The sequence below is a fragment of the Psychrobacter sp. NPDC064578 genome (assembly GCF_044901245.1).
Lineage (GTDB): Bacteria > Pseudomonadota > Gammaproteobacteria > Pseudomonadales > Moraxellaceae > Psychrobacter > Psychrobacter cibarius_C.
In genome coordinates this window covers 412,262-469,932 of sequence record NZ_JBJDPI010000001.1, presented here as the reverse complement: position 1 = coordinate 469,932, position 57,671 = coordinate 412,262, and the positions used below count along the sequence as shown (strand labels likewise).

Here is a 57,671-nt window from a genome sequence, read left to right as displayed (position 1 = left end):
TGCCGTCGGTATTTTCTTCGACGACTAAGGCTTTAAAGGTTTTATTATTAGACATCATATTATTCCTAGTGAGGTTTTTTAGTGTGTGTCTTTATTTGCACGTACATCATTTGCAACTACATCGATGTATGTAAGACAGTCATTTATGCTTTTAACAACACCTTACCATTCTTACTTGCCTGCAATTTGCCATCGACGGCCTTGATGATATCTGCCAAATCAAATGTCGCTTCAACGGGCAGTTTTAAATTGCCATCGTTAGCACGTTCGATCAGCTCATCAATCAAACGCCGTTTGTTTTCAACGCTCATTTCTTGACTGATTTTACTGCCCCAAAAGCCTTTAATCGTTGCTTGTTTAAAAATAATATGGGTTGGATCTAGCACCATTGGTTTGCCTGACATGATGCCAAACGATGCCAATGTGCCACCGTGACCCAGTAACGCCAGCAGATCATTACTCGACTCACCACCGATAGAATCAACCGCGGCACTGATTTTCTCATCACCAAGGATGGCTTTTACTTGATCCTTCCAGTCGTCATCTGAGGTGTTGATATTATGCTTGATACCCAGTGCTTCTAATTCCTTGATAGCATCGTCACTTCTCACGACATTAATGGTGTTAATACCACGCGCGGCGGCTAGCATGGCGAGCGATTTGCCGACCGCGCCATTGGCAGCATTATGGATCACCCACTGACCGCTTGTTAGTGCTAAAAACTCAATCAGCATCAACGCGCTGAGTGGCATCGCAATGAGCTGCGCTGCCATTTCGTCTTCTAAGCTATCAGGCATGACAAATACCATGTCTTTTGAGGCGACAAAATACTCTGCCCATGTCGCTTGTACGCTCGCCGCTGCCACGCGCTGACCAACTTTTAAGTCTTTGACATCCTGACCGACGGCATCGATAATGCCGACCGCTTCGCTACCGCCAATCGCTGGCAGCTCAGGTTTAAAGCCATATTGACCGCGAATGGTTAATAAATCATGGTTGTGGATAGAGGCGAGTACCATTTTGACTCGGACTTCATTGGCTTTTGGTTCAGGAATAGGTGTGTCACCTAAACTGAGGACGTCAGATGGTTTACCGAAGGTACTATAAGTTGCGCTACGCATAATCATTGCCTTTATTTATTTTTAGGTTGTGAGCAACAGTAACAAGTTTGTCTCAGTACCCTCAATGTTACTTTAGTTAAGGAATGTTATGCGTTGCACGTATCGCGTATAGTAAAGCATGAGAAGTAATGCATGAGAAGTAATGCATGATAAGTAACGAATAAGTAGTCGCACCATTAACGTCTACTAAGAGGCTTTATCCTCTTGGCTTAAGTCGCCGATGATGACTGTAAAATCACCGTCTACCATCTCTGTGAGTAATGGCTCACCTTTGTCATTGACGCGGAATAGTCCATATTCAGCCGCTTCAAACGCATCAGCATGACCTTCTTGAAAGAAGAACGCATTGGTCGCCAATTGCACACTCCCGTTACGGATGCGGTAATAAATGGGAAGCTCACTTTTAGTTAAACCTTCACGACTATTACTATCAGCTAAGCGAACAAAATGCCCCACATTATTACCATCGATTTTCACAATTACATACCCATCGCTTGGCTCATAAATACGAAAATCTGTATCAAACTCGTCTAATTCTACATCTAGTTCTGAGCCTAATTCGTCTTGTGTTGAATGAGGGTGCTTTGAGCGCATGGCATCAAAAATATCGCGCTCCAGTGCATAGCTTAACGCCATATAATCGCCTTGCATAAAACCGCGTGGATCGACAGGTGCCAGCGCTAATAATACTGTTTTGCCAGTGGTGAGATGGGTTTCGTATTTGATGATATTCATCGTCATTACGACCAATATCAGTGCTAACCCAAGTAAGGCAACAGTGATGGTGACGGCTCGTTTTTTTAGCCAATGCGTGGATGGTGACGTGTCATCAATCAAGCGCTTAGTCAAAATTTTATTTTTCATGATAGGCGCTCCTGATGTTCGTTGGCGCTCATTGTCACATCAGTATCATCGATAAGGGAGTGAGCGAAATAGCGTTTAATCAATAGCCAACGCCCCATCAGCATGGTCAGTCCGACGATTAGCATTGAGAGAGATTTGATTAGCAACGAAGTATCGAGCTGATAGTAATACCAAAATACATAGCTGACCAAGGCGGTGACACCCAGACCTAACAGCACCCGTTGGCTATTGGCGATCGCAATGACGATGATAAGGCTGGTCGCGAGCAGTCCTGAGACGTAAATCGATATTATCCCAAGCAATACAATCGCACCACCAATGAAGAGTCCCGCTGCCGATAGTAATTTAACGTCGTAACGTTTTAGAATCAGATAAGCGGCATAAAGGCTGGCAAGCGTTAGCAGTCCTTGGGCCAAATAGTAATTGTAGCGAAAAGTGTCGCCATAATAAGAAGCAAGACTATGACTATGTTCAGCGGCGATAAAATACACAGAAATGCACAACAGCATCAGCGCGCTGGCGTAACCAATGGCTTTAGTAACATCAAAAGCATCTGCTCGCCATTTACTAGGTATACGCTGCAATAGAGAATAACGTGATAAGTTGCTGCCAATCGTAATCAGTGCCAATAGCCCCAAACTGACCTCAGGTAGATGGTAATAGTTAAGCCAATAAATCATCAAACCTAGCGTCATTATGCTACCCAATAGGCGATAGATACGGTTGGGCATAATGACCGTCATAATGGCTTGCACGAGTAAAAACAGCCAAACATCTATAGGATGTGACAAATTATTATCAAATAAAGCAAAGCCAATGTAGGCTTGTCCAGCCGAGCTAATAGCCAATGCTAGGCTACTGATAAAGGTATTATCACGGCTTTGCTTGTTTCTAAATAAGACAAAACCCGCCGCGCTGAGTACTAGACCTGTAATTAACAAGGCAATCACACTGTCAAAGCCATCGATGCCGAACAATAACAAAGACAGAAAGGCGATTAGAAACAGACTCGCTACAATACCGCTAAGACCAAAAAGTATTTGTATAAACCAAGGAGTATCGTTTTGAGAGTGATGATTCGCTATCGTTGCCTTAGCACTTGTCTCACCAGTACGGGCATCAACCGCATTGCCGTCAATCAATCCAAGCTGTTGCAGCTGTAAAAGGACATTGTCCGAGTGTTGATTATTCATATCATTACTCATAATTACCTCCTTTGACGACAGCAGTGGGGAGGTTGTTTTCGCTGTTTAAACGTGCTGCATGACGCAGCCAAACGACCGCTGCTGAACTCATGCCAATCAATAATAGGGCTAAGATGAGAAAACCACCCATATCAAAATTGTCTAAAAACAACTTACCCGCCCAAAACATCACCACGACAATGACAGAGCCACATAAATAGGTCAGCATTAATAGATTGATGCGATACCAACAAAATCGCCAAACCATAAATCCGCACCAGCTCATCCATAGCAGCAAAGTGATCAGCGTCATTAAAATATTGGCGTCATCAAAGACATAAAGAATGGCAAGGTAGGTAATAAAATAGCTGCTGAGTAAACCGACGACATAAGCGCTCCAATCCAGCTCGGACTTAAATCGGCTGCGTGTGACTGATGGTGGTTGACGGTCGATAAACACGAGCCACAAGTTTAGCGCCACAAAATTAACAGCGGCAAGCACTGCTATTTGTAAGACACCTTCATAGAAGTAACTAACAAAGGCAAAGTCCATAACGCCGAAATATAAGATGAGACCAGTATTGATTAGCCCCAACCACAGCAGCCATAGCGCAGGGAAGCGGGCGATGATTACCCAAGGAATAATTAATATGGCCCAACCGAAAAACAGCTGCCACGTATCAGCACCCGTTTGATAGACCTGCCCAAATAGCGCCAATAAGCTGCCCGTAATCACGCTAGCAATAAGCAATAATAATTGGCGAATAAGCTGAAACCGTCGCCTAAAAGACAGTGCAACGTACAAGGCAATAGTGACAACCAAGGCCCCTTCGACCAAAGCGAACTTGCCTATTTTGCCCATATTTATCCAGTTATAGGCAATAAAGAATACCAGCGATAATACCAGCGCTATCGCCCCGATAATCAGCAGGGCTTTATCAAAAAAGACCAGCCATGAGCGTTTGCTAGGATAGACTTGCAAATGAATCGCTGCATCGTTGGCATGCGTCAATGGCAGTGTGCCTTGCTTGAGTAAATGCTCGATAGTACGCCGTGGTTGGCTCATAGCGTCCTCTAAATAAAAAGATGATGTTGCTTATCTTAGCTTTTTTGTGAGAGGTGGGTGTACTAAAGTTTATAGTTTTTTACTCAATAAAACTCAATACGACTGAGCAAATGCTCTTGGATGAGATAGGCGCAAATATAAGCGCTCGGCCACGCGACTATACAATCAAAATTTCATCAAGAGATCAGCGTTATTAGCTTTATAAAAAGGAATTAATAGTGATATGGATAGGTATTTATTCTAGATTTAGTGATTTTTATCATGATCTTACTCAGCTATTACAAAAATAAGTAATTGCAAAAATCAAAAAATTGCACGATTTTAAGTAGCGAATAAATCTGGTTTTGAGTATCGAAAATACCACACTATTATTCATCAGCATCGGCTTAAAAATTCTAGTGAATGATTAGTTATTAACAATAGTCTTATAAATAAAATTCATCATATCTACTAGGGTTTTATTGCTTGATAGCATTGAGTTCATTCACTTGACAGTGATAATTAGTGATTTAGAAACTGAGATTTGTAGTAATAAGACAGGTTTCGAATGAGCGGTAGTATATTGCTGATGAAAGGTAATAAGTAGCTATAAAAGTTACTCAATTAATAGTAATCACATCTAAGTTTTGGTCGTCGAAACTGCTTTGAAGGCAATCTTATTTTGCTTGCTAGTATCGGGGAGGAATTAAAACTTATTGACATTTGTATCGTTTTTAATTACTAATAGTTGTCTACGATATGACCAATAGTTAGTCAAAGTATTGTTAATAAACATAGTCAATATACGGATATATTAACTCGAATCACTACTATTTAGTTGATCCGCCCAGCCACTGACCAGCAAGGATAGCTATTATATGATGCGCACTCCTAATCACTTTTTGTCCTCTATATTTCTGCCTACCTCTCTTGCGCTCGCCATGTCTATGACTGGCTGTAGTAGCGATAAGTCTGGCACTGACAGCCAAGCAGCTGCCGTTGATCCTAATGTACTGGCTGATACTCAAGCGCTCGTCGTCAATAATGGTACTGAACCTGAATCACTTGATCCACACAAAGTATCGGGGGTACCAGAATCTACCCTTGGCCGCCAAATGTTAGAAGGTTTAACCAATACGGATGCCGAAGGTAAGACCATTCCAGCAATGGCAACCAGTTGGGAAAGCGAAGACAATAAAGTATGGACCTTTAAGCTGCGCGATGCTAAATGGTCAAATGATGATCCAGTAACGGCAGAGGATTTTGTCTACAGTATGCGCCGCTTGGTCGATCCAAATACTGCGTCGCCGTATTCAAGCTATTTGGTCGATGCCAAAGTAGTCGGCGCTGATCAAATCGTTGATGGTAAGGCTGGCATTGAAACCCTTGGCGTAAAGGCTATCGATGATAAAACCTTACAGATTACGTTATCAGAGCCAGTGCCTTATTTCCCAGATATGTTGATTCATAATTCAGTCAAGCCCGTTCATAAAAAGACCGTTGAAGCCTTTGGTGATAAGTGGACAGCTCCTGAGAACATCGTGGTTAACGGTCCTTACAAGCCTACCCAGTGGCAAATTAACGACAAAATCGTTTTAACGCGCAACGCTTCTTATTACGACGATGCCAATACGACTATCGATACCGTCACTTTCCTGCCGATTCCTTCTAGTACGACTGACGTCGCACGCTATCAGGCGGGTGAAATTGATGTGACCTACAATGAGATTCCAACCGAGCAGTTCGCTTCGCTTAAAGAGCAAGTGGGCGATCAGCTAACCGTATCTCCTTATCTTTGTACTTATTATTACGAGTTTAATACGGTCAAGCCACCGTTCAACGATCCCAAAGTACGTCGCGCTTTAGCCTTAGCTTTGGACCGCGATACCATTGCGGATAAAGTTATCGGTCAAGGACAGACGGCCGCTTATCAGTTGACACCACCTGCCACCAATGGTGATATTGCAAATAGTCCAGAATGGTCGACTTGGGATCAAGAAAAGCGGGTTACTGAGGCCAAAAAACTGCTCACTGAAGCAGGCTATAGCGATAGCAACCCGCTCACTTTTGAGCTGCTATACAACACCAATGACAATCATAAAAAGACTGCGGTCGCGGCTACTTCACTATGGAAGCAAGCGCTCGGCTTCGTCGATGTGACTTTGACCAATAAAGAATGGAAAACCTATTTGGATACTCGCCGTAATGGTAATTATCAAATCGCGCGTGCTGGCTGGTGCGGTGATTATAATGAAGCGTCAGCTTTCTTAAATATTGCCAAATCTGACAATAGTGGCAACTACGGTAAATACAATAACGCTAACTTTGACAGTTTAATGGCGCAAACGCTGAAAGCTGGCGTTAGTCCTGAGCAGCGTGCCAACCTATACAAGCAAGCTGAAGCTCAGCTCGATCAAGATATGGGTTTACTTAACATTTATCATTACGTCAGCCCGCGTCTAGTAAAACCTTATGTCATTGGGTTTCCAACTAAGGATATATTAGACAATTGGCAGGTAAAAAATCTCTCAATTGCTAAGCACTAATCTTTTGACTGATCGCTGAATAGTTCTATTGAGTAGGTATCTGAGAGCGGTAAAAGCAGCTGGTTTCATTTATCGCTCCTATCAAATAACGCTGATAGCGTCATTAGTTTCATTTTTCACAGCCACTCTTATTAGGCGTGTTAGATGAAACTTTTGTTATTTATAAACGACGATTATCGATATTTTAGTTAAAACCAAGTCATTGAAGATTGCTAGTTGAGTGATAACTGGGCGTTAGGTTTGTGCTAGTTATCTCATTTTAATTTAGCTGAAAAATAAGCATCATTATAAAAGAGGCATTATGCTAAAACTGATTTTTCGGCGTATCTTAGAAGCCATTCCGACCTTATTTGTATTGATCACGGTCTCCTTTTTTATGATGCGTTTGGCGCCAGGCAGTCCGTTTACGGGTGAGCGTAGCTTGCCACCTGCGGTACTGGCAAATATCGAGGCCAAATACAATCTCAACGATCCTATGTGGCTACAGTATGTTAATTATCTAAAGCAGCTAGCGGTAGGCGACTTTGGACCGTCTTTTAAGTATAAAGATTATACGGTTAACGAGCTGTTGTCGCAGTCGTTTCCCGTCTCTATGGAGTTGGGTCTGTACGCTTTTATATTGGCATTGGTCTTAGGACTTATCTTCGGTGTTATCGCAGCCCTTAAGCAAAACTCATGGATAGACTACGTACTGATGGCCTTTGCTATGACAGGCGTTGTGATTCCAAGTTTCGTTAAAGCACCATTATTAGTGCTGGTTTTTGCCATTATTTTGCAATGGCTACCAGCTGGTGGCTGGAATGACGGGGCACTCAAAAACCTTGTATTACCAGTCGCCGCTTTAGCGCTCGCTTATGTTGCGAGTATTGCTCGTATCATGCGCGGCTCGATGATTGAAGTGATGAATAGCCAGTATATCCGAACGGCTAAGGCGAAAGGTTTGCCGATGCGCCAAATAGTGATGAGGCATGCGCTGAGACCCGCACTACTACCCGTTATCTCTTATTTGGGCCCAGCCTTTGTCGGTATTATCACAGGCTCTATTGTGATTGAGACTATCTTTGGTTTACCTGGTATCGGACAGTTATTCATTAACGGCGCACTCAATCGTGATTATGGGGTAGTGCTTAGTTTGACCATTTTAGTCGGGGTATTGACCATTGGCTTTAATGCTATCGTCGATATTTTATACGCGGTAATCGATCCAAAGATTCAATATTAAGGCGACCATTTAAGCGCCTTATCATTCCAATACGGTTTGATGGGTATCATTCATTATTATTATGCTAAATAGATTATTAAAAGGACGACTATGAGCCTTACCGCAGACCAGACAACTGACCTAGCAGACATAGGGGCTCAGGAAATCAAAGGCCGCAGCCTTTTGCAAGATGCTAAGCGCCGTTTTTATCGAAATAAGGCCGCCGTAGCCAGTCTTTTTATCTTGCTACTCGTGGCTGCCTTTGTCATCTTTGTACCGATGTTAGCACCTTTTGGCTATGCCGAAACCGACTGGAACTTTATGCAGTCCGCGCCAGCCATCGATAATAAGCACTACTTCGGTACTGATTCACTCGGTCGTGATTTGTTAGTGCGAACCGCAGTAGGTGGTCGTATCTCCTTAATGGTAGGCGTCGCCGGCGCTACGGTTGCAGTGATTTTCGGTACGATATACGGTGCAACGTCAGGCTATCTTGGTGGCAAAGTCGATACCGTGATGATGCGTGTATTAGAAATTTTAAGCGCCTTCCCCTTTATGTTTTTTGTGATTTTATTAGTCACTATCTTTGGTCGTAACCTTATCTTAATCTTTGTGGCGATTGGACTGGTATCGTGGCTGGATGTTGCGCGTATCGTTCGCGGGCAAACGCTAAGCCTAAAGAGTAAAGAGTTTATCGAAGCTGCGCACGTAGGCGGCGTATCAGGCTTTAATATTATCTTACGCCACATCGTGCCCAATGTACTCGGGGTGGTGGTGGTTTACGCCTCTTTATTAGTGCCAACGATGATTTTGTTTGAGTCATTTCTAAGCTTTTTGGGACTTGGTGTTCAAGAGCCGATGACCAGTTGGGGGGCGCTGTTGCAAGAAGGCTCAAAAACCATGCAGGTAGCACCTTGGCAGATTTTGATTCCCTCAGCTTTTTTGGTCATTACTTTATTTTGCTTTAACTTTATTGGCGACGGTCTGCGTGATGCGTTTGACCCTAAAGACCGCTAAGAGGGTGCATCATGAAAAACCAAAGTATGAAGGATAAAAGCATGAAGGGTAAAAGTATGGAAGATAAAAACATAGCCACTCAAAAGATTCATAACGCCGCCAACGCGCCTAGTGCTTCTGAGAAAATAGAGTCTAATACTACTACCTTTAAGATGGGTACTGGTTCAGCGCTCGATAAGCCAGCTAATGCAGAAAATACCTTGTTAGCAGTCAAAGATTTATCGGTACAGTTCACGACCGAAGAGGGTCTAGTAACGGCGGTTAATGGCTTAAATTTTAACCTACATGAAGGCGAAACCTTAGGTATCGTTGGTGAATCTGGTTCAGGTAAGTCGCAGACAGCGTTTGCTATTATGGGGCTACTGGCAAATAACGGTTATGCCAAAGGTTCGGTACGCTTTGAGGGTAATGAGCTACTAGGATTGTCACAAAAAGCACTAAATAAAATTCGTGCCGAGCAGATCGCGATGATCTTTCAAGATCCGATGACCTCATTAAATCCTTATATGAAGATAGGCGACCAGCTCGCTGAAGTATTGATTTTACATAAAGGCATGAGTAAAAAAGACGCTTGGGCCGAATCCATACGAATGCTAGACGCGGTTAAGATTCCAGAAGCCAAGAACCGTATTGGCATGTATCCGCATGAGTTCTCAGGTGGTATGCGTCAGCGGGTCATGATTGCGATGGCATTATTATGTCGCCCTAAGTTGTTGATTGCTGATGAGCCAACCACCGCGCTCGACGTTACTGTTCAGGCGCAGATTATGGTTCTATTAAACGAGCTAAAACGCGACTTTGGCACCACCATTATTATGATTACCCATGATTTGGGGGTTGTGGCGGGTATCTGTGATCGAGTACTGGTGATGTATGCTGGGCGTACCATGGCGTATGGAGAGACTGAAGAGATTTTTTATGCCCCAAGTCATCCATATACCATTGGGCTACTAAAAGCCATTCCGCGTTTGGATAACGATATGGGCAAGCTTGAAACCATTCCAGGTAGTCCACCAAATTTATTAGATTTGCCAGCAGGCTGTCCTTTTTATGAGCGCTGTTCTCATGCTATGGAAATCTGCCGTGATACACCGCCACCGCTGGAATTTCTACCGAACGAGCGTCAACGCGCTTGTCACTGGCACCCTGAAACACCCGTTGGTCACTCACTAGATAGCTCAGCAGATATCGATGCCAATAATCAATCAGGGATGGAGGGCTAGCTCATGATGATACAGAATTTAGATAGCGCCAAAAGCAATAACCCAGCACCGTTATTGCAAGTAAAGGACATTCATACCACCTTTAATATCAAACAAAAAGGTACTTACTTTTGGCAGAAGCCTGTCACTCTAAAAGCAGTTAATGGGGTATCATTTGAGCTATTTGCTGGTGAGACTTTAGGGGTGGTAGGCGAATCAGGCTGCGGTAAATCAACACTTGCTCGTACTATCATCGGATTGATACAAGCTGATTCTGGCAGTATCAAGTTTTGTGATGAAGAGATGGTGGGTGCGTCCAAAAAGACCATGAGATTAAAGCGAAAAGACATTCAAATGATCTTTCAAGATCCGCTGGCATCACTTAACCCGCGCATGACTGTAGGGGATATTATCGCCGAGCCTCTTCGTACTTATTATCCTGAAATGAAGAAGCCTGAGGTGCAAAACGAGGTACGCGCCATCATGAAAAAGGTGGGGCTACTGTCCAATCAAATTAACCGATATCCGCATGAGTTTTCAGGAGGTCAGTGCCAGCGAATAGGCATTGCTCGAGCACTGATATTAAAGCCCAAAATTATTATCTGTGATGAGCCAGTCTCCGCCCTTGATGTCTCGATTCAGGCGCAGGTCATTAATTTATTGCAAGATGTGCAAGAAGAGATGGGGTTAGCGCTTATTTTCATTGCCCATGATCTTTCTGTGATTAAGCACATTGCTGATCGAGTCTTGGTCATGTATTTAGGCAACGCCGCCGAACTGGGTTTGAACAAAGCCGTATACGGCAATCCGACTCATCCCTATACCAAAGCACTGATGTCTGCTGTACCGCTACCTGACCCTATTGCTGAACGTAACAAGGTCATTCAGTTATTAGAGGGTGATTTACCCAGTCCAATCAATCCCCCGTCAGGTTGCGTTTTTCGTACCCGTTGTCCACTAGCTGATGAAGAGTGCGCACAGATTAAACCCGTGTTAGAAGGCACCATAAATCACCGAGTGGCTTGTTTAAAGAACAAGGTCGAGGTGGCTTAAAAGTGGTTTTTGGTTTATGAGTATTGACTGTATTAAAAGCAGGCGGACTTATTGAAATGCTTTTAATACAATCTAATGTTTTTGCTCATTGGTTTTAAACGTCAGCAGTTAGCATCAATTAATCAGTTTCACTGATATCAATAGCCATTTCATTAAGTAATATTAAGTAATGTTATTAGCTAACCACGATGATGGGCTTGGAGATGGCTTTATTACGGGAGTAATTAGGAAGGTCATTAAAGCCTCTTATCCAGATCCAGTCACTTATCATAAGATGACTCAACGTCCCTAATATCCAATCAAAAAATATTTTTTTATCTTCGAATAAAATACCTTCAGCAAGGCTGTGTATACGGCCAAAGATTTCTTAATTCATAGCGGCATGATGATTTACCATCAGCTCACAGCAATGCTTTATCATGGCATTCTCATACTTTAACTTCTAGCTGGTTCAATAAAACTCAATCCTACTGAGCAAATGCTCTTGGATGAGATAGGCGCAAATATAAGCGCTCGGCCACGCGACTATAAAGGCATATTTCCATGAGTGAAACAGCGTGATAAAGAACCCATCGACGAATCCTACATTGATCAGCAGCAATGCAGTTGAGATAATCGTGGACATCAGCAGTGCCATTAAAAAGGTAAAAATAAGCCGATAGTACTTGCGCCGTGTGCGTATTCTGATGGTAGGGAATTTTGCCATAGTGTGGAGGTGTCCTACGTGGTGATGGTGGCGTTTGATGAACGATGAACGATGTTGCGTAGCGTCATGAGTCGTCATTACCAACCATGATATCGTATGTTGTTGAGTGGATAAAATCGTTATTATCAATGGTGACATTCGTTATATTTTAATGACTGTTGTCTCATGCATAAAAATAAAAATTCCTGAAAAATAACAAACTAAAGATGATTAATTTTGCTACGATAAAATCGATTACAACCCACAAATAAGGCAATAAAATGACCGTGCATAAGCAGCGAACATTGGGCATCATCGGTGGTATGAGTTGGGAGAGTAGCGAAAGCTATTATCGGCTGATAAATGAGGGTGTCAAGGATAAGCTGGGTGGCTTACATTCAGCAGATTTATTCATACATAGCGTTGACTTTGCGTTGATTAATAAGCACCAAGAGCAAGATGAATGGGCAGCGCTGGGTGTAATTATGGCTAGCAGTGCTCAGCGTTTGCAAGCCGCTGGCGTACAAGGGCTCATGATTGCCTCTAATACAATGCATAAATTACTTGATGATGTACAAGCCGCGACGCATTTACCTGTTATACATATCGCTGATGCCACTATTGCCGCCATCAAAAAACAGAATCTGTCTAAAATTGCTTTACTGGGCACTGAGTTTACGATGACGGAAGATTTTTATAGGCAGCGTTTGGTGGATGCGGGGCTTCAAGTATTGATACCAGAGAGTGATGCGCGAGCAGAGGTACATCGAATTATCAAAAAAGAGCTGTGCGTCGGTGAATTTAAAGACCGCTCGCGCCAGTATTATCAGCAGGTGATTAAAGATTTAGCGGATCAAGGCGCAGAGGGCGTTATCTTAGGCTGTACAGAAATTGGACTGCTCATTAAACAAGCAGATAGCCCAATTCCAGTATTTGATACCACTTTGATTCATGCAGCGGCAGCGGTGGATTTTTTATTAGAGTAGCGCGGACTGATAAAAGTATTTAAGCCTATAACGTTTTGACCAAGCGCTCTAACAGCTCAATCGTACGCTCTTGTCTAACCAAAGCGACGCCTTGTCCTGCCCATAAAGACTGATACTCCGGGTCAAGATTATTGGTCGCATGGCCACGCAAAAATTTGGTCATCGCATTTAATTGTGGATAGGGCGGTAGCTCATGCGCGCTTTCAAAGCGAGCAAAATCACGCAAATAATTATTTAATAAACCACGAGCCTGCTTACCTGAAAACAGTCTCGTTAAGCGTGTCTCAGCACTGCGTTTATTTTCACTAGCATCAAGTAGTGCTTGTTTATAAATATCATTAATACCGCATTTATCTGTGGTCAAAAATGCCGTTCCGATTTGCGCTAGCTCAGCGCCAGCCGTTTGCACTGCTTTGATATCTTGCCCAGTCATGATGCCACCTGCTGCAATTAACGGAATATCGGTACACGCGCGCGTTTGACTAATTAGTGTCAATAATCCTAGAGGATCGGTTTCACTTTGTGGCAACCAGCCACCGCGATGTCCACCTGCTTCCGCCCCTTGTACACAGACCGCATCTGCCCCAATATCGCTCCATGCTTTGGCTTCTAATGGATGGTTTGCCGTACCGATGACTCGCGTGCCGACACTTTGCAAACGCTGAACTTGCTCGGCGCTGATAATACCAAAGGTAAAACTGGCGACAGGCACAGGATTGTCATAGAGCACTTGCAACTGCTCAGCAAAGCTTTGTGCAGGACGATCGGGGAGCGTAAATTCTATATTCTGCTCTTGGTAATAATTACTCAACCAAGTAGGTATGACGGTATCAAAGGCGCTCGACTCCTGCTCAGACAATACCATTAGATTAATCATAAAAGGGCGATCGGTGAGCGATTTAATGGCGTCAATATGGCTATGCAAAACCTCTGGCGGCGTCATGCCCGATCCCAATGAACCCAGTCCACCAAAGTTACTCACTATCGCCGCCAGCTCAGGTGTGGTTGCGCCTGCCATGGGTGCTTGAACGATGGGGTGGGTCAGATTAAGGGTATTTAGTAAGGTCATGACGGGCGTCCTTTTTATGTTATTAGGTGTTTTATCTCACTTACTTTAACAGAACAGAATAAAGAGCGTGTTGGATAGTGCTTATTTAGTTGCTGAATATGGGGATGGGTTTTGACTACAGTTTTGTAGTTAAGATAGTTGACTATAAAACTGTAGTTAAAGCTTGTTAATACATATATTTGATATTATTAAATATCTAACCAAAGAAAGTTGAAATAAATAATGAATAAAATATCTCAAATTACTCGACGTGACATATTTGATATCTTAAAAATAGAGGAGATTTGGTGGGCAGGAAAGCTAGATGAAACGGAATTTTTATCTAGACTGTACGATTTAGAAAGTATGCCTTCTAGAGACCCTAGATTTTCGGATGCAGCAGGTGATATTTGGCAACACAGAATTAATAATGATGATTGGGAAGATAATTGGATATTTAATGATGAAAGATTTAATTTATTAAAATGTAATGATGCGTCTTTTTTAAATTTTTTATGTGAAATGATACACCCAGTGGTAAAAGGATATTTACACGAAGTGGATAAGCTTCATCATATATTCAATGATAGCCTGAGTAATGATGGGTTTGAAATTATCGAGAGAACACGTATCTCTAATAGACCAGTTTTTAGCGGTAGAATGAAGTTTACAGGCAAATCATCGATCGAGAAAAAGGGTAACGAAATTAAAATTATTTTTAACGCTGATTACGTTTCTCAACAGATTAATTTAATAGAATCGTCAATTGAAACTTCTCCTTATCAGGCTATAGGAGTAGCGAAGGAGTTGATGGAAACTGCTTGTAAATCAATATTCAAAAGTAGGCAAGAAGAATACAATAAAAACTGGGACTTGTCTAAATTGATGAGAGAAACTACTAAACTGCTTAAAATTACGCCTGATGATATATCTAATGAAGCAAAAGCGGCGAAATCAATAAGACAGATTTTAGGTAGTTTATCCGCAGTCGTTCAAGGAATTGCAGAGGTTAGAAACGAATATGGTAGTGGTCATGGTAAAGATAGTAGTTTCAAAGGTCTACAACCTAGGCACGCTAAGTTAGCCGTTGGGGCATTATCCACTTTAGCCATATACTTATTAGAAACAAATGAAATGAGAAAGGATGATTAAAATTTAGCCGTTAAAGTCACTGTGCTTACTTAAAAGATGAAAAAAAGGTCAGCTTTTAAACTATCAAAAAGATAATTTAGAAAACTGACCTATTTTTATAAACTTATAGCTTAGCTTAAATGCTTAATTCAACTGCAAAGAACCCTTCGCATTCATCAGCAGCTCAACCACATCATCACCGCTAATCACTTCAAAGCGCTTATCAATTGCGGATTCTTCGACACCATTATGTTTCATGCAAGCGCCGCAGACCAATACTTGACCGCCGTTCTCGATAAAGGCTTCTAACAATTCGCCCGCAGGTTCAAATGGCGCGCCAATATTGACACTGTCTAAAGCGTTGGGCAATGCCAAATGTACCGCGTCCACCATCAATATCACTGAGGCAGAATGACCTTTTTTAAGTGCGACACCTGCCATAGTAAATGCTAAGGTGATTTTGCTTGGATTTGATTCACTATTATCAAATAACGTACCGACATAATCCGTCGTGTTAGCCATATTATTCTCCTTATAAGACTGTTTTAATTAAATAGTATTTAGTTGAGCTGAGTATGATGCTCATTACTATCCTAGCATTTAATATATATATTTATATAATGTATTGTTAGGAAATAGTAGTTATAAGGTTAACTGATTGTGAATAGGTGTTTGTGACTTATGAATCACGTTAAAAAATAAATGCTAACTTTGCGGTGGCCACGGGCGATCAGCATCACTGACGATCCATTCTGCCACATAGCCACTCGGTGGCAACTGCCAATCTGCTTGCCCCAATGAGGCTAGTACACGTGCTGTTTCTATCACCTTACCTTTTTCAGTCACGCCCGTCCGCAGTAGAGCAGAGGAGCAAGGTTTGCCCTTTACCCACATCGACTGCTCGATATATATCCAACGCTCATCGAAGCCGACAATATGCGTTTTCATGGTGACCTTATCAAAAGCGCGAATACGTTTGCGATATTGGATGGTACTGCCAGCGACGACCAAACCCCAACGCTGCTTGAGCAGTTGACGTCCAAGCCCGCTACGCACCGCGAAGTCAGTACGACCCATATCAAAAAGGGTAAGTACGCGACCATTATTCATCTCTAAGAAATTATCAATATCTGTCAGACGACAGCGAAAGCTAATCTCACTCGTATCTTTAAACGTTAAGGTATTGCCTTTTTTGACTTGTAGCGCGGCGTGGGCGATGGTGCTGGCATAACGGATAAATGGATACATAGTGCAATCTCAAAAGAGTAAAAGGTAAGGTGAGTATTCTTATTTTAGGGCTTATTAGATGCTACACCGATATGATTAAAATAAGCGCTGACAGTTTCAGGTATCCAGTTGATATCAAATCTTGATTTTTTATAAAGATGAGGTGATTTGTCTTTGTCAGAGCGATAACGAATAAAACCCACATGCCCGCCATGCTCAGTGTCTAAGATAGTGACACTGTCAGACACATCGTTTGGCGTGGCGGTAAAACCAAGGAAGGGGTCGTCTTTGGCACTAATTAACAATAAAGGCTTCGTTACTTTTATTAAATAAGGCAGGGCTGATGAGGCTTGATAGTAGTGGTTATTAGAGCGGTAGCCGTGACGCGGCGCGGTAAAGATATCGTCAAAGTCACTGATGCGATTGACCGCTTTGATCGAGTCGATCTCTTCTTTGCTGATGTCATTGGCTAAGGCTTTTTTGATAATCGGGTTGAGCAAGTAAGGCGTGTAGATACGATGGCTCAAAAAGCTGTGCATACTAAGCGCCGCCGATGACATATCGACGGGAGCGGAAATGACAGCCGCGCCTTGGCAGATTGCTTTATCACCATATTCGCCCATGTATTTCGCCAACGCGTTACCGCCTAGTGACACCCCAACCGCATAAATATTGGCGTATTGCTGACTTAGATTTTGCAGAGCGTGATGCACTTCATCCGTGTCACCCGCATTATAAAAAACTCGACCATTAGCAGGAATGCCGCCACAACTGCGGAAGTGCGCCACCACAAAGTGCCAGCCCTGAGCGTGCATCTGATGCGCCAAAGCACGTGCATAATGGCTGTCGCTGCTGCCTTCCATACCGTGGAATAGCACGATTAATGGCGTTTGTTCACACTCGCTGTTTTCTACGGTTGCGATAGGATGCGCATCATAAAAGTCATAAGCAATATCACTTTCATCCAACGAGTCTTTTTCGACCACACGGCGATAAGTAGGCGTTTTGGGCGCAAAAAACTTAGGCAAGATGCTTTGCAGATGCGGATTGGCCAGCCAAAAGGGCGGCTTAAAAGGCGCTGGAGAGAAGGGTTGGCTCGGTTTTGAAGTTGGCGAATTTGAGGTAGGCATATAGGGGTCTTATTTTATGTTTATTAGAAATCGTTGTTAATAATCAGTGCCTTATCATACCCATGACAGTTATCAAAACCAATAAGATTTAGTGAATGCTCAGTGAACGCATGATTACTCATTCACTTTTTCCGACGCATTTAATACCCGTCCATCCATCGCAAGGCGTTCTTTTAAATGGTCGATATCTGCCTCAGCAAGCGTTACGGTCAATGTCACTTGTTTACTATAGGCAACATCATCGATACTGCCATTTAAACTGTCAACTACATAGCGGCACTGCGCTTCGGTCGCAAACTCTGCCAATATCTGTACTTGCGCCATCGGCACATAAGGCAGCAATATCATTTCATCGACTACTGCTTGCGCTGCGCCTGCATAAGCACGTGTTAGACCGCCTGCGCCCAGTTTAATACCACCAAAATAACGCACGACGATGATAATGACGTTACCGATCGCTTTATGCTGCAACACATTTAATATCGGGCGACCTGCCGTACCATTCGGTTCACCATCATCATCAAAGCCTGCACTGGTCGTATTATTGGGGTCACCAATGATATACGCCCAGCAGTGGTGGCGCGCATCGGCATATTGCTCACGTAGTTGTTCCACGTGAAACATTGCCTGTTCACGCGAAATGACTGGATAAGCGTAAGCAATAAACTCGGATTTTTTAATTTCTAAGCGCGTAGTGACAGCACGTTTTAGCGTTTGATAGCTCATATTTCATCAGGTCTAGGTTGGATATGGTAAACTTGTCTAACTTTCACTGTCGTCCACATTGGGTGCAGTGTTCATTTAATTTTTTATTATAGTACCACTTCTGACCCATGAAGATAGCGGACAAGCTCAGTGCGAGTGCTGGTGTCGTTAGCTGCTACGGTAAAGTAGGTATCATCAAACGAATGGTAGGCAATATATGCGTCTAGATAAATTTTTGAGTAAAGCCACTGAGCTATCGCGTAAAGAATCCAAAAAAATTCTGCACGCTGGTGAAGTGACGGTAAATGATCAGGTCATCAAAGACCCCGGTGTCCACGTCGATGTGGTCAATGACGATGTGATTTGGGCAGGCGAGCCATTATCGGTCGCTGCGGGCAGTCGTTATATTCTATTACATAAGCCTGAAGGCTTTGAATGTACGCTGAAAGTAAAAGAGCATCCAATTGTCACTGAGCTGATTGCGGTGCCAGAGCTTGGTAGCTTGCGCATTGCAGGTCGCCTTGATGTTGATACGACCGGCGCATTATTGATGAGTGATGATGGTAAATGGTTGCACCGTGTCACCAGTCCTAAGCACGAACATGCCAAAATTTATGAGCTGACTTTAGCAGATGCGATGGATGAAGCGGCGCAAGCCAATGCCGTCAAAGAAGTCGCTGAAGGCATTCTTTTAGAAGGCGATCACGAAGAAACTAGACCTGCCGTTCTCGAATTCATTGACGAGACCCATGCACGTTTGACCCTTGAGCAAGGTAAATATCATCAGGTAAAACGGATGATGGGTTACTTTGGTAATAGAGTGGTTGAGCTGCATCGCGCTAGTGTCGGTCATATTACTTTGGAAGGATTAGAGAAAGGCGACAGTCGCTTTTTAACACCTGAAGAAGTCGCTAAGTTCTAAGTTTTTTATCTTGAAATGAACTCGCAAGCACTTCTTTACAATCAGCAGCCACTTCACGTGTGCTGCTTTTTTTGACCGTAGTGTTTGACCATGGTTTTTAACTGTAGTTTTTATCTATCACTTTTACCCTGTTATGTCTCGCGTGCACACTGTGTTGCCTATCTCTTAAAGCTCAGTAGCAGTTTTGCAAAATTGAGCCGTTAAACCTTTGCAAAAGTATTCCTTGTGCTAAAGTCTGCCTATCTTTTTTTAATCTATTTTTTTACATAATATCGTTATCTTTATTAAAAGTAGCTATTGTTGGTGTAATGGACAAAACTCATGCTGGCGTAGGGTCTAACGCTATATACTGTCTATATTTGCAAGGAATCAACGCTATGAATCAAAAAACTGCCCTTTTTGTAGCGATAAACACACCAAGAAGAATGGACGTAAGCTAGGCAAACAACAGTATCAATGTCTCACTTGTAGGCGGCAATTTTTAGGTGGCAAAAGACTCAATAATCAAACCCTTTGGACTGAATATACCCAAGGTAAACAGACCTACCAACAGTTGGCTGATAAATATCACTGTAGTCTTAAAACCATTCAAAGACGCTTAGACACAGTCAGTATTGACTATTAAGTTAAGCGACCGAATACTGCTAATATCATCATGGACACCACTTACTTCGGTCGTAAGTTCGGTTTAATGGTTTTTATGGACAATACTACTAAAGCCGTCCTTTACTACGCGATAGTCAGTCATGAGACCAACAGTGCCTACAAGCAAGGAATTGATCATCTAGCATCGTTAGGCGTCGATGTACAAAGCATTACCTGTGATGGTAGACGAGGACTGCGTACGTTATTTACCCACACCCCTTGTCAGATGTGCCAGTTCCATCAAATACAAATAGTGACTCGTTACCTCACTCGTCGCCCTAAAAACATTGTTAGTATCGAGCTTAGATGGCTTGCTTTAAACTTAACAAAGCTTAATAAAGCTGACTTCACAAAATGCTTAGATCAGTGGTATTTAACTCATGAAGACTATCTGAATGAGCGTAGTACCAATGATGATAACGGTAGAACATGGTACACGCATAAGCGTCTTAGAAGTGCTTATCGTAGTCTCAGAATCAATAGTGATTGGCTATTCACTTATCAAGAATACGAGCACTTAGACATGCCAAATACCACTAATTCTCTTGAAGGGTTATTCAGTGAGTTAAAGCGACAATTACACAGTCATCATGGGCTAAATGAGCAGCGTAAGTTGCGGTTTATTAAAAACTTTTTAAGGTCAAAGTCACTCAAATAACATGAATTTTGTCCATTAGCGACTACCTTCTACTTTTTAGCATGAATTTTGTCCATTACACCCTATTGTTAGAAACCGATATTGTTAGAAACGAGCATTATTAGAAGCGGCTATTCTTAAGATTGAGTGTTGTTAAAATTAAAAGTTATTAAAAATCGTTGTTACTGAAACGCGCTGTTATTAAAAGCTGTTTTTGTTAAAACCAGATAGGACTGTCTCTGTGAAATCATCTCTATTAAAATCTGCCAGTTTAATTGGCGCCATGTTATTGGCAACCACCGCTTGTGCCCAGTCTAGTGATACTGCCGCTACTAACCAAGAAGCAAGCCAGAGTACTCAAAATACAAAAGCTGCTGGCACTGTTAGCAAGTCTGTTGACAGTCGCTTGCGCCAATTGCTCACTCAGGCAGGGATCAAAACACAAATTAGCTCTATTGTGCCGTCCAACTTGCCCAATATGTATCAAGTTAACTTGGCGGGGCAGTTGCCTTTGCATATCACTGAAGATGGCAAATATGTCATTCAAGGCGAGCTACAAAAGAATCCAAGCAAGCGTGTAGTCACCAAGACGCCAGCGCGTAGCACCAGTGCGCAGGCAGGCAAACCTGTTAGTGCGAGTGTCAAAGCTGATATATTGGCAAATATGGATGCGCTGAAAAATATGAGTGCCAAAACGCCGTTCTTTTATACCGCAGTGCCAGGCGTGATTTGGGGTGCGACATTAGAAGGTGTGCCTTTTTTACTATCGGATGATGCACAATATATTACTGATGGCGAGATTTCTGTCATCGAAAATGGTCAATTCATCGGACTCGATGAGCAGTTTGAAAAGCGTAAAAATCAGTCTGTGTTTGCAACTTTAGATGAAAGCCAGCTGATTAATTATCCAGCGACCGGCCCTGAGAGAGCGGTTATTTATGTGGCCAATGATGTCAACTGTCCTTACTGCCGCCGCTTGCATCAACAGCTACCGATGCTTAATGCCAAAGGTGTGACGGTCAAAACCATTGGTTATCCGATATACGAGCAGTCCCCTGAGCAAATGCGTGGCATTTGGTGTCAAAGTGATGAGGACAGCCGCCGTAAAGCTTTTGATAAAGCAATGTTGCAGGGTGAGATGACACCGGCACCAGCAAGTTGTAAAGCCGATCATGTAACGCCCAATCGTGAAAAAGCAGCAGGGCTTGCGGTGATGGCAACGCCTGCTATCTACCGTGAAGATGGCGTGCTGTTTCAAGCGAGCTTTGAGAGTCCTGAGTTTTTAGAATTTTTGGGCGTACAGTAGCTCACATAGATGTTTGATTTCGCATAGATGTTTAATAAAGTTATGAATAAAAAATGTGTTAAAAGATGATATTCCTTAAGATTGATAAAAAAAATAGCCACATAAGTAATTTATGGGGCTGTTTTTTATTGCCTCTAACAGTTAAGGATAGCAAGTCTATTGTGGCAACACGATATCAACGATTTTCCAATCAATTAAGCCGTTACGCTGCATCTTGATGGTGAGCGGATAACCCTTCACCTGACCGCTAATAGTGAAGCAATTAATACCACAATAGCCCAATGTTGGCTTGTCACTGTCCAACCCTTGCGCTACCTGTTGCTCCAGTTCAGCGGCTTGTTTTTCCATGATTTGCTGCATTTGGCTTTTGACCACTGCATTCACATCACCGCGCTGGATGATAAGATTTTGAATCAAATTTTTGAGATCGACTTGATTACTGGCGATTGCCCATGCAGCGGCCAGCTCTTTGGTCGCGGTATTGGCCTGACCTTGGGTATTGATGACTTTTTCGATGTTTTGCGGTGTTATAGCACCATCTACCGCCTGCGTGATAAAACTATTGGCAGCTTGGGTCAATGGCTCGCCGCCCAACTCAGCGACCAATGGATAATTGGCCATAGTCGCCGTAAACTGACTGGTGAGTTGGTTTTGGATACTAGGTCGCACTTGCTCATAGTCGATCGCTGCGGCGATGGTCGCGCCGTCTTTGGCATCGTAGGCATTTTTAAGCTGATAAGCGCTGTAATAGGGCGAGCCTGCATAGACAGCGACGGCAATGACGATTAATAAAATAATCAGCTTCTTCATAAAAATCAAACCCTTATCGCAGAACAAAAACGTAATGATAGGCAGATTTAACACTGGTGAGTATAAATCTAAAACCCCAAAAATATAGCGATAAATATTAGCATGGCTGAGCCTCTTTAAGGTATGAAAACCTTTGTTCATTCCTTAATAAAACCTTTTTGTATGGCCAAGCGCACTATAGTGGATACTTTCCCTGCCTAAGCGCTTGATAAATCACCATAGCATCTCCATAAATAGCGCAAACTTTTAATAATTGATTTGGCTAAGCAGCATCCCGCCGTATTCGCTTGTAAGATTCATAGCAGTATCACCTCTTTTCTCTCACTATTTATGATGTTTCATGTGAAACCTTTGAGTGCCATAGTGAGTCGTATTAAGGTGGTGGTTGACTAGAACTACTGAATCGACTGTCCGGTGGACTGTAAAGACGATAGGAGAGCCCATGAGTAAGCGCGATTTTTATGAAGTATTAGGTGTGAGCAAGACCGCTGAAAGCAAAGAAATTAAGCGAGCTTACCGCAAGCTGGCTATGAAATATCACCCTGACCGTAACTCTGATGATCCAGATGCTGAGGATAAATTCAAAGAAGCATCGATGGCTTACGAAGTACTAAGCAGCGAAGAGAAGCGCTCTGCTTATGATCGCATGGGTCATTCAGCCTTCGAAAATGGTATGGGTGGCGGCGGCTTTGGCGGTGCAGGTGGTGGCAACTTCCAAGACATTTTCGGTGATATCTTCGGCAACTTTGGCGATATCTTCGGTCAGCAGCGTGGCGGCGGCGGTGGACGTTCGCGCCGTGGTTCTGATTTGCGTTACGTCATTGAGCTGACGCTAGAAGAAGCGGTACGTGGCTGTAAAAAAGAAATCAGTTTCACTGCGCCTGCGCCTTGCGACACGTGCGATGGTAAAGGGGCAAAAAATGCCTCTGATATCGTGACTTGCCAGACCTGTCATGGACAAGGTCAAGTGCGTATGCAGCAAGGATTTTTTGCCGTGCAGCAGGCTTGCCCACATTGCGGCGGCACTGGTAAACAAATCAAAAATCCGTGCTCTGACTGTCACGGTAATGGCGTTAAAGACAAATCACGTACGCTAGAAGTGTCTATCCCAGCGGGTGTTGATGATGGTGATCGCGTCCGTCTAGCAGGCGAAGGTGAAGCAGGCGGCGCGGGCGTACAAAACGGCGACCTATACGTTGAAGTACGCGTAAAACCGCACAATGTCTTTACCCGCCAAGGTGCGGATCTGTATATGGATGTACCTGTGAGCATCACCGATGCAGCACTGGGTAAAGAGGTCGAAATTCCAACCCTAGATGGCAAAGTAAAAATCAAGGTTGCAGAAGGCACGCAAAGTGGTAAGTTGCTACGTGTGCGCGGCAAAGGCGTGACGCCAGTACGCACCACCATGAAAGGTGATTTGATTTGCCGTGTGGTTATCGAAACCCCAGTGAACTTAACTCGCGAGCAAAAAGACCTGTTGCGCCAGTTCCAAGATACGCTTGACGGTGATAGCAAGCATCAGCAGTCGCCACATAAGAAGTCATTCTTTAAAAAGATTGGCGACTTATTTGATTAACTGAGTTGTTTTAATCACCCGTTTGGTTAAATGACTATATACAAAACCCCCAGTGTTTCACATGAAACACTGGGGGTTTTTATTGACGCTATAAAAAACCATTCAGGTGGTGATATTTGCTAAACTTAGCATCATAACATTCAAAACCTTTCTTATTAATATAGAGCTTTTAGGGTAAAAATATGAGCCAACAGATAACAGCGCAAGAAAATACAAATAAACAAGCCATCAAAGTCGGGGTGATTGGTGCTGGTGGTCGTATGGGGCGTATGCTAATAGAGGCAGTACAAGATAATTCGCAAACGACATTAAGTGCCGCGATAGAACGTCAAGGTTCAAGCCTTGTTGGTGCGGATGCTGGTGAAGTCGCCGCTATAGGTCGCTTAGAAGTGCAAATTGTCGGTGATTTAAAAGTTGTCATTAATGACATCGATGTACTAATTGATTTTAGCTTGCCTGATGCCACTGAACAAAATATGCAGATTTGCGCGGCAAACAATGTCGCGATGGTTATTGGTACGACAGGATTCAATGAGCAGCAAGAGCAAGTATTGGCAAAGGCTAGCGAGAAAATTGCGATTGTCTATGCTGGTAACTATTCAACAGGCGTTAATCTGTCATTAAAGTTGCTCAGCATGGCAGCGAAGACATTTGGCGAGGATGCCGATGTGGAAGTCATTGAAGCCCACCATAAGCATAAAATCGATGCGCCATCAGGCACAGCATATATGATGGCAGAAGCCGTGGCAGAAGCTCGTGGACAGAACCTAAAAGATGTCGCTGTTTATGGCCGCGAAGGGCAAACGGGCGAACGCAAAGCAGGTACTATTGGTATTCATGCCATTCGCGGCGGTGAAATCATTGGCGATCATACCGTGATGTTTATTGCTGATGGTGAGGTGGTTGAAATTACCCATCGTGCCCGCGCGCGTATGACTTTTGCTGCGGGTGCTGTACGTGCCGCGACTTGGGTTATCAAACAAGAGGTCGGGCAATATAATATGCAGGATGTATTGGGTTTGAATGAGTAAGGCAAGATTTAGATAATCTACTTATAAGCGAGATGGCAATGACAGATAACGCTAGTATCACTATTAAAAACTTTAAGAGCTATAAAGAAGCCACCTTACCGCTGTCACCTTTGACTTTACTGATAGGGGCGAACGCGTCAGGTAAAAGCAATGCTATTGAAGCGTTTCGTTTTTTAAGTTGGGTGGCTGGTGGTGAGCGCTTATCTACGCTCAAAAATAGGGTTAACGATAGTGATAAAGTCGTTCGGGGTAGTATTAGAGACTTGTCGTTCAACTCAACAGAACAATTCGCACTACTATTTAAATTTGAAGCAGGTTTTGAATATGAAGGCATTTTTGAAGTAAGCTCAAACAGTATCGAACTTAGGAGCGAGATTATACATTTACAAGAAAATAGAGTTGTTATATTACAAAATTTGAAGCCTCCTTATTTTTCGCAACTTTCAGAGCTTCATAATATAGATTTAATAAAAAAAATAGATGAATTTGCAAAAGGTAATACTGGCCTTGATGGTTTTATAAATTCTCAGACAGATGATAAAGTTACTTTTTACAAAACTAATAATAGCGACATATCTGCATTTCTTATGATTGATACATTCATAACCATGAAGAAGAAAAAGCCTTGGACTAATTTTAATGTTATTCGCAAGTTTTTACAGCAATCTTTTTTCTTTGATTTTGTACCAAATAACATGCGTATTGATAGTATTTCAGATAACATTTTAAGACCAGATGGCTCTAATATCGCTGGAGTTTTATATAATATCTGTGAAGAAACAAAGAACAAATCTAAGTTATTGTTATTAGTTAAAAGCTTACCAGAACAAGATATTCTAGATATTAAATTTTACAAAGATCATCGTGATCGTATTGAGTTTGCTCTAGTTGAAAGCTTTGGGAGTACTTCTGTTGAACGTACAATGGATTTACTATCAGACGGTACGTTAAAAGTATTGGGCATTGCAGCTGCCCTCCTTTCTGTGCCAGAAGGTTCAACAGTAGTCATTGAAGAGATTGATAATAGTATTCATCCCACACGAGCGCATATTATTTTAAGCTTACTGCGTCAGTATGCCGAAGAACGTAAACTTAATTTGTTACTATCGACGCATAATCCTGCGCTAATGGATGCCCTACCAGATGAAGCCCTCGCAGATGTTGTATTTTGCTATAGAGACCCGCAAGAAGGTGATAGCAAGTTGATGCGCTTAGGAGACTTAGATGATTATCTTGGCTTAGTCGCTCAAGGAACGCTTGGCGACTTAGTTACTCAAGGTATTGTCGAGCGCTTTGTAAAACATCCAATCACATCAGAGCAGCGTAAAAAACAAGCATTGGACTGGCTAAATCAGCTACAGGGGGCTGATTAGATGGCAGATATTTGTATATTAGATACCAGCATAATATTGAATATATTGAATGTTCCTAATAAAAGTCAGAATAGAGTCGAGGTTTTAGATGAGTTTAAAACCTATGCTGAATCAAACTGTCGATTTATTATTCCTTTAGTGGTGGCAGTAGAAGTCGGTAATCATATCAGCCAAAATGGCAATGGAGATACACGCCGAGAAATTGCTAAACAGTTCGTTGATATGATGCAAAAAACGTTTGATGGTAGCTCGCCATTTAAGATTAGCAATTTTGACCTAAAGTTAGAATGGCGTAATTGGATTAATGAGTTTATTGTCAGAGCTGGCCAAAATAAAACTGCTACTAAACCGAATGAAGGTATGAGCCTGACAGATTTATCTATCATTAAAGAATACGAAGACATTCAAGATAAAAACAAAGCCAATAGAAATAAGCACGTGCAGGTATTTATTTGGTCACTTGATTCGGACTTAATACATTATGGTCACTCCTACTAAAGCAATAAAAGTAGTTCTACTAAGCGTTATTGTGTTCTCAACGCTCAATATCTCAGCACAAGCAGCTACTTTTCAAACCTACGTCATTGATACCTATGGCGGTGATGCATTATTACCTGCTGTTCGTCAGCAACTGAATAATAGTCGTGACGGCAGTACAGTTACTACCTATCAAGACAAGTTAGTGTTGCATACGACAGCCGCTAACTATCAGGCGGTACAGCAGTTATTGACTCAGATTGATGGTCAGCCACAGGCATTGACGGTCGCTGTGCGTGTTGGCAACAATAGCAGCGTCCAAGATAATATTCAGCAAGGGCAGGTCATTATTAGCAACCGTGGTATTCAAGGGTCAGGGATTATTCATCAAAGCAATAGCCAACAGCAAACAAATAATTTATACCAAGTACAAACCTTGTCAGGTAGTGCCGCCAGCATCAGTACAGGGACGCTTTATGCGCTGAATCAAACCTACGATGTAAATAGTTATACAAATTATAAAAGTCCCTCAGTACAGATTGTCATTCAGCAGCAGGTATTGCTACCAACGACGCAAGGCATCACGGTTACGCCAAGATTATTACCGACTGGTCAAGTCGAAGTAACATTGTCACAAGTTGAAGAAAAACTCGCACGCTCCTATTCAACTTCTCAGAAAAATAGTAATCATGCCATTCAAGGTCAACGATTAGACACGACCATTATTATCCCACGTGGTCAATGGGTAACTATCGGAAAAATCTCTCAAAGTAGCCAAAATCAACGCGCAAGTTATGGTAGCAATCGTGCCATTGATAGCACTAAAAACACACCAATTTGGATAATGGTGCAGTAGCCTTGCATCGATTACTATTATCTTTGGTATAAAAAAGCGCGATACTGTAATGAGCAGTATCGCGCTTTTTATCGATAATAATCTATTAAAGATTAGTCAACGTAGATCACTTCTAACGGTGGAAAACCATTAAATTCAATAGATGAATACGAGTTAGTATACGCACCCGTGGTCAACCAAAAGATTTTATCACCAATCTCCAGTTCCTCTGGCAATTGATAGCCCGCTTCTTCATACATGATATCGGTCGAATCACAAGTAGGACCTGCCAGTACCACAGTGCCTTTGCTGGTTGATGTTTCCATCTTAGGCGTATAAACCGGATACTTGATGGCCTCTCCCAATGTCTCGATTAAGCCTTGGAATAAGCCCACATCGGTATACACCCAACGCGTTAAATCCGTGTGCGACTTACGCGAGATAAGCACCACATCACTGACCAGCACCCCTGAACCACCAACCAATGAACGACCTGGCTCAAGGATAATCTCAGGCATGTCCTCTTCACTATAGTCGTCTGTCAAATAACGAGTAATCTCTTCAGCGTAGACTTTTATAGGATTCACTTCACTGATATAGTTGGCTGGAAAGCCGCCACCCAAATTGATCATTTGTAGCTTAATATCTTCTTCGTTTTTCATCCAGTCAAACATGTATTTGACCTTGGCTAGCGCATCATCCCAAGCGGCAACGTCTTTTTGCTGACTACCAACGTGGAATGAGATTCCATAAGGCACTAGACCCAAATCACGAGCTTGAATCAACAGCTCAATCGCCATATTGGGATGACAACCAAACTTACGAGACAATGGCCATTCAGCGGTCTCTGACCCTTGTACTAAGATACGCACAAAGATTTTTGAACCAGGGGCGTGCTTGGCAATATTTTTTAAATCCGCTTCTGAGTCGGTCGCATACAAGTCAATACCTTTTTCAAAGGCATATTTGACATGCTCCGCTTTTTTGATGGTATTGCCATAAGAGATACGCGATGGCTCAACGCCGCAGTCTAGTACGCGATCAAGCTCATAGATGGAGGCACAATCAAAGTTTGAACCAAGATCAGCAAGCAAGTTAATCACTTCAACAGCAGGACTGGCTTTCATTGCATAATGGATTTTAGCATTGGGAAAAAACCCAACCATTTCATGATATTTGGTTTTGATACGGCTAAGGTCCACGACCAAAAATGGCGTCTCGCGACCTTCAGCAGCTTGAGTAAATTTCTGCCAGCCGGCAGGGTCAAAATATTGGTCAATTTTGATCATGGTCATGGTAGGGAACCTTTAATAAAGACAGTAGGTGTTAAAGAGTAAATGCTCGCATCACGTCATTGTCATCTCACATTAGTGTTATCACGCATCTCACAGGTAATAAAAAACCTTGTGTTCATACTGATTAAATGACGTAAAAATAGCTTAGATGATGAATGGACTAAGAATGGCTGGGCTGTGGCTGTTTATCCGCCATTTGTTCGCCTTGTTTTTCGCGTATTTTAACGATTTTACGCACTTTATCGCGAGCACGAGTTTGCTTGAGACGTGATAAATAATCGACGAATATGACCCCATTTAAATGATCCATTTCATGTTGGATGCATACTGCGAGTAAGCCTTCGACTTCTTCATCGATTTTTTGACCATTCTCATCTAAGGCTTCAATACGCACTTTGTTCGGGCGCTCAACACTGTCATAGACTTCAGGTACGGACAAACAACCTTCTTCATAGGGCTGTTTCTCTTCTACCAATGGTGTCACCTTTGGGTTGATAAAAACTCTAGGGCTATTTTTATCTTCAGACAGATCCATAACGATGAGCTGAATATGGCGATCCACTTGGCTTGCCGCCAAACCGATACCTTGTGCCTCATACATCGTCTCAATCATATCAGCGATTAAGGTTTTTATTTCAGCAGTCACTTCCTTAACAGGCGTAGCAATAGTGCGCAGGCGCGGGTCTGGGTAATTTAAAATAGGGAGTAAAGCCATAACGCTCACCTCAATGATAGGGATAAAATAGGGTTGATATTATAGGATAAATGGGGACAAAAGTAATGCTTATCAATACTTTCGCACAATTATTGCTTTTTATCATCGTAAAAAATGATGGAGGTCGCTTTTATTATAGGCATAAAAAAGCCCTGCAATTCGCAAGGCTTTTTGATTTATATAAGCCAGATTAGATGTAATCTGACTTGCATAAGTAGAGTTGCTTTTTAGCAAATTGAGTTTAGTAAATCAAGTCACTTCTAAGTAATTAAAGTCACTTGATGCAGCTAGAACATCTGAGCAAAAGTGCCAAGTTATACGCCACGTTTGCTCATAATCATCTCATAGATAAATAACAGGATGATCGCACCGATTACTGAGAATATCAAACCAGTAAACCCACCATCAGCATTGATACCGATAAGACTAGCTAAGAAGCCACCTAATAAAGCACCGACGATACCCAATACAATGGTCATTATCCAGCCCATCGGGTCACTGCCTGGCTTGATAGCTCTTGCCAATAAACCTGCAACCAGACCTACAATAATCATCCAAATAAAGCTCATATTATTCTCCTAACTTATTATCATTTATAATAGTTAATCAATTTTGATAAGCTCATTGTAAGCACTGTATAGACGTAAAGGTAAGCGCGAAATGTTACCAGTGTATGAGCTATGTGAGGAAAATCGTAGATTTGCTAATATGCAGGTAGAATAGGTAAATGAAAGGTTACAAAGGTAGTGAAGTCGAAAACGCCGTCTATATATTAAAGCATTTTTGGATATCGACGCTCCCTAATACTGATACTCTCTAATACCGACGTTCCAATAGTCATCGCAAGTAATCAGAAAAGTTGATCATAAAAAAACGTTGCTCATTTATAATAAGCAACGCTCTTATTTGACACCAGAACTAAACCAGCTAGATTATTTGTTGCGTAGCTTTATTAAGTGGCTTTATTACGTAGCGCAGTTAGTAAGCGTTGATGAATACCCTCAAAACCGCCATTCGACATAATCACAATGGCGTCACCCGCTTTTGCGTGCGTGTCGATATGCTCGATGATAGCATCGATACTAGAGAGCACCTGTTGGTTGCCCATGTTAGGATTTGCGCTATTGGCATTTTCAATGACTTCTTTTAGACCCCACTCCAGTCCTGTCGGCTCATACCATAAAGTATGATCGGCGAGAGCAGCAGACTCAGCCAAGCTGTCTTGATGAATGCCCATTTTCATGGTGTTACTACGTGGTTCAATAATCGCCCAAATGCGTCTGTCCGCCAGTTTCTTCTTGGCACCATCTAAAGTAGTAGTAATGGCTGTAGGGTGATGAGCAAAATCATCAAAGACTAAGATATCATTGACATCGCCAATCAGCTCCATCCGACGTTTGATACCAGCAAATGCTGATAACGCCGCGCACGCAGTTTTGACACTGACGCCGATGTTATAAGTTGCTGCGACAGCAACCAAGGCATTATTCACGTTATGAATGCCGCTCATCGACCAATCCACGACTCCCGTGGCGTCTTTATCAGCAATATCAGCCGTAAAACTAACCGCAAATTGACCACCATCTTCGCTGATAAGTTCAGCTTGCCAATCACTACTATCTTTTGAGTGCTCATCGATAGTATGGGTGGTATGTGGCGCTGAGCCCAGTACTGCGGTCCGCCAAACGGGTGTCCAAACCCCTTTCGCTAACGTCTCCTCTAAGCTGGCAGTCGCTGTGGGCATAATGATTTTGCCCGTACTTGGAATCATGCGCACCATATGATGGAATTGGGTCTGAATAGCCTCAAGATCCGCAAAAATATCCGCATGATCAAATTCTAGGTTGTTTAAAATAGCCGTACGCGGACGGTAATGAACGAACTTTGAACGCTTATCAAAAAATGCAGAATCATATTCATCCGCTTCGATAACGAAATAGCCAGTATTTGCCGAATCGTCATTATCAATTTTATCCGCACCCAAATAACTGCTGTGAGCGAAGACGTGCTGTAAATGCTCATCAGTGGTATCAACCAGTGGCACACCGCCGATTAAAAACCCAGCGTCGATACCCGCATAGTGCAATATCCAAGCGAGCATGGTCGTCGTCGTGGTTTTACCGTGAGTACCGGCAACGGCTATCACATGACGCGATTGTAATACCTGCTCAGATAAAAACTGTGGTCCTGAGGTATAGCGTAGACCTGTGTCCAGCATATATTCGATGACATCCATACCGCGCTTCATGGCATTACCAACGACGACTAAATCTGGTGCTGGTTGTAAATGCTCTACCAGATAGCCTTGCTCAATGGTCACGCCCGCGTTTTCCAGTTGGGTGGACATCGGCGGATAAACATTGGCGTCTGAGCCCGTGACCGTATGTCCAAGCTCGCGTGCCAGCAATGCCAGTGAGCCCATAAAAGTACCACAAATACCAAGAATATGAATATGCATAGACGTTCCGTACGAGCTTAAATTAAAAGAATAAAAATGGAGCATTATCCCAAAAGTTACCGATATTAACTGTGGTGTATTCTAGGATACGCTCAACCTAATGATCATCAGTCTTGGCTATAATTAAAATATTATAAATGGTGACGGTGTTAACCGTGCTTCATGTACCAAACGTACTATTGACGCCCGCTTGCCTTACCTCTACTTTATATTGCTTCGACCCTATATTCTGTCACAAAAACAGCATAGGATCGCCAAGTAGCAGCGTCGAAAACGAGCACTTATTGTAAAGTAAACACCGCATGATGACCAATAAAAAACGCCCAGTAAGTAGGCGTTATTAAAAGGATGGTTTGGCTCATTGAGCATCACTGTATTCAGAGCACCTAACTATATTCAGAGCACCTAAAATTTAGAGCCTCTAAATGTTTATGCCGCTATTTTATTATTTGCGCGACAGGGTATAGTCATTGTTAGGTTTTTTATGTTCATCCATTAAGACAAGATGATTGTCTTGAATATGATACGCTTCAATGTTTTTGTCTTCATAGACAATCGTAATCATATCATTGTCTTGACGATAAACACCAGGCTCAAACAGGGGTGCATTCGGCATTTCGGGATTGTTATCTATACTGGTTTTTAGCACTGAACCATCAGCGAATAAATTCAATGTAATATCCGTGCTATCACAAGATTTACAGGGTACCATGCCACCATAATCGCCCATTAACGTGGCTTGTAACGTGCCATTACGCGGCTCTGAGCGTGTCAGCGATTGATGTGGATATGCACCGTTACTCGATTGGGCAGCCGCAATCAGCGATTGTCCTTCTGAAACTTTATCTAGCTCACTACCCGCATTTAATAGATTGGTCTCTGACAAGTTCTCTGCGCTAGCTTGTGCGCTGTTCTCTTCTACATGATCGATAGGGGCGACCTTAGTCGTCATACCTTTATCGCCGCTAGACGAGGTACTATCACAGCCGATGAGCAGCACACAGAGGGGCAGCGCTAGCAAACAACGACCACCGCGTTTGAGGATAGTTAGCGTGTTAGAACAAGTAGGCAAAAAATATATCATGGTCACACCAAAAAACAGTTTTTTAATAGTCGTTCCAAATGATTATCGACACTATCGACAACTCAATACGTTGTCAAAAAGGAAAGATAATAGGAAGTATAAATGTTTAAATTAGAGTAGAAGACTACGAGACTACAAGTACCATCTGAGGCTAGGCGGCGAGAAGAAGCTATCGGTAGCCCATCGCCAATCAGTCAACAGTGATGGATATTTAAAACGCTATTTTACCCATCAAAAGCAAATAAACTGTGTCAAGATATCAAAGGTTAAAGATATCTCTGTGGCCTTTTTGTTATGATAGGTTTAGCCATGAGCTAAGAATAATGGTTTAACATTGATAGATATGACGAACCAAAATTATTGGAGATATTTAATAGTGGCTCATGAACGAACAGACGTTTAGTAATAAATACGCCTGTTCGTTTGGAAAAATGGATATAGCAAAAACGAAGGATATAGCAAAAACGAAGGATATAGCAAAAAGCAACGTAGGGGCTAATTCGCTATCAAGCAAGGCGGCTAGGGGCAACAGGTCGTAAAATACGCAATAATATCAAGCCGTGTACCACCAATAGCAGACTAAATAAAATCAAAGATTGTTCAGGAATACTCAGTCCCATAAATGTCCACTCAACAGAGGCACATTCGCCAGAGCCCGCAAAAACTTCTTTAAATACTTGCAAAATCGGTAACGTATCTAACCAATAATCCAGCCCTGGACCACAAGAAGGTACTTGGTCGGCAGGCAGATGCTGTAGCCAAACATGTCGTCCAGCCACCGCAGTCGCCCAGCCGATACCTGCTAAGCTACCAAGCCATAATACCAATCTAACTGCCTTAGATTTAGGGTTGAATAATGCGGCTATCAAAGCAAAACTGCCCATGATTATGAGTCCAATACGCTGAAAAATACATAGTGGGCAAGGCGAAAATCCCATATAGCGCTGTAAAAAAAACAGCGCAAAACTCATACCTATTACGGCTATTATCACCAAAAATATTTGCAAATTGCGGTAAGTGGTCAGCTTTAGCATCGGGCAGTTACTCTTATAAAATAGTCATCTATACACGTTAAGTGGCGGTCAGAATTTAGCAATCAAAGCTTAGCGATATTGCTGTAAAAATTCCATAAAATCTTCAGTTTCGGCTTTTTCAATCTCAGCTTGCTGTAATATCGATTTTTCTGCCAACACTTCATACTTGGCTTGGGTGTTTGGGCTAAGCGTTTGCTGTAATAAAGACTCACGATGCTGCTGCGCCAAGGTAAAACCAAGCTGCCATAAGCTGCCTAAACGCTGACTATCAGAGTTTACTTGTGCTGAAATGGTTGATTCAGAGTGCCCTGCTTTGCCTTGCATTAACGCGACTGCTGCACGGTAATCGTTGCCGCCATAATGCGCATCAAGTAGCGCGGCAAGTGGTTGCATACGTTCTAAATGCACCAGCATCCAGCTCTCAAGCAGTTGCTCTTCGCCGTTGTTTATAATGTGTAAGCCTTCGCGGCGACCTTCGTTTACCACGCGCTCAAGATTGATGGCTAAGGTCTCTTCTTCCTCAGGTAATAGATCAGGTGAGTCGCTCAGCAGACAGTACAGCGCCATGACCTCTAAGAAACAAGCGCTAGACAGACGAATACCGACATCGCTATAAGGGTCTAGATCGATTGCACGGAACTCAACATAAGCGATACCACGGCGCTCTAATGCTTCGGTCGGTGTCTCGCCGCTCATCGCGATTTGTTTGGGACGAATAGGGCTATAGTATTCATTTTCTATTTGTAAAATATGATTGTTGATTTGGATAGGGTTGCCATCGGCATCATCCAAGCCAAGCTTGGCAAAGCTTTCGTGCGGAGTCTGAATCGCACGGCGCAGTCCATCGACATACTCTGGCAGATAGTTATAACGAATATCGAGCTGTTCTTGTACACTATTGGTATAACCAAGCTTGCCCATACGTAGGCTGGTGGCAGCAGGCTTATAATAGGTTGAGTCGTTTAGTAGCTCTAAATCATGCTCGCGACCAGCTAAGAAACAAGGACAAACGCTAGGGCTAGCACCCAGTAAATACAATACCAAACTGGTCAGACGCTTAAAGTTACGGATAAGCCCTAAGTACTTTTCGTTTTTAAATTCTGTCAGCGTTTGCGCTTGTGCAGCAGGTATTTCAGCTTGCCAAACTTCAAATAACCCGTCGCCAAAAGACAAGTTATAATGTAAACCTGCAATCGTTTGCATGCGGCGACCATAGCGAATACCAAGCCCACTACGGTATAGCGTCTTGAGCTTACCTGTATTAGAGCTGCCATAATCAGCCAGTGGGATGTCTTCATCATTCGATGACAGCATACAAGGCATAGACAGCGGCCACATCAGCTCACCTTCAGGCATGGCTTGATAGACCAATACATGCAACTGACGCAGCATGTTTAGCGTCTCTTTTGGTGAGGTTTTGGGGTCAGTAATTAGCTCAAGTAGACTTTCTGAATAATCAGTTGTGATAAACGGATGGGTGAGCTTTGAGCCAAGCTTGGCTGGATGCGGTGTCTGAGCCAAGTAACCATCGGGTCTTACGCGTAGCCCTTCTTTTTCGATACCGCGGAGCATACCCGTTAAATGCTTGCTATCAAACCAATTAGGAATGTCAAAATTCACAAAGCTACTCGCAAAATTACTCATAATAGTCATCTATTGTTATTTATTATGGCGGCTCAAAACACGACTGGCGTTTGACCATAATGAAGGTAAATATTGGATTAAGAATGCCGTCAGTTTAGCTCAAAGCTGCCCTGAAAACCACGGACAATTACAAATACGATAAGCTTTACAGGCGCTCATTCATCTTGATTTTAATAGGTATTTCAATAAAAAATTTTATAAACAGCGCGTTACTTTTTTCTAAAAAACGCATAAAACAAGAAGCATCTACCTACGAGATAGATGCTTCAAAAGTACGACGTTAAGCGGTTTATGATAGCGTTGACTAACGAGGAAGGTATCTTGATCAAAAGTCATTGCGTCTTGCCAACTTAAATAGAGAAGGATGAGCCACAGCCACACGTGGTGGTGGCATTTGGATTGGTGACGATAAAGCGTGCGCCCTCTAACCCCTCAGTATAGTCAACGGTAGAGCCTTGTAAATACTGATAGCTTAGTGAATCGACGACTAAGGTCACATCGTCATTATCAAAATTGGCATCGTCTTCATTCAGCTCATTGGCGAAGTTAAAGCCGTAAGAAAAACCTGAGCAGCCGCCGCCCGTCACATAGACACGTAACATCAGAGCGCTGTCGCCTTCTTCTTCACGTAGACGTCGCACCTTTTGTGCAGCGCTATCGGTTAAGCTTAAAACAGTTGGGTCTACTGGCTGGCTGGCGCTTGGATTAAATTGGTTGGCTGATTCGTTCATATCTACCTCAGTTGCTAGGATCAAATGCGGTCGTCCAGTTAGGGTTTGCAATGAAATAGTTGCAAATAAAGATACGCACGGCGTTTGATTCAATTGGGTGCTGTTATTATGGCGCTGCTATTGGTATGACTAATGGCGCATTATAAATATGATATCTGTGTCATTACAACGATTTGGTTGATAACGGGCACTTATCTCATCGCAGTATATCATAATGGGGGTGTTGATTCGTTTGTCAAGAGTGACGCTACTGGCTGAAGGTGGCTGATTGATACTAGCGGTTATTATCCCCATAAACTCATGCTAAGAGAAAGACTTTTTGTGCGAATAAACACTTGGTTTTGAAATAGTTATTTAATCGTTTGCCTATGGGGCAAGCGTTTGAAATAATAGCCGCCAGTTAACATGCCAGATGTGTGTTTTTTATTGCCTTATATTTTATATTACTGTTGAGTTGAAGAGATTATATGATCGAATTTAAAGACGTTGGTGTTCGCCGTGATGGTCGTGAGTTGTTTGCAGGGGCAAGCTTCCAGCTACATCCGGGCCACAAAGTTGGCTTGACGGGCAACAACGGCACCGGCAAATCTACCTTATTTGCCTTATTGTTGACGCGAATGGGCAGAGGAGATACCGAGGTCACGCTTGATAGAGGTGAAGTCAGTATTCCTGATAGCTGGCATGTGGCGCATATGGCGCAGGAAGTCGGCGCTACGACGCAGTCTGCAATCGATTATGTATTGAGCGGTGATGAGCAGTGGTATGAGATTAATGCTTCTTTGAATGATTTGAGTAGCGTCAGTGATGAGCAGATCGGGGTATTGCATCAGCAGTTTGATGAAATTGATGGCTATCGTACGCCGACTAAAGCGGCCCAAATTATGGCAGGTCTTGGTTTTAATACCAGCCAGCATGAATTGCCCGTAGAAGGGTTTTCGGGTGGTTGGCGCATGCGTCTAAACCTTGCCAAAACCTTGATGAGCCGTGCGGACTTAATGTTACTCGATGAGCCGACCAACCATTTGGATTTGGATGCGATTTTGTGGCTTGAGACTTGGATCAATGCTTATACTGGTCTGGTCATCGTCATCTCGCATGACCAAGCTTTTTTGGATGCTACCGTCGGTCATATCTTGCATGTTGAGCAACAAAAAATCACCCTTTATACCGGTAATTATCAGCAGTTTATTCGCACCCGTCATGAGCGTATGGCACAGCAGCAGCAAGCGTTTGAAAAACAAGAAGCGACTAAAGCACACTTGGATGACTTTATTCGTCGTTTCCGTGCCAAAGCCAGTAAGGCTAAGCAAGCACAAAGCCGTATCAAGCAGCTTGAGCGCATGGCTGAGCTGTCACCGATGATGGCGGATAACCCATTTTCTTTCCGCTTTTATGAGCCAGCAAATATGAGCTCACCACTGATTGAGCTGACCAAAGCGGATATCGGCTATAGCGATACGCCACTTCTATATAATGCCAATGTGCAAGTAACGCCGGATACGCGTCTTGGCTTGCTAGGTATGAATGGCGCAGGTAAATCAACACTGATTAAAGCCTTAGTCGGTGAGCTTGGCGTATTAACAGGGACGTATCGTGTTTCGGATACCCTGAAACTAGGCTACTTTAACCAGCATCAAATGGATATATTGGATGCCAAGGCCACGCCGATAGAGATGTTGCGTCGTCTGGCCGGTAAAACCTCTGATGCGATGCTACGCTCATTTTTAGGCAGTTTTGACTTCCGCGGTGAACGTATCGATACGCCGAGTGAGCTATTCTCTGGGGGCGAGCGTGCGCGTTTGACGCTGGCATTGATTGTTTGGCAACGTCCGAACGTTCTGGTACTCGATGAGCCGACCAACCATTTAGATTTACAAATGCGCCAAGCGTTGACTATTGCCTTGCAAGGATTTGAGGGGGCAGTGGTACTGGTTTCGCATGATCGTGAGTTGATTGCCAACGTCTGTGATGAGCTGTTTTTGGTACATGATGGTCAAATCGAGGAGTTCGATGGTGACATCAGCGACTACGGTAAGTGGCTGGCAGAAAAGCGTAAGCAAGAGAACTCATCAGATAAAAGTACCAGTAAGAAAAAAAGCAAAAAAGAGAGTAAGAAATTCGTTTCACGTGAAACAGATAATGATCAAGTGAGCAATAAAGCACCTGATAATTCATCAAAAAGTAAAGCTACGACGCCTACGCTTAGTAAAGATGCGCAGCGTAAATTGGCTGCTGAACAACGCAAACTCACCGCACCTGTTCGCCGTGAGATAGAAGAGACAGAAAAGACATTGGCTAAAATTGATAAGCAGCTTGTGACGCTTGAAGAAAAGTTGGCTGATACGGCTCTATACGAAGAAAGTCGCAAGTCTGACTTGCTAGTATTACTCAATGAGCAAACGGCATTACAGCAGCAGCATAGTGATAATGAAGAAAAATTATTGCTTTTGATGACGACATTAGAGGAAATGGAAGCGGGTTTTGAATAGATTGCTGTCAGTTATAAATAGTAGATTTTGATTGTTTTTTAAGCTATTTTTATTTGATAAAGACAGTCACAAAAAAGGGAGAGCGCTGGCTCTCCCTTTTTTATTACGTTATTCCTTACGGTATTTACCATCACCATAAGACAAAATTTCCATTGTGGTCGTACATAACTGACAGTTTATTTGACCAGCAGCGGCTTTCGATAAATCCAAAATACGGCCCCGAATGAAAGGGCCTCTATCGGTGATTTTTACGATTACACTCTGCTTTGTCTTCTTGTTGGTCACTTGTACCTTCGTACCAAACGGCAACGTGCGATGCGCAGCGGTCAAAGAGTTCATGTTGAAGATACTACCACTAGCGGTGCGTTTACCGTGGAACTGACTGCCGTAATAACTGGTGTTTCCAGCAAAAACGGTGGTACTCAGCAGTAGTGATAATGTGATAACCAAAGACTTGATTAAATAAGACATTTAATACCTTTAAGCAATTTATAAAATAGACAGATACACTTGCCTATGTTATTCATACTCCCTATGAGTATAAATAATATATTCATTTTACAACACATACTTTGTCATATTCTTACGGTTCTGTAAAAGAACTACCAAGGTCAAAATGCTCATTTATGCACGCTAGCTACTAAATACCAGTGATCTGTATGTAATTGTTTTAAATAATGATTTACATTGTTAATGGTATTTTTGGCTTGACTCTCTATTTTTTCATTAGGGCGAGTGTTAAATTGATATGACTTCTGTGGCTATCAAAGAATAGTAATGCCAGAATCATAGAGAAACACATCACTACCGTGGCACAAGTGAATAACAATGTATTAGGGCGTGTTGAACATTCACAAATGGGCACTGCTGATAGCTAAAATTGTTCCAGCCAAGGCGCAAGTCGACGATAATGTTAACACCTTAGCTAGAATTGAAACGTAGCATGGGGCAATTTTAGTATCAGCCCCGATATTAACAGAAGGGGACAGGACTCTTTTTTGCCGCTTCATTGTTAAAAATAGACGCTTAGAATGACTAAACTTACTATTTTTAACGTCGAATCGCCTGAAAAATAGTCCCTGTCAGTGCCATGATCGAATGTTCAACACGCCCCAAGTGCTTCAAACAACTTAAACACTGCTGTTGTTCGGCACTATTACTGGTAATATTTGTATAACGGTATTGAATTTTTATATTACTATCATTATTAGATAGACTATCGTTACCACCTGTTATGTCGCAGTTGAATAAGTTTCCGTACCATATCGTTTAAAATGGGCATACCAGTATCATTAACATGCTTTTATGTTGAGGACAAAAACATGGCAGAGAAAAATTACTATGACATTTTAGGGGTCAAAAAAGACGCGTCAGCTGCAGATATTAAAAAAAGATACCGTAAGCTTGTCCGTCAATATCACCCTGATGTGAGCGATGATCCAGATGCAGACAATAAGATTGCTGAGATTAATAATGCTTACGAAACCATTAGAGATAAAGACAAGCGTGCCGAATATGACGCCATGCTAGACAATCCCTTTGCTGGTCAAAGTGGTGGTTTTGGCGGTCAATCTGCAAGTGGCGGGCAAGGCGGCTATCGCTGGGAAGATATCAAAGATCAGTTCGGTGAAGGCGAAGCTTATGGCGATGGTGGCTTCCGCTTCGATGACATCTTTTCGGCATTTGGTCGCGGTGCACGTGGTTCAGCGGGTGGCCAATCACAGCGTGGTGGTTTTGGCTCGCAAGATAGTAAAGGTCAAGATCAACATGCAGAGATTACGGTTGATTTGGCGTCCGTTTATAATGGCGACGACTACAGCATTAAGTTGAATGTCCCTATTCGTCAACCGAATGGCAGTGTCGAGTATGACAACAAAACGCTGAAAATTAAAATCCCTAAAGGCATCACTGATGGCAAGCAAATTCGCCTAGCAGGGCAAGGTGCCGCTGGTATTAGTGGCGGAAAAAATGGCGATTTATTTTTAAAAGTAAAAATCCGTCACGCAGACAATATCCGTATCGAAGGCGCTGATGTTTATCAAACCATCAATATAGCGCCATGGGAAGCGGCGTTGGGTGAAAAAATTAACGTCAGTACGCCAGCTGGTACGCTTGCTGTGACTGTGCCTAAGAACAGCAAGTCTGGTAGCAATTTACGCCTAAAAGGTAAAGGTATCCCTGCTAAGCAAGCGGGTGATTTGTATCTAACCTTAAACATCGTGAACCCTGATATCAGCACTGAGGCTGCGACCCAAGCTTATGAGCAACTAAAACAAGCCTTTGCCGATATCAATATTAGTCGTTAAAGGCCACCAGAAATTACTCACATTGAAACACTGTAATAGAGATGAAGACCATACGATAACGATGAAATAAAGCGCAAACGAGGATAATAGCTATGAAACACTCGCCTGAATTTACCGACATTATCATGAGCTTGGATGAGCTGGTATCTGCCTGTGGCCAAGAGCGCCAATGGGTCATCGAATTGATTGAAGAGGACATCATCGAATATGATGTACCAGAACGTGAGCAGTTCACTGGTTATCAGCTGACGACAGTGCGCCGTGCCTCGCGCCTTAGCCGCGACTTTGAAGCCAGTGTTCCGGCGATTGGCTTGATACTTGAGCTATTGGATGAGCTCGAACAATTACGTCAATTTAAACGCCAATTAGACATGCAGACACCAGTGATTGAAATTGAAATCGATCCTTTAAAATAACTTATTTCCCCTTTATTCAGTACATAAAAAATCAGCACAAAAAAAGGGTCTCTAAAATGAGACCCTTTTTTTGCAAATAATATATTTAGCGTTTAACGCGCATATTTTGGATCAGCGGCTGCGGTGAACAGTACATCCGTTGAAGAGTTCAATGCCGTTTCGGCTGAATCCTGTATCACACCAATAATAAAGCCAATCGCAACCACTTGCATGGCGATATCGTTTGGAATACTAAATAAGCTTGCTGCCAATGGAATTAAGAGTAATGAACCACCAGCGACACCAGAGGCACCGCAGGCACTAATGGTTGCAACCAAACTGAGTAGCAGTGCTGAGGCAAAGGTCACTTCAATACCGAGTGTATGCGCGGCTGCAAGCGTTAAGACGTTAATCGTAATCGCCGCGCCCGCCATATTAATGGTCGCACCCAGTGGAATCGTCACCGAATAAGTATCTTCGTGTAGACCCAGTTTGCGGGCAAGGTTCATATTGACGGGAATGTTGGCAGCCGAGCTACGCGTAAAGAATGCGGTAATCCCTGACTCACGCAAGCACTTGAATACTAGCGGATAAGGGTTTTTGCCCGTTTTGATCAGTACAATAATAGGATTGGCAATCAAAGCGATAAATAACATACAACCGACCAGTACCATCAAGATACGCGCATAACCTGCCAAAGCCGCAAATCCTGTCTCAGCGACGGTATTAGCCACCAAGCCCAAGATACCAAAAGGTGCTAGGGCAATGACCCACTTCACCACTTGGGAGATGGCGTCAGAAAAATCACCGACCACAGCGCGTGTGGTATCACTGGCTTGGCGCAGTGCGAAACCGATGATAATTGCCCACGCTAAAATACCAATATAGTTGGCTTCAGCGATGGCATTAACTGGGTTTGCGACCAGATTTAGTAGTAGATTGGTCAGTACTTCTTTGAGGTTGGCTGGTGGGACTTGCTCAATTGTGGCGTTGACCAATACCAGTTCTGTCGGGAATAAAAAGCTCGCGCCAACAGCTGTCAGTGCAGCTAAAAAAGTGCCAAACATATACATGATGAGCACAGGCTTGACGTAAACTTCATTACCGCTGCGATGCTGGCTAATGGCCGCCATGACCAACACAAATACCAGTATCGGTGCAACGGCTTTTAGTGCTCCTACAAATAAGGTACCCAACAATCCTAAGGCGATACCGATATCTGGTGCCAACCAACCTATCAATACGCCCGCTATCAAACCGATAATAATAAGTGGTACTAGACCAATGCGCTTATACATCGCAAAAAATGAATACATCCTTACCCCGACAATCTAATGAATAATAAAAGAGATCAAGCCATTTTATGTTTTTTGCTTTACTAGTCTCATACTCATATAAAGGTAAGATTCGTAAAACAGAATAAAAATGGGTAAAGTATAACCAAAAAAAGGGCAGTTAAGCCCTTTTTTTATTTTTATACCTATCAATTAAGGTAATTGGTTTGTTATGGTCGTCTTTAACACACCCAACATTAGCGTGCATATTTTGGATCAGCAGCGGCAGTAAACAAGACGTCTGTTGATGAGTTCAATGCGGTCTCTGCGGAGTCTTGCAACACACTGATAATAAAGCCAATAGCCACCACTTGTAGCGCAATGTCATCAGGAATATTGAATAAACTGGCCGCCAAAGGAATGAGTAGTAATGAGCCACCAGCGACGCCAGAGGTGCCGCCAGCACTGATTGTAGCGACTATACTTAGCAGTAATGCTGAGCCAAAGGTCACTTCAATACCGAGTGTATTCGCGGCTGCAAGCGTTAAGACATTAATAGTAATCGCTGCACCTGCCATATTAATAGTGGCGCCTAATGGCAGGGTGACTGAATAAGTATTTTCATGTAAGCCTAATTCGCTGGCAAGGTTCATATTGATAGGAATGTTGGCAGCAGAGCTACGGGTAAAAAACGCAGTAATACCAGATTCACGTAAGCAGGTGAATACTAGTGGATAAGGGTTTCTACCCGTTTTGAAATATACAAGGAGAGGGTTCGTCACCAAAGCAATAAACAACATACAGCCTATCAGTACTAGCAAAATTCGTGCATAGCCCAATAACGCAGCAAAGCCAGTATCAGCGACGGTATTGGCGACTAATCCCAAAATACCAAAAGGTGCTAGCGCGATGACCCATTTGACTACTTTTGAGATGGCATCTGCAATGTCACTGACAGTGCTGCGAGTCGTCTCACCAGCTTGTCGTAGCGCAATGCCAATAATAACGGCCCAAGCTAATATACCGATATAGTTAGCATTGGCTAGTGCAGCAACTGGATTGGCGACGAGACTGAGTAATAAGTTATTCAATACTTCTTTTAAGTTTGCTGGCGGTACTTGCTCGATGGTCGCATTCACTAACGTCAATTCGGTTGGGAATAAAAAGCTGGCACCAACAGCGACCAAAGCGGCTATAAAAGTGCCTATCAGATATAAAAACAGTACCGGTTTTACATAGACCTTATTACCGCTACGATGTTGGCAGATAGCAGCCATCACTAAGAAAAATACCAGTATAGGGGCAACGGCTTTTAGGGCACCTACGAACAGGGTCCCCAAAATCCCTAAGGCAATACCGACACTTGGCGCCAGCCATCCTATCAAAGTACCTAGTACTAAACCGATAACAATCAGCGTTACCAATCCGATTCGTTGGTACATCGCTATTAATGAATGCATTTTTACCCCTTTAGTCCATTTGGAAATAAATATTAGCTTAACAATCGTTAGCTTAACAACCGAAGGATGTTAGCATTTTTTGTGATAAGCGCCTACTGACAGATTTTATAAGGCAGTAGGCAATAACGTACTTATAAACCTCTAAGAATTTTAAAAGTCGACATTTAAGCACAAAAAAACGCCATGACTGGCGTTTGATTTTGTAATAGAAGATTAAACTTTGAAATGGGTAAGCTCATAGCCGAGTTGCTGGTAATGCTTATATTTAGCGCGTCCTGCCTCAGTGCTGACCGTATCAGGTTTGATAAGCTCTAAAATACGAGTTGGCAATGTATTGCTGGTAGCATTTATATAGTCATTAACGGGACGTATCGTAGTATTGAGTACGATCCCTTTAAAATCGGCTGGCATATAGCTGGCAAGCAACACTGGTGCTAATAATTGATTATTAATATCAGTATTAGCAACATCCATATCAGCGCCTTCTGTATTAGAATCTAAAAGGCGTTGATGTGGTATAAAGCTCGTATCGTCTTGTGCCCAAAGCGCTTTATCAAGCTCACCAATTAACGTTTCATCCTCAGCAAGGATTAATAACGACTGGCTGCTTTTATTAAGCGCCGTCTGGGTCAGCTGACAAATAAAGCCCAAGAAATCTTGAGCTTTATTCTCAGTTAATACATAAAAGCTAACTTTCATAAAGTGGTTTTCATTGAATGGTGATTCATCAATAGATTATGCCATATTTGCGCTATTTTTTAGGTATTGCATGAATAATGGCACAGGGCGACCAGTTGCGGCTTTGTCTTGACCTGAAATCCATGCCGTACCAGCGATGTCTAAATGCGCCCATGCTTGACCTTCTTCGATGAAGCGCGATAAGAAACAGGCAGCAGTCACAGCGCCAGCGCCTTTACCACCGATATTTTGAATATCAGCGATAGGCGAGTCAATCTGCGCTTGATATTCGTCATCCATCGGCATGTGCCAGATAAGGTCGCCTGATAAGTTACTGGCGTTTTCTAAGTCAAACAACACGTCTTCGTCATTACTAAAGACTGCCGAGCGTACATGACCCAACGCAACCACACAAGCACCAGTCAAGGTTGCGACATCAATGATGGCTTTTGGCTGATAATACTTCTGCACGTAGCACAAGGTATCACACAATACTAAACGACCTTCAGCATCAGTATTTAGGATTTCAACTGACTTACCGTTCATTGCTCTGATGATATCGCCTGGACGCGTCGCCTCTCCTGATGGCATATTTTCAGCACAAGCGAGTGCACCGACAACATTGATAGGTAGACGCGCTTCGCATAGCGCTTTTAGAGTACCGAGTACCGCAGCAGAACCGCCCATATCAAATTTCATCTCATCCATCGCCGCACCCGGCTTGATTGAGATACCACCTGAATCGAAGGTAACACCTTTACCGACTAAGACGATAGGCGCATCATTATTTGCAGCATTGGCATTGTCTTCGCTATTCTGTTCAGCATTTTTAGCGGCTTTTTTGCTAGCAGCTTTGGTTGGTAATTTATCAGCCAAGGCTTTGAGACCACCAGCTACTTTTGCGCTGTTGGTAATGGTTTTGCTAGTATCACCATCAGTATTGACGCTAAAATTAGACTTGCCACGATACTCCATCAGTACCAGTTTGCCTTCTTTGGTAGAGCCTTGCGCGACCGATAAGAAGCAGTTCATACCCAGTGCTGACATCTCGTCTTCGCCAAGTACCGTTACTTTTAATAGGTCAGGATAAGTGGCTGCCAATTCCTGTGCTTGCTCAGCCATATATGCTGGGAAACAGATATTACCCGGCTCATTGGCAACATCACGGGTCAAGCTTTGACCAGTAAAGACCGCTTGTGCAAAGTCTAATGAGTCTTCTAAAGACGACTCTGCCAGTAAGTAGATATCCGTTAAAACAGGTGTTTGCTGCTCAGATTTGTACTTGTCAAAACGATAGCTTGCTGCCAGTAGGCTCAGCGCAAATTGACTAAACTGGTTTTCTTCTAAGCTATCGCCCAGCGCTACAGTGATAGAATCGACGCGTTTTTGGGTGCTCTTATAAATGGTCTTGGCAATTTTTTCTAGAACGCTATGACGCAATTTATCAACATTACCCACACCGACCAATAATAGCTGTACTGGATTTTCTTTGGTGGTTTTCTTATCACCCGCTAGCGCATAGTCAGCAACCGTTTCACAAGCTTTGCCGTTAAAGTGTGATACTTCAATCAATTGCTCAATGCGGGTTTGATAATCGCTCAAGACTGACTCAGCTAAGATATTTTTCTTATCATCGATCAAAACGACAAGGCAGGCCGCGTCTTTACTTTTGGCTTCTTTTTTGAGGATTTTTTGCGTATGGGTTTTTGGCAGTGTTTGGGTTAATTTAATATTCATATATTTATCCTTATTGGAGTTATGACGTTAGCGCTATGAAAATGGCAGATTTTTTTAATTGCTGATACCTGTTAAATTATCAGATTGTTTGGCCAATCAAGCAATCGCAATAGTGTAGCATATTGCGAGGTGAGTGCGCAGTGAGCAAGGTTTAGGTCATGGGTTCGAACCATTTATTAGCTATCAACTAACTCATCGGTTGCTACTAAAGCGGCAAATCTATCTTGCAGTGCTGCCATCGCAGTAGCATGCATGATATCAGCGCTGATTTTCTCTTTTTTATAGTCAGGCAGATCGCGAGTAGCACAAGCATCATGGCAAACAAAACTGTCAAAGCCTAAATCAAAGGCGGCTCTCACGCTTGAGCTAACACACATATGACTCATAAACCCAGCAAAAATAATTTGCTGTTTTTGTGCAGCTGAAATAAGCGCTTGCAGCTGGGTATCATGGAACGCATTGGGGTTTTTTTTGACGATGACGGTTTCGCCATCCTTTGGTTGTAATTCAGCGATAATCTCGACGTTAGATGATAAGGGATCAAAAACATTGCCATTATCTGCGCCGTGATGGGCGATATGAAAGATAGGAACGTTCTGTTTACGAGCTTTATCTAGCAATAGTCGCGCATTTGCAATGGCGTTCGCACCAGCTTGTCCCAATGGCATCGCCCCATCGACATATTCGTTTTGATAGTCAATAAAAACCACGGCGCAATTTGACCAATCGAGCGTATCAAATTGACCGCCAGCGATTGCAAGTAAAGTAGAAGGGGTAGAACCGAGTTTATTTGTCATTAATATTCTCCATTGGGCGAGATAATTAGGAATTTTTAGTTTTCTCAGTTTAACAAGTAATCCTAACGGTGCGAGGGCAGTGATACGAATGACACACAAAGGTTTCCAAATGACATCAAGTAAAAATATCATGCAAAGACTTAATAAAAAGGCTTCTTAGATAAGATACACTAATGAGTTAAATGCTCGTTATTCTTTCCATATCTTATCTATTATTAGTGAGCCATACAGCGTTATAGCAAGATGGACGCAATGTTTGCAAACACATTTCACAGCCATTTTTGAGCAAAATATGCTAGGATTAGCGGTTATCTTTATCGCTAATTTTTACAGCATGTCGCTAACCCGTCTCGCAGATGTTTTCATATCTTTTGCCGTTGCTTTTAGGGCTGTTTAAGTATCTGATTGAGCAGCACGGTCTTGTATTTCTATGGTTCAGTTATCGGTCTCCGCTATTGTATTTAGAGCTATCCATAATTGTCAGTGTTTGCCAATAAAGCTGCGATAAATCGTGCGACTATCAACCTTTTTAAAAGAGTGCCCATTGTGATATTACGCCGCTATATGACTCAACAAGTTGCCTCAACGACCGCATTGGTCTTGGGGTTTTTAGTGGTGATGATGCTGGGCGGTCGTTTGATCCGTTACTTTGGGATTGCCGCAGAAGGCAATTTAGATATCAGCTTGTTATTTACCATCATTGGTTATAATTTGCCCTACTTTTTAGAGCTTATCCTGCCATTAGCATTTTTTATCGCTCTCATGCTGGTATTCGGGCGGCTGTATGTCGATCAAGAAATGGCGGTGATTAATGCCAGTGGGGTGTCGCGTGGTAAACTTGCCCGTTTGATGACGCCGTTAATCTTGGCGTTGTTTGTTGGGGAAGCGGCTTTATCCATCGTTGGTAAACCGTGGGGCGTACGCTCATCGGAAAGTGTCTGGCAACAGCAAGCATTGACCAGCGCTTTTGATTTAATTCGTCCCAATGAATTTATTAGTAGTGGCAATTATCATCTCTATGTGGGCAGCTTGAGCGATGATAAAAAGCAATTGCAAGATGTGATACTGATTCAATCTGAGCCTGAAAAAAAGGCCAGTGCTGCTAAAAACAACACTGCTAAAGAGGCTGCTGTCGATGTTAAAAACACCATCGATCTCGAAACAGCTGAGCAATTCAATATTTCAGACATGCCAAATATGCCAACGGCGATTACTAATAATACCAACATCAGCAAAGATACTATTACGTTGGCTAAGCGTGCCGAGCAAGTAGACACGGGTAATAGCGGTGTGACCCAATTGGACTTGTTCCAAGGGCGTCGTTATGAAGTCGGTGCTGGCAGTCTGAAATACAATCAAGTGGGCTTTGATCGTTACCGCATTACTTTGACAGAATCCTCAAAAGAAGTCATCACCGAAGATAATATCGAAACGCAAGCGATTGGACCATTATGGCAAGCCGCGACGGGTGGTACGGCAAGTAGTGGCAACTCGCTGCGTGTGGCACAAAGTGAGCTTGGTTATCGTTTGGCATTGCCGTGGTTGATGATCATTGCACCAATGCTCGCTGTACCACTGGCGCAAGTACGTCCGCGCCAAGGTCGCTGGTTGCGCCTATTTCCTTCGATTTTATTGTTTGTCAGCTGTGCACTGGGTATCATTTCACTCAAAAATGCTGTTAGCAAAGGCAGCGTGAGCGTCTGGGCATATGCGTGGCTCATTTTAGGATTTATGGCATTGGCGCTTTATATGAATTGGGGCAGCCGTGTGCAGCATCGATTACGCTTTCGCAAACCGAAGAACACGCCTTTAACAGTTGCCGATCATCAGAGCAGTGGCTCACAAGGAGGGCAGTCCTAATGAGTGTCTTATCTTCTAAACCGTCCAATCCTGACTCGCAAAACGCTCATGCTAAGTACGCTCGCAAACCTGCCAAACTAAAAGTGCTGAGCCGTTACGTCAAGCTGAACGCTTTGCTCGCAATCGTCGGAGCTGTCATAGGCTTGTGGGCATTACAGCTGGTATTCTCTTATTTGTCTGAGCTGGATTCGTTAGATGATAGCTATACGATGGGCGAGGCGATTAAGTATATTTTTTATCGCTCGCCTTATTTTTTAGAGCAATTTATTCCCACTGGCGCATTGCTAGGTGCAGTGGTCGGCTTGGGCTTGCTTGCCAATAAAAGTGAGCTGGTCGTGATGCGTGCCGCTGGCGTCAGCGTTTATCGTATCGTCGGTTGGGTATTGCAGCCTGCTTTGATTTTTGTGTTGCTCGCATTGATTATCAATCAGTTCGTGCTGCCGCACTCTAATCAATTGGCAAAAGAAATCAACGACGAAGACAGCAGTTCATTGGTCACATCGGTACGCGGTTATTGGACGTTGCAGCCACGCTTTGAGAGTACAAAAGACGGCAGTGCCAAGCCAGATGGTAGCGATATTTTGTATATCGATTATGCTGATGTGCAAGGCAATATCGGTGAAGTTAAACGCTGGCATTTAGACAATAATGGCAATCTGCAAACGGCCATTCACGCTGAGGGTGGTAAATATATTGGTCGTGAGCCTGTTAATCCTGCCAGCAGCAAACCGAGCGAGCAATATCGCTATGAGTGGCAGCTGAATAATATGACCAAGCTAATGATTAACCAAGGCTTTGAGAGTAGCCAAGCCATCTCACCGTCAGATACTTTAAGTCTACCCTTTGCCCCTGAATCGGTATATCTGCTTACCCGTAAGGCCGAAGATTTGTCATTGACTCAGCTGTATGAGCATCGTCAATTTATGCGCCAACAAGGCACGCGCTCGTTAAGTCATGAGCTGGCTTTTTGGCAAAAACTACTGTCACCGTTGTCTATTTTGTCATTGGTGATTGTCGCCTGCTCATTCGTCTTTGGCTCATTGCGGACGCATAGCTTAGGCTTGCGTATCGTTGTGGCATTATTGTTTGGCTTGCTGTTTAGTTACGTGCAAGACTTGGTTGGCTTTATCTCATTGGCGACTGGATTTTCGCCGTTATTAATGGTGATATTACCGATTATCGCCAGTGCGATATTGGGTGGCTATTTGCTCAAACGGCAGATGTAGCCAGATATCATTTGCCATAAAAAAGCCCGCTAGATCATGACGATTTAGCGGGCTTCTTTGATTATACAGCTTTTAATACATAAGCTTTTACAGCTTAGTCTTTGGTCGCCATGGTAATCGTATAGGTTTTGCCTTGTTTGATCTTTTCACTATTGCCAAACACTTCGGTAAACGAGCGCTTCATAAACTGACGTAGGCCATTGATTGTCACCACATAAAAACGTCCACCTTTACGCATACGAGCATAGGCATCGAGGAAATATAAATAATGCTGCTCTTTACCTACTTTGGCTGGCAAGTTTGACATCACCAAGCTAAAGTCTTTGTCTTTCGCCACGTGATTGAAGCCATTTGATAAATGCACATCGACATTTTTTAGACCGTTTTTCTCACAATTCAGGCGGGCATATTCTACCGCCATAAAATCTTTATCAATCAACGTATGCAGACCGTTTGGACACTCACGCGCTGCTGTCATACCGAGTACGCCATAGCCACAGCCCAAATCGATCGAGTCGTCATCCGCTTCAAAATCAATATAATCAAGCAGCATCAAGCTACCGTCATCGAGCTTTTGCGGTGAAAAAATGCCCCATGTGGTCGAAAAATCAAATGGCTTACCCAGTACGTCTTGGCGAAAGTTAATATCTTCACGCCAATGTTGGGCATTTTTTAGTAGGTCAGCAGGTGGTCTATGGCTCATGAGCTTCTCGGATAATGGATAAGTAAAAGGCGGTGCGTTGCTCAGTTATGCAGCGTGCACATCATACGCGTATTGTAGCGAGAAAAGGGTAGGTTTGCAGCTATCTATTTCTAGAACTGCATTTTGCTATATCGCAAAAATTTTTAAGAAAAAATGCTAGAGATAAGAGGTATCGCTTAAGATAGAATCAAATTTAACCTGATAGTCTCTAAGTATTATTTATGCCAGACATTATATTCGTATCTAAAGTCGACTTCTGGATCGCGTTGATTTTATGGGTCGGTAGTTTATCATTTATCCTCATTCCATTATGGGAATGGCGCTGGGGCAAAAGTAATTCACGTATGCGAAACATACTGCTAATGGTTATCCTACTGCCTTTTGCAGTACTGATGCTTATGCCTTTTTTTGGTACTAAATACACTCTAACTGATAGCCAGCTATATGTTGATAGTGGCCTGTCTACTCAAACCATTGAGCTGGCAGATATCATACATATTACGCCAACTCGAAGCATGACATCTGCGCCAGCACTATCATTGGATAGATTTAAAATAGAATATCGGACAAAGAAGTATTGATATCACCGAAAGATAGAGCAAGTTTTTATCAAGAGATACAAGCACGTAATCCTAAAATAGTGATAGATGAAGAAAAAGAGTAGGCCGACTATGGTAAGTGGATTAACTAAAATTTTTTGCTAAAAATTCCAGGCTGGAATTTGAGCTACGGCATGTCAAATAATTTAAGAGATAAATAATGGTCATCTTAACGTAACCGCTTAAATAAAGAGTAATTTATGACACTATTTGAAGAATGTAGAGAAGTCTTAGAGCAGGATTTTAATCTCGTAGATAATGAGAAGGAAGCAATAAAGCTGCTACAAACTTTTCCTTTGAAAGAGAATTATATGGTTTGGGGTAGAATTGAGTATAAAGATTATGATTATATGGAAGAGCTGTTAAGTGACTTCTCAGATCTAGCGAAAATCCATTTTTACGTTCTAGCTGATGATGAAAAAATACCTATCTTCAAGTCTAATTTAAAACTAATAATAGATAATATTTACGATGTTATGGCATTATCTTCTAAAGTTTATATATTTAATGAAAATGTTGTAATACAGCCATTATTCCCTAGCAATACTTTGAGAGTAGGTCGAAAAAACGGAAGGATAGATAGATTAAATATCTAGTACAACGCTAGCCTCTCGGATGATGCTCAGCATGCAATTTCTGCAACCTCGCTGTCGCCACATGGGTATAGATCTGTGTGGTTGATAAATCGCTATGTCCAAGTAATAACTGCACACTACGCAAGTCCGCGCCATGATTCAGTAGATGCGTGGCAAAAGCGTGACGCAGGGTATGCGGTGATAGCTCTTTATCGATACTAGCGACTTTGGCATATTTCTTGAGCAAATACCAAAAGTTCTGCCGCGTCATGTAGCCACCTTGCGCGGTTAAAAATACCGCTTGGCAATTTCCTGATTTTAAATGCGCAATCAAATCACCACGAGCATGCGTTAGATAATCTTCTAGCGCATCACTGGCATATTCGCCGAGTGGTACTAAGCGCGTTTTATTCCCTTTGCCCGTGATTTGCAGCCAGCCAGCGTTTAGATTCACTTGCTCTAATGAGAGATTAATCAACTCGCTCACCCGCAGACCGCAGGCATATAAGACCTCTAGCATGGCTTTATCGCGCAGTCCAAGCGCGGTGCTGGTATCAGGCGCAGCAAGGAGATTATCGACATCAGCTTCGGCTAAGTCTTTTGGTAACGGTCGTCCTAGCTTTGGGCTTTTGATACGCTCGCAAGGATTGTCTTCACGCAGATTACTGGCAATCATCCATAAGTAGAACTGACGTAGGCTTGAGAGCATGCGTGCTTGGGTACGTGGTGTTTTGCCTTCTTGAGTCAAGGTTGATAAGCAGTGCAGCACGTCATCAGGCTGCCAGCGTGTCAGGGCAGTAGGATTGGTCAGCTCGCAAGAGCGCAAATCGCGCACATAAGCATTACGAGTACGCGTTGCTAGACCGCGTGCCAGCATGGCTTGACGAAACTCAGTCATATAACTGGGTTCGTCATCTACTGCCAGTGCCTTAGGTTGACGCTGTTGCACGGCACGATCACGGCTCATAACTCAGTACTCGATGGGTGAATGTTAGATAGGCGTTAGACACCATAATGAAGTGACTTCAGCACTGCGCGCGACATGTAGAGGGTCTGTATCATCTTGGCTGCGACCATGCTTAGGTTGGGTATCCAGACGATATTTTACGGCCAATCCAGCATCGGCAAACAAGCCTAATAACTCATCGCGGGTGCGCAATTGCAGGTGCTCAGCTAAGTCTGACATTATCAACCAAAGCTCTCCGTGCTCAGCTAAGTGCTGTTTGGCACCTTGCAATACCCCACGCAACATCTCACTTTTGGCATCATAGACGGCGTACTCAAGAGACGAGCTTGGCTTAGCAGGTAACCAAGGCGGATTGCAGACAATCAGGTTGGCGAGTGGTGCATCAGTCGGATACAAATCGGCTTGCTGCAGTTGTACGGCAGGTAATTCTAACCGTGTAAAGTTCTCGTTGGCACAAGCCAAAGCACGTGGATTCAAATCCGTTGCTATCACTTGCGGAACACCGCGCTGCGCTAAGATAATAGCCAGCAATCCTGTGCCGGTACCGATGTCATAGGCGACATCATAGGTCGCTGGTAGCGGTGCATCGAGCAATAGCTGCACATACTCATGACGGGTTGGTGCAAAGACGCCATAATGCGGGAAAATGGATAGCCCTAAGCTGTCTATGGGGACGCCTTTTTCGCGCCATCCTGCTGCACCTAATGCACCTTGCAAGTCACGAAACGACAGTACACAAGACTCATCCATTGCCTTATCTAACGGGCCAAAAGCTGCCGTACAAGCTGCACTGACATCGGGCGCGCGGCGTAGTTGGCTGACATAACTGGCATCAAGCTCTAATAGCAAACGGCTCAATATGCGCGAACGCTGGGCTTGCAGTTGGCGCTGCTGATGGAATAGGTTGGGTATTTCTTTAGAGCTGACTGAATCAGATTTTGTTGTAGATTTAGCCGCTTTTTTTGCTTTACGCAGCTCAGAGCGCTCATTGGTACGATCTATGCGACGACCGAGCGCTTGTAGCAACTGGCGTGCATTATGAAAATCACCACGCCATAGCAGTGAGCTGCCTTCGCACGCCAAGCGATAAGCATCATCTGCGGTCGTTGTATCATCGACCAATACAATGCGCGCAGGTGGCACATGATTGCTTTCAGACAACCAAAGAGCATTACGTAGAGTCTCGTTTTCTTGCCATTGTACATACTGCTTTTCTGTTTGTAACACGTAATAGTCTACCTTTTGTGAAAGATACTTCGCTTAAAATGCAAAGATATCTTTATATTGTTTATTGCGCTGTCAATGTTTTGCTGTGATCAATGCTTTGCTGCGGTCACTTGAGTGCATTTAAGTACTTTTTTTCTTAACCAGATAACGATAAAGTGTGGCGCTGATTGGTGCATCCTCATCGCCAGCGACCATTATTTCATCGGGATCGACGTTTAGATTTATATTTTCAGCAAGCGTTTCTTGCTGCACAAGCTCATGTCCCAAATGACGACAAAAATTAGGAATGTCACGAGTGGTGGCTGGGTCGGTGGCGAGTATTTCAATCACCTCGCCAGCATCAGCGTTACGAATGGTTCGATGCAGCATCATGACTGGCTCAGGGCAAATCAGCCCTTGAGTGTCTAAATGATGATTGATCGTCGTTTGCGTGGTAGAAGTGCTCATAATAGTCATTTAAATCGATAATATAAGGTGAAAGTTTTTTGTGTCATTTATAAGTATGCTTTATGCTTCTTCAGCGGTTTCAGTGTCTTTTTCTGCTTCTAGAAAATTAAAAAAGCGCTTAAAGCTCACTTTAAATAAAAACGCCACACCTAGCCAACAAGATAAGCCTAACCAGGCGGTATCAGCGAATAATAAGCCACCAACCAATATGATGGTCGATACGCCAATGCTCATGGCAATCATCGACGCTTGGTTTAAGCGATAACGATAAATCACCAGCGCATCATAAATAGTAATAGGAATCGTAAGCGCAACCAAGGCATAAGGCAAGTTATAGAAAAGTTGATAAAGCAGTTGATTGTCATGAAAGGCTTTGATACTGGCAATGGTGCCAAAGACCATAAAGGCGAGAATAGCGGCATAAATGAGATAAATCGCTATTTGATTCGCTCGCTGAGCGCCTTTGATACGGGCGATGGCAAGCGGCGCAAAACCATGTTGCGATTTGTTTTGCAGGGATTGGTCTGAGACAGTGGTCATAATAATCAGGTATTTATCCGTGTAGAGTGACGATATGTCAGAATTGGCAGTGTTTTAATTAAGAGTGCTTTAACAGCAGGTTTGTCGCTGACTTAATCGGCTTTGATAGCGTCGATGGCGATACTGCTACTGGGATCAGCGAAATAAGTCGACATCAGAATGCAGGCAGAGATATCATCAATCGGGTCGCGTTCATGCTTAATCCAACCATTATCCCACGCGATCTCACGCGCTGCCACTGAGGTTAGACGCTCATCACACAGGCTCACCACCACTGGTAGATGCTGTTCCATGACTCTATGTGCTAGACGACGAGCGAATTTATGCGCACGCTTAGACAACATTGAGCTGCTGCCATCCATATTAAGCGGCAACCCAACCACCACTTTTGCTACGCCCCAGACTTTGATAATACCGAGCAGGTTATCCCAATCAGGCTGACCATTATTCATCGCTAAAATATCAAAGGCACGCGCAGTCTCGGTAATGGTGTTACCTAGCGCCATACCCATCTTTTTTACCCCGTAATCGAGCGCCAAAATAAGATGAGGCTTAATAGCGGGTTCCGCCACAGTAGTGTCAGCAGTTTCGATTTTAATGCTCGTATCAGACTCTACCATCATTATGCATACTTCCTATTTCTATTGGGCGTGATTCATTTAGCTTAACGGCTTTAATTTAAATGCAGCTTTAATTTAAAAGGATACTTTAGTAACCATAGTCAATCGTTAAGCATGACCAATATCACTGCTAAGGTAATCAAAGTTAACGCCAATCTTATCCGCGGCAATTTGCCAGCGTTCTTCGAATGGTGTATCAAACAATAAATTCAGATCAGCAGGACAGACCAGCCAATCGCCATTATTAAGTTCTTGATCGAGCTGTTTTTTACCCCAGCTGGCATGACCCAAGCATAGCTGATAATGCCCAACGCCTTGACCTGCGGCGATACGTTTAAGGATATCTTGACTGGTGGTAATACAGACGTTTTCTGAGATTGCAAAAGACGATGCCCATTCTGGTTGACCCGTATGCAGCACAAAGCCAACCTCTGGATACATCGGGCCACCCTCTAATGCCACATCTTCCATCACTTGCGCATCCGTCACTTCAATGTCTAAATCTTCTAGCAGTTTGCCCACGCGTGCCTGCTCTAATGGACGATTGACCATCAGACCAAGTGCGCCATGTTTATCATGGCGGCAAATATAGATCAGCGCCTGCTCAAACCGTGGGTCTGACAGTTCTGGTGCCGCGATTAAAAAATGATGGGTCAAATTGGCTTTAGACATAGAGACAAACGCACCCTAATATTGAAGGTAAAATAACAGAAATGACACACCACTATATGGCGATACTGAGGTGAAAATCAACCAAAGCAAATATTTAGCAGTGATGAAACACAGCGCTGCACAACTGGTTGATGAATGACCAAGCCTTTATTTCACATCGGTCAATAAACTACGTGCATGGTCGCGGGTGACGTCAGTGATGATCACACCGCCAGACATGCGTGCCAGCTCGTCGACTTGCGCGCTATCGGTTAATATCAATAGCTCGCTTTCGGTCTGCTCGTCATGATGTTTTTGTACCAAGATATGCTGATGCGCTTGCGCCGCGACTTGTGCTTGGTGAGTAATGGCCAGTAGCTGCTGCGTCTGCCCAAGCGC

General features: G+C 43.1%; 56 protein-coding genes (2 of these 56 running past the window's edge). 22 read left to right on the top strand and 34 right to left on the bottom strand.

The genetic code is table 11. From position 1 onward, the window contains the following. The 5 genes from ACI2JM_RS02000 to ACI2JM_RS01980 all read right to left on the bottom strand — a co-directional run. Positions 1-55: the 5' end (the start) of a YhdH/YhfP family quinone oxidoreductase gene (locus ACI2JM_RS02000; RefSeq protein ID WP_404641705.1), read on the bottom strand. The gene continues 950 nt to the left of window position 1, outside the view; only the first 55 of its 1,005 coding nucleotides appear in the window; its start codon is at positions 53-55; its stop codon lies beyond the left edge, outside the window. An 88-nt stretch (positions 56-143) separates the two neighbouring features. Continuing rightward, the gene (locus ACI2JM_RS01995; protein WP_404641703.1) at positions 144-1,121 is read right to left on the bottom strand and encodes a zinc-binding dehydrogenase; all 978 of its coding nucleotides are present in this window, start codon (positions 1,119-1,121) and stop codon (positions 144-146) included. Between the two features lie 186 nt (positions 1,122-1,307). Further along, positions 1,308-1,985, bottom strand: coding sequence for a GDYXXLXY domain-containing protein (locus ACI2JM_RS01990; protein WP_404641701.1), 678 nt, complete (start codon positions 1,983-1,985; stop codon positions 1,308-1,310). Next, positions 1,982-3,190, bottom strand: a complete 1,209-nt coding sequence (locus tag ACI2JM_RS01985; RefSeq protein ID WP_404641699.1) for a DUF4401 domain-containing protein — start codon at positions 3,188-3,190, stop codon at positions 1,982-1,984. The genes ACI2JM_RS01990 and ACI2JM_RS01985 overlap by 4 nt, the downstream gene beginning before the upstream one ends. Continuing rightward, positions 3,183-4,235, bottom strand: coding sequence for a DUF2157 domain-containing protein (locus ACI2JM_RS01980; protein WP_404641697.1), 1,053 nt, complete (start codon positions 4,233-4,235; stop codon positions 3,183-3,185). Before ACI2JM_RS01980 ends, ACI2JM_RS01985 begins: the two co-directional genes overlap by 8 nt. A gap of 857 nt (positions 4,236-5,092) precedes the next feature. On the opposite strand from ACI2JM_RS01980, the gene ACI2JM_RS01975 reads away from it, so the two are divergent. The 5 genes from ACI2JM_RS01975 (at position 5,093) to oppF (ending at position 11,233) form a co-directional block, all read left to right on the top strand. Next, positions 5,093-6,760, top strand: a complete 1,668-nt coding sequence (locus ACI2JM_RS01975) for an ABC transporter substrate-binding protein (protein WP_238034899.1) — start codon at positions 5,093-5,095, stop codon at positions 6,758-6,760. 301 nt (positions 6,761-7,061) lie between these two features. Next, a complete protein-coding gene (oppB, locus tag ACI2JM_RS01970; protein WP_045453981.1) occupies positions 7,062-7,982 on the top strand; it encodes an oligopeptide ABC transporter permease OppB in 921 nt (306 codons plus the stop codon). A gap of 90 nt (positions 7,983-8,072) precedes the next feature. Continuing rightward, positions 8,073-8,978: an oligopeptide ABC transporter permease OppC gene (gene oppC, locus ACI2JM_RS01965; protein WP_201501720.1), complete on the top strand. Its 906-nt coding sequence runs from the start codon at positions 8,073-8,075 to the stop codon at positions 8,976-8,978. Between the two features lie 152 nt (positions 8,979-9,130). Beyond that, positions 9,131-10,201 (top strand): oligopeptide ABC transporter ATP-binding protein OppD, encoded by a 1,071-nt coding sequence (gene oppD, locus ACI2JM_RS01960; RefSeq protein WP_404641721.1) that lies wholly within the window; start codon positions 9,131-9,133, stop codon positions 10,199-10,201. 3 nt (positions 10,202-10,204) lie between these two features. Continuing rightward, the gene (gene oppF, locus ACI2JM_RS01955) at positions 10,205-11,233 is read left to right on the top strand and encodes a murein tripeptide/oligopeptide ABC transporter ATP binding protein OppF (RefSeq protein WP_087814920.1); all 1,029 of its coding nucleotides are present in this window, start codon (positions 10,205-10,207) and stop codon (positions 11,231-11,233) included. A 451-nt stretch (positions 11,234-11,684) separates the two neighbouring features. On the opposite strand, the gene ACI2JM_RS01950 is transcribed toward oppF, so the two are convergent. Then, a complete protein-coding gene (locus ACI2JM_RS01950) occupies positions 11,685-11,939 on the bottom strand; it encodes a DUF2798 domain-containing protein (protein ID WP_045442930.1) in 255 nt (84 codons plus the stop codon). 260 nt (positions 11,940-12,199) lie between these two features. Here ACI2JM_RS01950 and ACI2JM_RS01945 point away from each other — a divergent pair, with 260 nt between their 5' ends. Continuing rightward, on the top strand, positions 12,200-12,904 hold the full coding sequence (locus ACI2JM_RS01945) for an aspartate/glutamate racemase family protein (RefSeq protein WP_404641694.1): 705 nt from the start codon (positions 12,200-12,202) through the stop codon (positions 12,902-12,904). A 25-nt stretch (positions 12,905-12,929) separates the two neighbouring features. Here the strand turns inward: ACI2JM_RS01945 and ACI2JM_RS01940 are convergent, their stop codons facing one another. Beyond that, complete coding sequence (locus tag ACI2JM_RS01940) at positions 12,930-13,973, bottom strand: NAD(P)H-dependent flavin oxidoreductase (protein WP_404641692.1); 1,044 nt, start codon at positions 13,971-13,973, stop codon at positions 12,930-12,932. 222 nt (positions 13,974-14,195) lie between these two features. Here ACI2JM_RS01940 and ACI2JM_RS01935 point away from each other — a divergent pair, with 222 nt between their 5' ends. Beyond that, positions 14,196-15,104, top strand: a complete 909-nt coding sequence (locus ACI2JM_RS01935; RefSeq protein WP_404641690.1) for an abortive infection family protein — start codon at positions 14,196-14,198, stop codon at positions 15,102-15,104. 123 nt (positions 15,105-15,227) lie between these two features. On the opposite strand, the gene ACI2JM_RS01930 is transcribed toward ACI2JM_RS01935, so the two are convergent. The 4 genes from ACI2JM_RS01930 to ACI2JM_RS01915 all read right to left on the bottom strand — a co-directional run bounded on the left by ACI2JM_RS01930 (position 15,228) and on the right by ACI2JM_RS01915 (position 18,166). Beyond that, positions 15,228-15,605: a DsrE family protein gene (locus ACI2JM_RS01930; protein ID WP_404641688.1), complete on the bottom strand. Its 378-nt coding sequence runs from the start codon at positions 15,603-15,605 to the stop codon at positions 15,228-15,230. A 183-nt stretch (positions 15,606-15,788) separates the two neighbouring features. Continuing rightward, positions 15,789-16,331, bottom strand: a complete 543-nt coding sequence (locus ACI2JM_RS01925; protein ID WP_060490140.1) for an acyl-CoA thioesterase — start codon at positions 16,329-16,331, stop codon at positions 15,789-15,791. A 44-nt stretch (positions 16,332-16,375) separates the two neighbouring features. Further along, a complete protein-coding gene (locus tag ACI2JM_RS01920) occupies positions 16,376-17,440 on the bottom strand; it encodes a YheT family hydrolase (RefSeq protein WP_404641685.1) in 1,065 nt (354 codons plus the stop codon). Between the two features lie 114 nt (positions 17,441-17,554). Further along, the gene (locus tag ACI2JM_RS01915; protein ID WP_404641683.1) at positions 17,555-18,166 is read right to left on the bottom strand and encodes a YigZ family protein; all 612 of its coding nucleotides are present in this window, start codon (positions 18,164-18,166) and stop codon (positions 17,555-17,557) included. 196 nt (positions 18,167-18,362) lie between these two features. Between ACI2JM_RS01915 and ACI2JM_RS01910 the strand changes: the two genes are divergently transcribed. From ACI2JM_RS01910 to ACI2JM_RS01900, 3 genes are all read left to right on the top strand, one after another. Next, positions 18,363-19,067 carry a pseudouridine synthase gene (locus tag ACI2JM_RS01910; protein WP_404641681.1) on the top strand — a complete coding sequence of 235 codons (705 nt, stop codon included), beginning with the start codon at positions 18,363-18,365 and terminating at the stop codon, positions 19,065-19,067. A 655-nt stretch (positions 19,068-19,722) separates the two neighbouring features. Continuing rightward, a complete protein-coding gene (locus tag ACI2JM_RS01905) occupies positions 19,723-20,370 on the top strand; it encodes a transposase (RefSeq protein ID WP_404641679.1) in 648 nt (215 codons plus the stop codon). Positions 20,371-20,590: 220 nt separating this feature from the next. Beyond that, a complete protein-coding gene (locus ACI2JM_RS01900; RefSeq protein WP_404641677.1) occupies positions 20,591-21,655 on the top strand; it encodes a disulfide isomerase DsbC N-terminal domain-containing protein in 1,065 nt (354 codons plus the stop codon). Between the two features lie 156 nt (positions 21,656-21,811). Here ACI2JM_RS01900 and ACI2JM_RS01895 read toward each other — a convergent pair whose 3' ends face one another. After that, positions 21,812-22,465 carry a DUF2939 domain-containing protein gene (locus ACI2JM_RS01895; RefSeq protein WP_404641675.1) on the bottom strand — a complete coding sequence of 218 codons (654 nt, stop codon included), beginning with the start codon at positions 22,463-22,465 and terminating at the stop codon, positions 21,812-21,814. Between the two features lie 442 nt (positions 22,466-22,907). Between ACI2JM_RS01895 and dnaJ the strand changes: the two genes are divergently transcribed. From dnaJ to ACI2JM_RS01870, 5 genes are all read left to right on the top strand, one after another. After that, positions 22,908-24,044 carry a molecular chaperone DnaJ gene (dnaJ, locus tag ACI2JM_RS01890; RefSeq protein ID WP_087814909.1) on the top strand — a complete coding sequence of 379 codons (1,137 nt, stop codon included), beginning with the start codon at positions 22,908-22,910 and terminating at the stop codon, positions 24,042-24,044. A gap of 182 nt (positions 24,045-24,226) precedes the next feature. Then, a complete protein-coding gene (gene dapB / locus ACI2JM_RS01885; protein ID WP_404641673.1) occupies positions 24,227-25,075 on the top strand; it encodes a 4-hydroxy-tetrahydrodipicolinate reductase in 849 nt (282 codons plus the stop codon). 38 nt (positions 25,076-25,113) lie between these two features. Continuing rightward, complete coding sequence (locus ACI2JM_RS01880) at positions 25,114-26,448, top strand: AAA family ATPase (protein WP_404641671.1); 1,335 nt, start codon at positions 25,114-25,116, stop codon at positions 26,446-26,448. Further along, positions 26,449-26,946, top strand: coding sequence for a PIN domain-containing protein (locus ACI2JM_RS01875; RefSeq protein ID WP_404641669.1), 498 nt, complete (start codon positions 26,449-26,451; stop codon positions 26,944-26,946). Continuing rightward, entirely contained in the window at positions 26,930-27,781 is an 852-nt protein-coding gene (locus ACI2JM_RS01870; protein WP_404641667.1) for a hypothetical protein, read from the top strand. The genes ACI2JM_RS01875 and ACI2JM_RS01870 overlap by 17 nt, the downstream gene beginning before the upstream one ends. Positions 27,782-27,873: 92 nt before the next feature. Here the strand turns inward: ACI2JM_RS01870 and ACI2JM_RS01865 are convergent, their stop codons facing one another. The 8 genes from ACI2JM_RS01865 to erpA form a co-directional block, all read right to left on the bottom strand. Next, positions 27,874-29,049: a type III PLP-dependent enzyme gene (locus tag ACI2JM_RS01865; protein WP_055125679.1), complete on the bottom strand. Its 1,176-nt coding sequence runs from the start codon at positions 29,047-29,049 to the stop codon at positions 27,874-27,876. Between the two features lie 166 nt (positions 29,050-29,215). Continuing rightward, a complete protein-coding gene (gene def / locus ACI2JM_RS01860; RefSeq protein WP_045442956.1) occupies positions 29,216-29,770 on the bottom strand; it encodes a peptide deformylase in 555 nt (184 codons plus the stop codon). 314 nt (positions 29,771-30,084) lie between these two features. Beyond that, positions 30,085-30,339, bottom strand: a complete 255-nt coding sequence (locus ACI2JM_RS01855; RefSeq protein ID WP_045454808.1) for a GlsB/YeaQ/YmgE family stress response membrane protein — start codon at positions 30,337-30,339, stop codon at positions 30,085-30,087. Between the two features lie 383 nt (positions 30,340-30,722). Further along, complete coding sequence (gene mpl, locus ACI2JM_RS01850) at positions 30,723-32,228, bottom strand: UDP-N-acetylmuramate:L-alanyl-gamma-D-glutamyl-meso-diaminopimelate ligase (protein ID WP_404641664.1); 1,506 nt, start codon at positions 32,226-32,228, stop codon at positions 30,723-30,725. Between the two features lie 445 nt (positions 32,229-32,673). Then, on the bottom strand, positions 32,674-33,312 hold the full coding sequence (locus tag ACI2JM_RS01845; RefSeq protein WP_087814970.1) for a copper resistance protein NlpE N-terminal domain-containing protein: 639 nt from the start codon (positions 33,310-33,312) through the stop codon (positions 32,674-32,676). 506 nt (positions 33,313-33,818) lie between these two features. Further along, positions 33,819-34,346, bottom strand: a complete 528-nt coding sequence (locus ACI2JM_RS01840; protein WP_404641662.1) for a disulfide bond formation protein B — start codon at positions 34,344-34,346, stop codon at positions 33,819-33,821. 69 nt (positions 34,347-34,415) lie between these two features. Beyond that, positions 34,416-35,990 carry a glutamate--cysteine ligase gene (gshA, locus tag ACI2JM_RS01835; protein ID WP_083475614.1) on the bottom strand — a complete coding sequence of 525 codons (1,575 nt, stop codon included), beginning with the start codon at positions 35,988-35,990 and terminating at the stop codon, positions 34,416-34,418. Between the two features lie 350 nt (positions 35,991-36,340). Then, the gene (gene erpA, locus ACI2JM_RS01830; protein ID WP_404641660.1) at positions 36,341-36,721 is read right to left on the bottom strand and encodes an iron-sulfur cluster insertion protein ErpA; all 381 of its coding nucleotides are present in this window, start codon (positions 36,719-36,721) and stop codon (positions 36,341-36,343) included. A gap of 467 nt (positions 36,722-37,188) precedes the next feature. Between erpA and ACI2JM_RS01825 the strand changes: the two genes are divergently transcribed. Beyond that, positions 37,189-39,210 carry an ABC-F family ATP-binding cassette domain-containing protein gene (locus ACI2JM_RS01825; RefSeq protein ID WP_404641658.1) on the top strand — a complete coding sequence of 674 codons (2,022 nt, stop codon included), beginning with the start codon at positions 37,189-37,191 and terminating at the stop codon, positions 39,208-39,210. Between the two features lie 108 nt (positions 39,211-39,318). Here the strand turns inward: ACI2JM_RS01825 and ACI2JM_RS01820 are convergent, their stop codons facing one another. Then, a complete protein-coding gene (locus ACI2JM_RS01820) occupies positions 39,319-39,681 on the bottom strand; it encodes a septal ring lytic transglycosylase RlpA family protein (RefSeq protein WP_045442968.1) in 363 nt (120 codons plus the stop codon). Positions 39,682-40,532: 851 nt separating this feature from the next. Between ACI2JM_RS01820 and ACI2JM_RS01815 the strand changes: the two genes are divergently transcribed. Continuing rightward, entirely contained in the window at positions 40,533-41,516 is a 984-nt protein-coding gene (locus ACI2JM_RS01815) for a DnaJ C-terminal domain-containing protein (RefSeq protein WP_404641656.1), read from the top strand. A 92-nt stretch (positions 41,517-41,608) separates the two neighbouring features. Beyond that, entirely contained in the window at positions 41,609-41,932 is a 324-nt protein-coding gene (locus ACI2JM_RS01810) for a chaperone modulator CbpM (RefSeq protein ID WP_060490155.1), read from the top strand. A 92-nt stretch (positions 41,933-42,024) separates the two neighbouring features. Here the strand turns inward: ACI2JM_RS01810 and sstT (ACI2JM_RS01805) are convergent, their stop codons facing one another. The 5 genes from sstT (ACI2JM_RS01805) to ACI2JM_RS01785 all read right to left on the bottom strand — a co-directional run bounded on the left by sstT (ACI2JM_RS01805) (position 42,025) and on the right by ACI2JM_RS01785 (position 47,857). Beyond that, positions 42,025-43,227 carry a serine/threonine transporter SstT gene (gene sstT / locus ACI2JM_RS01805; protein ID WP_060490156.1) on the bottom strand — a complete coding sequence of 401 codons (1,203 nt, stop codon included), beginning with the start codon at positions 43,225-43,227 and terminating at the stop codon, positions 42,025-42,027. Between the two features lie 215 nt (positions 43,228-43,442). After that, positions 43,443-44,645, bottom strand: a complete 1,203-nt coding sequence (gene sstT, locus ACI2JM_RS01800; RefSeq protein WP_404641653.1) for a serine/threonine transporter SstT — start codon at positions 44,643-44,645, stop codon at positions 43,443-43,445. 213 nt (positions 44,646-44,858) lie between these two features. Continuing rightward, positions 44,859-45,344, bottom strand: coding sequence for a DNA polymerase III subunit chi (locus ACI2JM_RS01795; RefSeq protein WP_404641651.1), 486 nt, complete (start codon positions 45,342-45,344; stop codon positions 44,859-44,861). 36 nt (positions 45,345-45,380) lie between these two features. After that, positions 45,381-47,060: a leucyl aminopeptidase gene (locus ACI2JM_RS01790; protein ID WP_404641649.1), complete on the bottom strand. Its 1,680-nt coding sequence runs from the start codon at positions 47,058-47,060 to the stop codon at positions 45,381-45,383. A gap of 176 nt (positions 47,061-47,236) precedes the next feature. Further along, positions 47,237-47,857 carry a cysteine hydrolase family protein gene (locus ACI2JM_RS01785; RefSeq protein WP_404641647.1) on the bottom strand — a complete coding sequence of 207 codons (621 nt, stop codon included), beginning with the start codon at positions 47,855-47,857 and terminating at the stop codon, positions 47,237-47,239. A gap of 564 nt (positions 47,858-48,421) precedes the next feature. On the opposite strand from ACI2JM_RS01785, the gene lptF reads away from it, so the two are divergent. After that, complete coding sequence (gene lptF, locus ACI2JM_RS01780; RefSeq protein ID WP_404641645.1) at positions 48,422-49,717, top strand: LPS export ABC transporter permease LptF; 1,296 nt, start codon at positions 48,422-48,424, stop codon at positions 49,715-49,717. Next, on the top strand, positions 49,717-50,943 hold the full coding sequence (lptG, locus tag ACI2JM_RS01775) for an LPS export ABC transporter permease LptG (protein WP_404641643.1): 1,227 nt from the start codon (positions 49,717-49,719) through the stop codon (positions 50,941-50,943). Before lptF ends, lptG begins: the two co-directional genes overlap by 1 nt. 94 nt (positions 50,944-51,037) lie before the next feature. Here lptG and ACI2JM_RS01770 read toward each other — a convergent pair whose 3' ends face one another. Further along, positions 51,038-51,646 (bottom strand): class I SAM-dependent methyltransferase, encoded by a 609-nt coding sequence (locus ACI2JM_RS01770; RefSeq protein ID WP_045442989.1) that lies wholly within the window; start codon positions 51,644-51,646, stop codon positions 51,038-51,040. A 221-nt stretch (positions 51,647-51,867) separates the two neighbouring features. Between ACI2JM_RS01770 and ACI2JM_RS01765 the strand changes: the two genes are divergently transcribed. Then, on the top strand, positions 51,868-52,227 hold the full coding sequence (locus tag ACI2JM_RS01765) for a PH domain-containing protein (RefSeq protein ID WP_060490162.1): 360 nt from the start codon (positions 51,868-51,870) through the stop codon (positions 52,225-52,227). A 218-nt stretch (positions 52,228-52,445) separates the two neighbouring features. Further along, complete coding sequence (locus ACI2JM_RS01760) at positions 52,446-52,841, top strand: hypothetical protein (RefSeq protein WP_060490163.1); 396 nt, start codon at positions 52,446-52,448, stop codon at positions 52,839-52,841. 7 nt (positions 52,842-52,848) lie between these two features. Here the strand turns inward: ACI2JM_RS01760 and xerD are convergent, their stop codons facing one another. The 7 genes from xerD to recN all read right to left on the bottom strand — a co-directional run. Next, on the bottom strand, positions 52,849-53,787 hold the full coding sequence (xerD, locus tag ACI2JM_RS01755) for a site-specific tyrosine recombinase XerD (RefSeq protein ID WP_404641640.1): 939 nt from the start codon (positions 53,785-53,787) through the stop codon (positions 52,849-52,851). Between the two features lie 24 nt (positions 53,788-53,811). Next, the gene (locus ACI2JM_RS01750) at positions 53,812-55,014 is read right to left on the bottom strand and encodes a methyltransferase (RefSeq protein ID WP_404641638.1); all 1,203 of its coding nucleotides are present in this window, start codon (positions 55,012-55,014) and stop codon (positions 53,812-53,814) included. Positions 55,015-55,134: 120 nt separating this feature from the next. Beyond that, positions 55,135-55,461 (bottom strand): sulfurtransferase TusA, encoded by a 327-nt coding sequence (tusA, locus tag ACI2JM_RS01745; RefSeq protein ID WP_404641636.1) that lies wholly within the window; start codon positions 55,459-55,461, stop codon positions 55,135-55,137. A gap of 60 nt (positions 55,462-55,521) precedes the next feature. Then, positions 55,522-56,001: a hypothetical protein gene (locus tag ACI2JM_RS01740; protein WP_404641634.1), complete on the bottom strand. Its 480-nt coding sequence runs from the start codon at positions 55,999-56,001 to the stop codon at positions 55,522-55,524. Between the two features lie 92 nt (positions 56,002-56,093). Beyond that, positions 56,094-56,621 carry a Holliday junction resolvase RuvX gene (gene ruvX / locus ACI2JM_RS01735; protein WP_055123746.1) on the bottom strand — a complete coding sequence of 176 codons (528 nt, stop codon included), beginning with the start codon at positions 56,619-56,621 and terminating at the stop codon, positions 56,094-56,096. A 108-nt stretch (positions 56,622-56,729) separates the two neighbouring features. After that, positions 56,730-57,293, bottom strand: coding sequence for a YqgE/AlgH family protein (locus tag ACI2JM_RS01730; protein WP_045443003.1), 564 nt, complete (start codon positions 57,291-57,293; stop codon positions 56,730-56,732). Between the two features lie 147 nt (positions 57,294-57,440). Then, a protein-coding gene (recN, locus tag ACI2JM_RS01725) for a DNA repair protein RecN (RefSeq protein WP_198330478.1) crosses the window boundary here: on the bottom strand, positions 57,441-57,671 show its 3' portion. 1,449 nt of this gene lie beyond the right edge of the window; only the last 231 of its 1,680 coding nucleotides appear in the window; its start codon lies off the right edge, out of view — the gene reads right to left on this strand; it ends in the stop codon at positions 57,441-57,443.

What these genes read in the sequence shown, in the direction of transcription:
- ACI2JM_RS01910 (WP_404641681.1), top strand. Translation starts at nt 18,363, where the DNA reads ATGCGTCTAGATAAATTTTTGAGTAAAGCCACTGAGCTATCGCGTAAA.
- ACI2JM_RS01820 (WP_045442968.1), bottom strand. Translation starts at nt 39,681, where the DNA reads ATGTCTTATTTAATCAAGTCTTTGGTTATCACATTATCACTACTGCTG.
- ACI2JM_RS01995 (WP_404641703.1), bottom strand. Translation starts at nt 1,121, where the DNA reads ATGCGTAGCGCAACTTATAGTACCTTCGGTAAACCATCTGACGTCCTC.
- xerD (WP_404641640.1), bottom strand. Translation starts at nt 53,787, where the DNA reads ATGAGCCGTGATCGTGCCGTGCAACAGCGTCAACCTAAGGCACTGGCA.
- erpA (WP_404641660.1), bottom strand. Translation starts at nt 36,721, where the DNA reads ATGAACGAATCAGCCAACCAATTTAATCCAAGCGCCAGCCAGCCAGTA.
- ACI2JM_RS01895 (WP_404641675.1), bottom strand. Translation starts at nt 22,465, where the DNA reads ATGAAGAAGCTGATTATTTTATTAATCGTCATTGCCGTCGCTGTCTAT.
- lptG (WP_404641643.1), top strand. Translation starts at nt 49,717, where the DNA reads ATGAGTGTCTTATCTTCTAAACCGTCCAATCCTGACTCGCAAAACGCT.
- ACI2JM_RS01950 (WP_045442930.1), bottom strand. Translation starts at nt 11,939, where the DNA reads ATGGCAAAATTCCCTACCATCAGAATACGCACACGGCGCAAGTACTAT.
- ACI2JM_RS01790 (WP_404641649.1), bottom strand. Translation starts at nt 47,060, where the DNA reads ATGAATATTAAATTAACCCAAACACTGCCAAAAACCCATACGCAAAAA.
- ACI2JM_RS01990 (WP_404641701.1), bottom strand. Translation starts at nt 1,985, where the DNA reads ATGAAAAATAAAATTTTGACTAAGCGCTTGATTGATGACACGTCACCA.
- oppF (WP_087814920.1), top strand. Translation starts at nt 10,205, where the DNA reads ATGATGATACAGAATTTAGATAGCGCCAAAAGCAATAACCCAGCACCG.
- ACI2JM_RS01865 (WP_055125679.1), bottom strand. Translation starts at nt 29,049, where the DNA reads ATGATCAAAATTGACCAATATTTTGACCCTGCCGGCTGGCAGAAATTT.
- mpl (WP_404641664.1), bottom strand. Translation starts at nt 32,228, where the DNA reads ATGCATATTCATATTCTTGGTATTTGTGGTACTTTTATGGGCTCACTG.
- ACI2JM_RS01795 (WP_404641651.1), bottom strand. Translation starts at nt 45,344, where the DNA reads ATGAAAGTTAGCTTTTATGTATTAACTGAGAATAAAGCTCAAGATTTC.
- ACI2JM_RS01935 (WP_404641690.1), top strand. Translation starts at nt 14,196, where the DNA reads ATGAATAAAATATCTCAAATTACTCGACGTGACATATTTGATATCTTA.
- ACI2JM_RS01815 (WP_404641656.1), top strand. Translation starts at nt 40,533, where the DNA reads ATGGCAGAGAAAAATTACTATGACATTTTAGGGGTCAAAAAAGACGCG.
- ACI2JM_RS01730 (WP_045443003.1), bottom strand. Translation starts at nt 57,293, where the DNA reads ATGTCTAAAGCCAATTTGACCCATCATTTTTTAATCGCGGCACCAGAA.
- ACI2JM_RS01915 (WP_404641683.1), bottom strand. Translation starts at nt 18,166, where the DNA reads ATGAGCTATCAAACGCTAAAACGTGCTGTCACTACGCGCTTAGAAATT.
- ACI2JM_RS01770 (WP_045442989.1), bottom strand. Translation starts at nt 51,646, where the DNA reads ATGAGCCATAGACCACCTGCTGACCTACTAAAAAATGCCCAACATTGG.
- ruvX (WP_055123746.1), bottom strand. Translation starts at nt 56,621, where the DNA reads ATGGTAGAGTCTGATACGAGCATTAAAATCGAAACTGCTGACACTACT.
- ACI2JM_RS01855 (WP_045454808.1), bottom strand. Translation starts at nt 30,339, where the DNA reads ATGAGCTTTATTTGGATGATTATTGTAGGTCTGGTTGCAGGTTTATTG.
- ACI2JM_RS01840 (WP_404641662.1), bottom strand. Translation starts at nt 34,346, where the DNA reads ATGCTAAAGCTGACCACTTACCGCAATTTGCAAATATTTTTGGTGATA.
- tusA (WP_404641636.1), bottom strand. Translation starts at nt 55,461, where the DNA reads ATGAGCACTTCTACCACGCAAACGACGATCAATCATCATTTAGACACT.
- dapB (WP_404641673.1), top strand. Translation starts at nt 24,227, where the DNA reads ATGAGCCAACAGATAACAGCGCAAGAAAATACAAATAAACAAGCCATC.
- ACI2JM_RS01825 (WP_404641658.1), top strand. Translation starts at nt 37,189, where the DNA reads ATGATCGAATTTAAAGACGTTGGTGTTCGCCGTGATGGTCGTGAGTTG.
- ACI2JM_RS01940 (WP_404641692.1), bottom strand. Translation starts at nt 13,973, where the DNA reads ATGACCTTACTAAATACCCTTAATCTGACCCACCCCATCGTTCAAGCA.
- ACI2JM_RS01870 (WP_404641667.1), top strand. Translation starts at nt 26,930, where the DNA reads ATGGTCACTCCTACTAAAGCAATAAAAGTAGTTCTACTAAGCGTTATT.
- ACI2JM_RS01905 (WP_404641679.1), top strand. Translation starts at nt 19,723, where the DNA reads ATGGACACCACTTACTTCGGTCGTAAGTTCGGTTTAATGGTTTTTATG.
- ACI2JM_RS01920 (WP_404641685.1), bottom strand. Translation starts at nt 17,440, where the DNA reads ATGCCTACCTCAAATTCGCCAACTTCAAAACCGAGCCAACCCTTCTCT.
- ACI2JM_RS01975 (WP_238034899.1), top strand. Translation starts at nt 5,093, where the DNA reads ATGATGCGCACTCCTAATCACTTTTTGTCCTCTATATTTCTGCCTACC.
- dnaJ (WP_087814909.1), top strand. Translation starts at nt 22,908, where the DNA reads ATGAGTAAGCGCGATTTTTATGAAGTATTAGGTGTGAGCAAGACCGCT.
- ACI2JM_RS01765 (WP_060490162.1), top strand. Translation starts at nt 51,868, where the DNA reads ATGCCAGACATTATATTCGTATCTAAAGTCGACTTCTGGATCGCGTTG.
- ACI2JM_RS01760 (WP_060490163.1), top strand. Translation starts at nt 52,446, where the DNA reads ATGACACTATTTGAAGAATGTAGAGAAGTCTTAGAGCAGGATTTTAAT.
- ACI2JM_RS01880 (WP_404641671.1), top strand. Translation starts at nt 25,114, where the DNA reads ATGACAGATAACGCTAGTATCACTATTAAAAACTTTAAGAGCTATAAA.
- ACI2JM_RS01925 (WP_060490140.1), bottom strand. Translation starts at nt 16,331, where the DNA reads ATGTATCCATTTATCCGTTATGCCAGCACCATCGCCCACGCCGCGCTA.
- lptF (WP_404641645.1), top strand. Translation starts at nt 48,422, where the DNA reads ATGACTCAACAAGTTGCCTCAACGACCGCATTGGTCTTGGGGTTTTTA.
- ACI2JM_RS01810 (WP_060490155.1), top strand. Translation starts at nt 41,609, where the DNA reads ATGAAACACTCGCCTGAATTTACCGACATTATCATGAGCTTGGATGAG.
- sstT (WP_404641653.1), bottom strand. Translation starts at nt 44,645, where the DNA reads ATGCATTCATTAATAGCGATGTACCAACGAATCGGATTGGTAACGCTG.
- ACI2JM_RS01945 (WP_404641694.1), top strand. Translation starts at nt 12,200, where the DNA reads ATGACCGTGCATAAGCAGCGAACATTGGGCATCATCGGTGGTATGAGT.
- ACI2JM_RS01930 (WP_404641688.1), bottom strand. Translation starts at nt 15,605, where the DNA reads ATGGCTAACACGACGGATTATGTCGGTACGTTATTTGATAATAGTGAA.
- oppB (WP_045453981.1), top strand. Translation starts at nt 7,062, where the DNA reads ATGCTAAAACTGATTTTTCGGCGTATCTTAGAAGCCATTCCGACCTTA.
- ACI2JM_RS01785 (WP_404641647.1), bottom strand. Translation starts at nt 47,857, where the DNA reads ATGACAAATAAACTCGGTTCTACCCCTTCTACTTTACTTGCAATCGCT.
- ACI2JM_RS01875 (WP_404641669.1), top strand. Translation starts at nt 26,449, where the DNA reads ATGGCAGATATTTGTATATTAGATACCAGCATAATATTGAATATATTG.
- ACI2JM_RS01980 (WP_404641697.1), bottom strand. Translation starts at nt 4,235, where the DNA reads ATGAGCCAACCACGGCGTACTATCGAGCATTTACTCAAGCAAGGCACA.
- ACI2JM_RS01845 (WP_087814970.1), bottom strand. Translation starts at nt 33,312, where the DNA reads ATGATATATTTTTTGCCTACTTGTTCTAACACGCTAACTATCCTCAAA.
- ACI2JM_RS01740 (WP_404641634.1), bottom strand. Translation starts at nt 56,001, where the DNA reads ATGACCACTGTCTCAGACCAATCCCTGCAAAACAAATCGCAACATGGT.
- ACI2JM_RS01985 (WP_404641699.1), bottom strand. Translation starts at nt 3,190, where the DNA reads ATGAGTAATGATATGAATAATCAACACTCGGACAATGTCCTTTTACAG.
- def (WP_045442956.1), bottom strand. Translation starts at nt 29,770, where the DNA reads ATGGCTTTACTCCCTATTTTAAATTACCCAGACCCGCGCCTGCGCACT.
- gshA (WP_083475614.1), bottom strand. Translation starts at nt 35,990, where the DNA reads ATGAGTAATTTTGCGAGTAGCTTTGTGAATTTTGACATTCCTAATTGG.
- sstT (WP_060490156.1), bottom strand. Translation starts at nt 43,227, where the DNA reads ATGTATTCATTTTTTGCGATGTATAAGCGCATTGGTCTAGTACCACTT.
- oppD (WP_404641721.1), top strand. Translation starts at nt 9,131, where the DNA reads ATGGGTACTGGTTCAGCGCTCGATAAGCCAGCTAATGCAGAAAATACC.
- oppC (WP_201501720.1), top strand. Translation starts at nt 8,073, where the DNA reads ATGAGCCTTACCGCAGACCAGACAACTGACCTAGCAGACATAGGGGCT.